57 protein-coding genes (2 of these 57 running past the window's edge) are annotated in these 54201 nt (G+C 68.9%); 31 read left to right on the top strand and 26 right to left on the bottom strand.

Features of this window, described 5'->3' with window-relative positions:
* A protein-coding gene (locus DTS01S_RS02355; protein WP_061287281.1) for an L-lactate permease crosses the window boundary here: on the bottom strand, positions 1-525 show its 5' portion. 921 nt of this gene lie to the left of the window's left edge; only the first 525 of its 1446 coding nucleotides appear in the window; the start codon lies at positions 523-525; its stop codon lies beyond the left edge, outside the window.
* Between the two features lie 143 nt (positions 526-668).
* On the opposite strand from DTS01S_RS02355, the gene DTS01S_RS02350 reads away from it, so the two are divergent.
* From DTS01S_RS02350 to DTS01S_RS02310, 9 genes are all read left to right on the top strand, one after another.
* The gene (locus DTS01S_RS02350) at positions 669-1160 is read left to right on the top strand and encodes an Lrp/AsnC family transcriptional regulator (RefSeq protein WP_061287279.1); all 492 of its coding nucleotides are present in this window, start codon (positions 669-671) and stop codon (positions 1158-1160) included.
* An 81-nt stretch (positions 1161-1241) separates the two neighbouring features.
* The gene (locus tag DTS01S_RS02345; protein WP_013804518.1) at positions 1242-1832 is read left to right on the top strand and encodes a TetR/AcrR family transcriptional regulator; all 591 of its coding nucleotides are present in this window, start codon (positions 1242-1244) and stop codon (positions 1830-1832) included.
* Between the two features lie 143 nt (positions 1833-1975).
* Positions 1976-2860: an NAD(P)-dependent oxidoreductase gene (locus DTS01S_RS02340; RefSeq protein ID WP_016449823.1), complete on the top strand. Its 885-nt coding sequence runs from the start codon at positions 1976-1978 to the stop codon at positions 2858-2860.
* 22 nt (positions 2861-2882) lie between these two features.
* Positions 2883-4079: an MFS transporter gene (locus DTS01S_RS02335; RefSeq protein ID WP_034363546.1), complete on the top strand. Its 1197-nt coding sequence runs from the start codon at positions 2883-2885 to the stop codon at positions 4077-4079.
* Positions 4080-4279: 200 nt separating this feature from the next.
* Positions 4280-4810 carry a cupin domain-containing protein gene (locus DTS01S_RS02330; protein WP_016449821.1) on the top strand — a complete coding sequence of 177 codons (531 nt, stop codon included), beginning with the start codon at positions 4280-4282 and terminating at the stop codon, positions 4808-4810.
* Between the two features lie 14 nt (positions 4811-4824).
* Positions 4825-5679, top strand: coding sequence for an alpha/beta fold hydrolase (locus DTS01S_RS02325; RefSeq protein WP_061287277.1), 855 nt, complete (start codon positions 4825-4827; stop codon positions 5677-5679).
* Between the two features lie 22 nt (positions 5680-5701).
* Complete coding sequence (locus DTS01S_RS02320) at positions 5702-6508, top strand: IclR family transcriptional regulator (protein WP_016449819.1); 807 nt, start codon at positions 5702-5704, stop codon at positions 6506-6508.
* Positions 6509-6562: 54 nt separating this feature from the next.
* A complete protein-coding gene (locus DTS01S_RS02315; protein WP_034363548.1) occupies positions 6563-7360 on the top strand; it encodes an aspartate dehydrogenase in 798 nt (265 codons plus the stop codon).
* Between the two features lie 103 nt (positions 7361-7463).
* Entirely contained in the window at positions 7464-8225 is a 762-nt protein-coding gene (locus DTS01S_RS02310; RefSeq protein ID WP_013804513.1) for a 5'-methylthioadenosine/adenosylhomocysteine nucleosidase, read from the top strand.
* 12 nt (positions 8226-8237) lie between these two features.
* Here the strand turns inward: DTS01S_RS02310 and DTS01S_RS02305 are convergent, their stop codons facing one another.
* The 3 genes from DTS01S_RS02305 to DTS01S_RS29340 form a co-directional block, all read right to left on the bottom strand.
* On the bottom strand, positions 8238-8546 hold the full coding sequence (locus DTS01S_RS02305; protein WP_016452050.1) for an XRE family transcriptional regulator: 309 nt from the start codon (positions 8544-8546) through the stop codon (positions 8238-8240).
* Complete coding sequence (locus DTS01S_RS02300) at positions 8543-8890, bottom strand: type II toxin-antitoxin system RelE/ParE family toxin (RefSeq protein ID WP_017406311.1); 348 nt, start codon at positions 8888-8890, stop codon at positions 8543-8545. The genes DTS01S_RS02305 and DTS01S_RS02300 overlap by 4 nt, the downstream gene beginning before the upstream one ends.
* A gap of 263 nt (positions 8891-9153) precedes the next feature.
* Positions 9154-9429 carry a hypothetical protein gene (locus DTS01S_RS29340; protein ID WP_074931722.1) on the bottom strand — a complete coding sequence of 92 codons (276 nt, stop codon included), beginning with the start codon at positions 9427-9429 and terminating at the stop codon, positions 9154-9156.
* Between the two features lie 654 nt (positions 9430-10083).
* Between DTS01S_RS29340 and DTS01S_RS02295 the strand changes: the two genes are divergently transcribed.
* From DTS01S_RS02295 to DTS01S_RS02235, 12 genes are all read left to right on the top strand, one after another.
* A complete protein-coding gene (locus tag DTS01S_RS02295) occupies positions 10084-10854 on the top strand; it encodes an SDR family oxidoreductase (protein ID WP_012202888.1) in 771 nt (256 codons plus the stop codon).
* A gap of 12 nt (positions 10855-10866) precedes the next feature.
* Positions 10867-11766, top strand: a complete 900-nt coding sequence (locus DTS01S_RS02290; RefSeq protein ID WP_061287275.1) for an IclR family transcriptional regulator — start codon at positions 10867-10869, stop codon at positions 11764-11766.
* Positions 11759-12556 carry an SDR family oxidoreductase gene (locus DTS01S_RS02285; protein WP_047217882.1) on the top strand — a complete coding sequence of 266 codons (798 nt, stop codon included), beginning with the start codon at positions 11759-11761 and terminating at the stop codon, positions 12554-12556. The genes DTS01S_RS02290 and DTS01S_RS02285 overlap by 8 nt, the downstream gene beginning before the upstream one ends.
* Positions 12557-12590: 34 nt before the next feature.
* Positions 12591-14297 carry a thiamine pyrophosphate-binding protein gene (locus tag DTS01S_RS02280; RefSeq protein WP_034363429.1) on the top strand — a complete coding sequence of 569 codons (1707 nt, stop codon included), beginning with the start codon at positions 12591-12593 and terminating at the stop codon, positions 14295-14297.
* Positions 14298-14332: 35 nt separating this feature from the next.
* Positions 14333-15808, top strand: a complete 1476-nt coding sequence (locus tag DTS01S_RS02275; RefSeq protein ID WP_017406709.1) for an aldehyde dehydrogenase — start codon at positions 14333-14335, stop codon at positions 15806-15808.
* 11 nt (positions 15809-15819) lie between these two features.
* Positions 15820-16782 carry a VOC family protein gene (locus DTS01S_RS02270; protein WP_047217885.1) on the top strand — a complete coding sequence of 321 codons (963 nt, stop codon included), beginning with the start codon at positions 15820-15822 and terminating at the stop codon, positions 16780-16782.
* Positions 16783-16835: 53 nt separating this feature from the next.
* A complete protein-coding gene (locus tag DTS01S_RS02265) occupies positions 16836-17813 on the top strand; it encodes a Bug family tripartite tricarboxylate transporter substrate binding protein (protein ID WP_016449102.1) in 978 nt (325 codons plus the stop codon).
* Between the two features lie 184 nt (positions 17814-17997).
* Entirely contained in the window at positions 17998-18219 is a 222-nt protein-coding gene (locus DTS01S_RS02255) for a recombinase-like helix-turn-helix domain-containing protein (RefSeq protein ID WP_016452043.1), read from the top strand.
* Positions 18220-18243: 24 nt separating this feature from the next.
* On the top strand, positions 18244-19269 hold the full coding sequence (locus tag DTS01S_RS02250) for an aromatic ring-hydroxylating oxygenase subunit alpha (protein WP_016449104.1): 1026 nt from the start codon (positions 18244-18246) through the stop codon (positions 19267-19269).
* Positions 19266-20225 carry a PDR/VanB family oxidoreductase gene (locus tag DTS01S_RS02245; RefSeq protein ID WP_016449105.1) on the top strand — a complete coding sequence of 320 codons (960 nt, stop codon included), beginning with the start codon at positions 19266-19268 and terminating at the stop codon, positions 20223-20225. Before DTS01S_RS02250 ends, DTS01S_RS02245 begins: the two co-directional genes overlap by 4 nt.
* 77 nt (positions 20226-20302) lie before the next feature.
* The gene (locus DTS01S_RS02240; RefSeq protein WP_013804504.1) at positions 20303-21370 is read left to right on the top strand and encodes a porin; all 1068 of its coding nucleotides are present in this window, start codon (positions 20303-20305) and stop codon (positions 21368-21370) included.
* 29 nt (positions 21371-21399) lie between these two features.
* Positions 21400-22695 carry an MFS transporter gene (locus DTS01S_RS02235; protein WP_016449106.1) on the top strand — a complete coding sequence of 432 codons (1296 nt, stop codon included), beginning with the start codon at positions 21400-21402 and terminating at the stop codon, positions 22693-22695.
* A 6-nt stretch (positions 22696-22701) separates the two neighbouring features.
* Here DTS01S_RS02235 and DTS01S_RS02230 read toward each other — a convergent pair whose 3' ends face one another.
* On the bottom strand, positions 22702-23610 hold the full coding sequence (locus tag DTS01S_RS02230) for a LysR family transcriptional regulator (protein ID WP_061287273.1): 909 nt from the start codon (positions 23608-23610) through the stop codon (positions 22702-22704).
* Between the two features lie 72 nt (positions 23611-23682).
* Here DTS01S_RS02230 and DTS01S_RS02225 point away from each other — a divergent pair, with 72 nt between their 5' ends.
* The 4 genes from DTS01S_RS02225 to DTS01S_RS02210 all read left to right on the top strand — a co-directional run bounded on the left by DTS01S_RS02225 (position 23683) and on the right by DTS01S_RS02210 (position 26975).
* Complete coding sequence (locus DTS01S_RS02225; protein WP_016449108.1) at positions 23683-24348, top strand: HAD family hydrolase; 666 nt, start codon at positions 23683-23685, stop codon at positions 24346-24348.
* Between the two features lie 66 nt (positions 24349-24414).
* Positions 24415-25428: a tripartite tricarboxylate transporter substrate binding protein BugD gene (locus DTS01S_RS02220; protein WP_016452041.1), complete on the top strand. Its 1014-nt coding sequence runs from the start codon at positions 24415-24417 to the stop codon at positions 25426-25428.
* 19 nt (positions 25429-25447) lie between these two features.
* The gene (locus DTS01S_RS02215; RefSeq protein WP_017404711.1) at positions 25448-26590 is read left to right on the top strand and encodes a DSD1 family PLP-dependent enzyme; all 1143 of its coding nucleotides are present in this window, start codon (positions 25448-25450) and stop codon (positions 26588-26590) included.
* Positions 26580-26975, top strand: coding sequence for a RidA family protein (locus tag DTS01S_RS02210; RefSeq protein WP_016452039.1), 396 nt, complete (start codon positions 26580-26582; stop codon positions 26973-26975). The genes DTS01S_RS02215 and DTS01S_RS02210 overlap by 11 nt, the downstream gene beginning before the upstream one ends.
* 31 nt (positions 26976-27006) lie before the next feature.
* On the opposite strand, the gene corA is transcribed toward DTS01S_RS02210, so the two are convergent.
* The 4 genes from corA to tsaB all read right to left on the bottom strand — a co-directional run bounded on the left by corA (position 27007) and on the right by tsaB (position 30393).
* Entirely contained in the window at positions 27007-27993 is a 987-nt protein-coding gene (gene corA, locus DTS01S_RS02205) for a magnesium/cobalt transporter CorA (RefSeq protein ID WP_016449112.1), read from the bottom strand.
* 173 nt (positions 27994-28166) lie between these two features.
* Positions 28167-29141, bottom strand: a complete 975-nt coding sequence (locus DTS01S_RS02200; protein WP_017404710.1) for a uracil-DNA glycosylase family protein — start codon at positions 29139-29141, stop codon at positions 28167-28169.
* Entirely contained in the window at positions 29132-29656 is a 525-nt protein-coding gene (rimI, locus tag DTS01S_RS02195; protein WP_016449114.1) for a ribosomal protein S18-alanine N-acetyltransferase, read from the bottom strand. The genes DTS01S_RS02200 and rimI overlap by 10 nt, the downstream gene beginning before the upstream one ends.
* Complete coding sequence (gene tsaB / locus DTS01S_RS02190; RefSeq protein WP_016449115.1) at positions 29653-30393, bottom strand: tRNA (adenosine(37)-N6)-threonylcarbamoyltransferase complex dimerization subunit type 1 TsaB; 741 nt, start codon at positions 30391-30393, stop codon at positions 29653-29655. Before tsaB ends, rimI begins: the two co-directional genes overlap by 4 nt.
* Before the next feature lie 78 nt (positions 30394-30471).
* On the opposite strand from tsaB, the gene dacB reads away from it, so the two are divergent.
* From dacB to DTS01S_RS02175, 3 genes are all read left to right on the top strand, one after another.
* The gene (dacB, locus tag DTS01S_RS02185) at positions 30472-32031 is read left to right on the top strand and encodes a D-alanyl-D-alanine carboxypeptidase/D-alanyl-D-alanine endopeptidase (protein WP_061287272.1); all 1560 of its coding nucleotides are present in this window, start codon (positions 30472-30474) and stop codon (positions 32029-32031) included.
* Positions 32032-32295: 264 nt separating this feature from the next.
* Positions 32296-33429 (top strand): SGNH/GDSL hydrolase family protein, encoded by a 1134-nt coding sequence (locus tag DTS01S_RS02180; RefSeq protein ID WP_017404003.1) that lies wholly within the window; start codon positions 32296-32298, stop codon positions 33427-33429.
* 31 nt (positions 33430-33460) lie between these two features.
* On the top strand, positions 33461-34132 hold the full coding sequence (locus DTS01S_RS02175; protein WP_016449118.1) for an OmpW/AlkL family protein: 672 nt from the start codon (positions 33461-33463) through the stop codon (positions 34130-34132).
* Between the two features lie 64 nt (positions 34133-34196).
* Here the strand turns inward: DTS01S_RS02175 and DTS01S_RS02170 are convergent, their stop codons facing one another.
* Positions 34197-35735 (bottom strand): CoA-acylating methylmalonate-semialdehyde dehydrogenase, encoded by a 1539-nt coding sequence (locus DTS01S_RS02170; RefSeq protein WP_016449119.1) that lies wholly within the window; start codon positions 35733-35735, stop codon positions 34197-34199.
* 82 nt (positions 35736-35817) lie between these two features.
* Between DTS01S_RS02170 and DTS01S_RS02165 the strand changes: the two genes are divergently transcribed.
* Complete coding sequence (locus DTS01S_RS02165) at positions 35818-36768, top strand: LysR family transcriptional regulator (protein WP_061287305.1); 951 nt, start codon at positions 35818-35820, stop codon at positions 36766-36768.
* A gap of 10 nt (positions 36769-36778) precedes the next feature.
* Here DTS01S_RS02165 and DTS01S_RS02160 read toward each other — a convergent pair whose 3' ends face one another.
* From DTS01S_RS02160 to DTS01S_RS02145, 4 genes are read right to left on the bottom strand one after another with little or no spacing between them, the layout of a single operon-like run.
* The gene (locus tag DTS01S_RS02160; RefSeq protein ID WP_016452035.1) at positions 36779-37759 is read right to left on the bottom strand and encodes a tripartite tricarboxylate transporter substrate binding protein; all 981 of its coding nucleotides are present in this window, start codon (positions 37757-37759) and stop codon (positions 36779-36781) included.
* 46 nt (positions 37760-37805) lie between these two features.
* A complete protein-coding gene (locus DTS01S_RS02155; RefSeq protein WP_082001514.1) occupies positions 37806-38825 on the bottom strand; it encodes a Bug family tripartite tricarboxylate transporter substrate binding protein in 1020 nt (339 codons plus the stop codon).
* Between the two features lie 45 nt (positions 38826-38870).
* A complete protein-coding gene (gene iolB, locus DTS01S_RS02150; protein WP_061287269.1) occupies positions 38871-39674 on the bottom strand; it encodes a 5-deoxy-glucuronate isomerase in 804 nt (267 codons plus the stop codon).
* Entirely contained in the window at positions 39671-41644 is a 1974-nt protein-coding gene (locus DTS01S_RS02145; RefSeq protein WP_061287304.1) for a bifunctional 5-dehydro-2-deoxygluconokinase/5-dehydro-2-deoxyphosphogluconate aldolase, read from the bottom strand. Before DTS01S_RS02145 ends, iolB begins: the two co-directional genes overlap by 4 nt.
* A gap of 104 nt (positions 41645-41748) precedes the next feature.
* Between DTS01S_RS02145 and DTS01S_RS02140 the strand changes: the two genes are divergently transcribed.
* A complete protein-coding gene (locus tag DTS01S_RS02140) occupies positions 41749-42648 on the top strand; it encodes a MurR/RpiR family transcriptional regulator (protein WP_061287267.1) in 900 nt (299 codons plus the stop codon).
* Here the strand turns inward: DTS01S_RS02140 and DTS01S_RS02135 are convergent.
* From DTS01S_RS02135 to DTS01S_RS02100, 8 genes are all read right to left on the bottom strand, one after another.
* Entirely contained in the window at positions 42645-43478 is an 834-nt protein-coding gene (locus DTS01S_RS02135) for an ABC transporter substrate-binding protein (RefSeq protein WP_017404009.1), read from the bottom strand. The genes DTS01S_RS02140 and DTS01S_RS02135 overlap by 4 nt on opposite strands.
* Positions 43479-43509: 31 nt before the next feature.
* Positions 43510-44517 carry a trans-3-hydroxy-L-proline dehydratase gene (gene lhpH, locus DTS01S_RS02130; RefSeq protein ID WP_017404010.1) on the bottom strand — a complete coding sequence of 336 codons (1008 nt, stop codon included), beginning with the start codon at positions 44515-44517 and terminating at the stop codon, positions 43510-43512.
* Positions 44518-44544: 27 nt separating this feature from the next.
* Positions 44545-46326, bottom strand: a complete 1782-nt coding sequence (gene lhpI, locus DTS01S_RS02125) for a cis-3-hydroxy-L-proline dehydratase (protein ID WP_017404011.1) — start codon at positions 46324-46326, stop codon at positions 44545-44547.
* The gene (locus tag DTS01S_RS02120) at positions 46323-47141 is read right to left on the bottom strand and encodes a transporter substrate-binding domain-containing protein (protein ID WP_017404012.1); all 819 of its coding nucleotides are present in this window, start codon (positions 47139-47141) and stop codon (positions 46323-46325) included. Before DTS01S_RS02120 ends, lhpI (DTS01S_RS02125) begins: the two co-directional genes overlap by 4 nt.
* A gap of 29 nt (positions 47142-47170) precedes the next feature.
* Positions 47171-48127: a bifunctional Delta(1)-pyrroline-2-carboxylate/Delta(1)-piperideine-2-carboxylate reductase gene (gene lhpI, locus DTS01S_RS02115; protein ID WP_017404013.1), complete on the bottom strand. Its 957-nt coding sequence runs from the start codon at positions 48125-48127 to the stop codon at positions 47171-47173.
* Between the two features lie 19 nt (positions 48128-48146).
* Entirely contained in the window at positions 48147-48875 is a 729-nt protein-coding gene (locus DTS01S_RS02110) for an amino acid ABC transporter ATP-binding protein (RefSeq protein WP_026062028.1), read from the bottom strand.
* 65 nt (positions 48876-48940) lie between these two features.
* Positions 48941-49702, bottom strand: a complete 762-nt coding sequence (locus DTS01S_RS02105; RefSeq protein ID WP_017404015.1) for an amino acid ABC transporter permease — start codon at positions 49700-49702, stop codon at positions 48941-48943.
* A gap of 2 nt (positions 49703-49704) precedes the next feature.
* Positions 49705-50379, bottom strand: a complete 675-nt coding sequence (locus DTS01S_RS02100; protein ID WP_017404016.1) for an amino acid ABC transporter permease — start codon at positions 50377-50379, stop codon at positions 49705-49707.
* A 320-nt stretch (positions 50380-50699) separates the two neighbouring features.
* Between DTS01S_RS02100 and DTS01S_RS02095 the strand changes: the two genes are divergently transcribed.
* On the top strand, positions 50700-51404 hold the full coding sequence (locus tag DTS01S_RS02095; RefSeq protein WP_017404017.1) for a FadR/GntR family transcriptional regulator: 705 nt from the start codon (positions 50700-50702) through the stop codon (positions 51402-51404).
* Positions 51405-51430: 26 nt separating this feature from the next.
* On the opposite strand, the gene DTS01S_RS02090 is transcribed toward DTS01S_RS02095, so the two are convergent.
* The 4 genes from DTS01S_RS02090 to DTS01S_RS02075 form a co-directional block, all read right to left on the bottom strand.
* Complete coding sequence (locus DTS01S_RS02090; RefSeq protein WP_017404018.1) at positions 51431-52429, bottom strand: L-threonylcarbamoyladenylate synthase; 999 nt, start codon at positions 52427-52429, stop codon at positions 51431-51433.
* A gap of 11 nt (positions 52430-52440) precedes the next feature.
* Positions 52441-53607, bottom strand: coding sequence for a 5-(carboxyamino)imidazole ribonucleotide synthase (locus tag DTS01S_RS02085; protein WP_017404019.1), 1167 nt, complete (start codon positions 53605-53607; stop codon positions 52441-52443).
* A complete protein-coding gene (gene purE, locus DTS01S_RS02080) occupies positions 53604-54101 on the bottom strand; it encodes a 5-(carboxyamino)imidazole ribonucleotide mutase (RefSeq protein ID WP_016449129.1) in 498 nt (165 codons plus the stop codon). The genes DTS01S_RS02085 and purE overlap by 4 nt, the downstream gene beginning before the upstream one ends.
* Positions 54102-54184: 83 nt before the next feature.
* Positions 54185-54201, bottom strand: the end of a protein-coding gene (locus DTS01S_RS02075; RefSeq protein WP_016452028.1) for a hypothetical protein. Its footprint extends 1372 nt past the window's final position; only the last 17 of its 1389 coding nucleotides appear in the window; its start codon lies off the right edge, out of view; its stop codon occupies positions 54185-54187.

The following is a 54201-nucleotide window of genomic DNA, read 5'->3' as shown; positions in this document are numbered from 1 at the left end:
CGCATCCACATGGGCCAGCGAGGCTCCGATCACCGTGGCCAGGCCCAGCGTGCCCCAGGGCATGATGGCCATGCCCGCCAGCGCCATGCGCAGTGCGGCGCGCCGCTCGAACAGGCTCAGCAGCAGCGGCACGGTGGCGATCAGCGACACGCCAAAGCCCGTCATCGCCTCCAGCAGCGGCGCCAGGCCCAGCACGATGAACACCACCTGATCGGCCGGCCCCAGGCCCAGCGAGCGCACCCACTGGCTCAGCGCCTGGTTGACGCCCATGCGTTCGATGAGGATCACGAAACCCAGGCCCGGCACGATTACGAAGGCCGTGCTCAGGAACAGCACGCCCGTGTCGCGCGCTGCGGCCAGGGCGGCGCCGGAAGCGGCGGTGCCCGTCGCCATCCAGGCATCGACCAGCCACAGCAGGGCGACCAGCGCCGCCCCGGCCATGGCCGCCTGCACAGGCGGGCGGCGCAAGACCATGAGCATGGACATCACAAGAAACACGGGAGACAGGTGGAGCAGGGTGGCCATGGGATGGGATTTCTCGGCAGGCAGGTCCGCATGCGTTGGATGCGGAAAACGACGAAATACTATTTCGCGGCACCTGTTTTTTGGTCTCTGAATTGGGGGTGTTTGCGAGAAAATTTCTCACCCTCCAAAAGTCCTCGCTTCCCATGACCAAGCACACCGCCCACCCTGCACACCTGGCCGACCTGGACGGCTTCGACCGCGCCATCCTGGCCATCGTCCAGCGCGACAGCACGGTGCCGCTGCGCCTGCTGGCCGAGCAGGTCAACCTGTCCACGGCCGCCGTGCAGCGCCGGCTCAAGCGCATGCAGGCCGAAGGCGTGATCACCGGCCAGGCCGCCACCGTGGACCCCACGCGCGTGGGCCGGCCCATCACCATCATCGTGGAGGTCATGACCGAGCGCACCAGCATCGATGCGCTCAACGCCATGAAATCGCACTTCGCCGTGCCCGAGGTCCAGCAGTGCTACTACGTCACGGGCGAGGTGGACTTCGTGCTCGTGCTCACCGTGGCCACCATGCAGGAGTACGAGGCCCTGGCGCAGCGCCTGTTCGCCGAGAACCCCAACGTCAAATGGTTCAAGACCATCGTGGCGCTGGACCGCGTGAAGGTGGGGCTGGAAATTCCCTGCGAGTGAAGGCCCTTTGGCGCAATCTTGACAGCCGCCAAACGGCTGCCTACATTTAATGGAATGATCGTTCCAATTCAATGAGCCACCATGCGCACCAAGGACTTCGACCCCGATGACATTGCAGACGCCGCCATGCAGGTGTTCTGGCAGCGCGGCTACGCGGCCACCTCGGTGCAGGACCTGGTGGACGGCACGGGCCTGTCGCGCAGCAGCCTGTACGGCACCTTCGAGAACAAGCAGGGGCTGTTCCAGCATGCGCTGCGCCGCTATGAGGCCGTGACCACCTCCAACGTGGAACTGCTGTCCGGCCCGGGACGCGCCCGGGACCTGGTGCGGCAGCTGCTGCTGCGCATCGTGCAGGACGAATTGAGCGATGCCGGGCGCCGGGGCTGCCTGGTCGCCAATGCCGCGCTGGAGCTGGCCGGCCATGACGAGGCCGTGGCCGAGAGGGTGGCCGGCAACTTCCAGCGCCTGCAAAAGGCGCTGGAAAAGCTCATCCTGCGCGGCCAGCAGGAAGGCGACATCACCGACAGCAAAAAGCCGCGCGCCCTGGCGCGCTTCGTCCTGAACACCGTGCAGGGCCTGCGCGTGCTGGGCAAGGGCAGCAGCGCGCCGCAGCGCCGCCAGTGCCTGATGGATGTGGTCGACGTGGTCGACATGGCGCTGCAGGCGCAATAGCCGGCCACCCGCCACCCGCCACCCGCCGCGCGCATGTCGTGCCGTTGCGGGTTTTTATTTTCCTTGAATTGGAATGATCGTTCCAGTAATCCGGATCTCAGTTTTCCTTGTCTGTTTCACTCTCTCATCACCCTGGAGTTCCCATGCATTCAAACCTTCAAACCACCATTGCGGTGCTCGGCACGGGCCTGATCGGTGCGCCCGTCGCGCGCAACCTGCAACGCAAGGGCTTCACCGTCCGGGCCTGGAACCGGACGGCCGCCAAGGCCCAGGCCCTTGCGGCCGACGGCGTTCAGGCCTGTGGCGACGCGGCCGACGCCGTGCGTGGCGCCCGCATCGTCGTCACTGTGCTCAAGGACGGGCCGGCCGTGCTGCAGGCCATGCAGGCCGCAGCGCCCGCATTGCAGCCGGGCACACTGTGGCTGCAACTGAGCACGGTGGGTGTGGACGCCATCGCGCCGCTGGCGCAGTTCGCCGATCGGCATGGCCTGGTGTTCTACGACTGCCCCGTGCAGGGCACGCGCCAGCCGGCCGAGCAGGGCCAGCTGGTCATCCTGGCCGCAGGCCCGCTGGCGCAGCGCGGCCAGGTGCAGCCGGTGTTCGATGCCATCGGCAAACGCAGCCTGTGGATTGCGCAGCAGGCAGGCGCCGCCAGCCGGCTCAAGCTGGCGCTCAACCACTGGGCCTTCGCACTCACGCATGGCCTGGCCGAAAGCCTGGCGCTGGCCAAGGGGCTGGACATAGAACCGGCCCTGGTGGTCGATGCCGTCACGGGCGGGCCCATGGACAGCGGCTTCTTCCAGGCCAAGGCCGCTGCCATGCTGTCAGGCCGCTACGACGCCAGCTTCACCGTGGCCAATGCCGTCAAGGACGCGCAGCTGGTGGCCGATGCCGCCGCCGGCGCAGGCCTGCTGCTGGATGGCGCCCAGGCCGGGCTGCGCCGCTTCGAGCGCGCGCTGGCCGCCGGGCATGGCGACAAGGACATGGCGGCATCCCACCTGGCATCCCATCCAGCCTCCCATGCCTGAGATGCGCAGCAAGGACAAGGCAATGAATTCGCCCATGGACACCTCCTTCGACACAGGCCTGCCACTGGGCAGGCTGCTGGCCCTGGCGATGGCAGGCTTTCTGGCCATCATGACCGAGGCCCTGCCGGCCGGCCTGCTGCCGCAGATCGGCACGGGACTGGCTGTGTCCGAAGCCATGGCCGGCCAGATGGTCACGTTGTACGCGCTGGGTTCGGTACTGGCCGCCATTCCCGTCGTGGCCGCCACGCGCGGCCTCAGGCGCCGGCCACTGTTCATGGCGGCGGTGGGCGGGCTGCTGCTGTTCAACAGCCTCACCGCGCTGTCCGGCCACTACGGCCTGACCCTGGCCGCGCGCTTTGCCGCAGGCATGGCTGCGGGCGTGATCTGGGGGCTGGTGGCCGGCTATGCGCGGCGCATGGTGCCGCCGCATCTGCAGGGGCGCGCACTGGCCGTGGCGGGCGTGGGCCAGCCATTGGCCCTGGCGGCCGGCGTGCCGCTGGGCGCCTGGCTGGGCAGCCTGTTCGACTGGCGCGGCGTGTTCTGGGCGCTGTCGGCGCTATGCCTGCTGCTGCTGGCCTGGGTGCGGCTGGGTGTGCCGGATTACGCCGGGCAGACGGCGCAGCAGCGCCTGCCCGTGGCGCGCATCCTGCTCATGCCCGGCGTGCGCCCCGTGCTGCTGGCGCTGTTCGGCTGGATGCTGGCCCACAACATGCTCTACACCTTCATCGCGCCCTTCCTGGCTTCGGCGGGTCTGGGGCAAAGGGTGGATGGGGTGCTGCTGCTGTTCGGCCTTGCGGCTATTGCCGGCATCTGGCTCACGGGCCTGCTGGTGGACCGCTGGCTGCGCGCACTCACCGTGCTGAGCCTGGCCTTGTTCGCCGTGTCTGCGTTGGTGCTGGGCCTGGCCGGGCAGTCGGCCGTGGCCGTTCTGATCGGCGTTGCGGCCTGGGGCCTGAGCTTTGGCGGCGCGCCCACGCTGCTGCAGACCGCGCTGGCCGACGCGGCAGGCGAGGGCGCCGACGTGGCCCAGTCCATGCTGGTGACGGTCTTCAACCTGGCCGTGGCGAGCGGCGGCGTGGCCGGCGGACTGCTGCTGGGCTGGCTGGGTGCCCGCGCCTTGCCCTGGGCGCTGGGGGTGTTGGCGCTGGCCTGCCTGTCCGTGGTCTGGCCGGCCAGCCATGCGGGCTTTCGGCCTGGGCGGCGCAGCATGGCTGCCTGAGGCACGGCCATCGCTGTTGCACCCGCATCGCTGTTCCCTAACAGACGGGGCAGCAAAAGGGGCCACATGCCGCTGCGCATGTGGCCCTTGTTGCGTGCGATCAATCTTCCTATAATTGTTTTACCCCATGAACTGTGATTCATGGATAAAACAAATGGCGCCTTCCCCGCCATGATCCACCGACGTTGATGGAGAGACACATGTCCGAATCCGCTCAGAACACGCCCCGCACCTGGGACCAGCCCGAAGGCTCCAGCTTCGAACAATGGATGGAATCGCGCGTGGCGCGGTTTTCCACGCGCAAGTACGACTTCGACGCGCTGAAGTTCCAGGCCGACTTCGATCCCAAGTACCGCCGTGGCCAGATGCGCTACATCGGCACGGGCGGCACGGGCGTGGCTGCGGACAGCAACACCATTCCGGCCGAGCACTTCACCTTCTCCACCATGGTCATCCCGGCCGGCAATGAAGGCCCATCGCACCTGCATACCGATGTGGAGGAAGTCTTCTTCCTGATCCGCGGCAAGCTCAAGCTCGTGCTGGAGAAGGACGGCCAGCGCTTCGAGACCATCCTGACCGACCGCGACGTGGTCTCCGTGCCGCCCGGCGTGTACCGCGAGGAAATCAACATCGGCGACGAAGACGCGCTGATGTGCGTGATGCTGGGTGCCAAGAAGCCCATCACGCCCACCTATCCGCCAGAACACCCCCTGGCAAAAATCAAACGTTGAGTAGCGGGCCTGCCATGACCGCGCAGACGCTGCAACGCATGGAGCAGCGCCTTCAGGCGCAGTTCCCCGAACATCTCATCGCCCTGCCCGGTGGCGCCCAGGTCGCCTGGCGCGAGGCCGGCGACACGACCTCGGACTTTGCCGTGGTGATGCTGCACGGCATCAGCTCGGGCGCCGCGTCCTGGATGGACGTGGCCCTGGCGCTGGCGCCGCGCACGCGTGTGCTGGCCTGGGACGCGCCCGGCTATGGCCGCTCCACACCGCTGACACCCGCCGCGCCCACGGGCGCCGACTACGCCCGCGTGCTGGAGCAGTCGCTGCAGGCGCTGGGCGTGCGCCGCTGCCTGCTGGTGGGCCACTCGCTGGGTGCGCTCATGGGCACGCCCTGGGCGGTGCAGGCCGGTGCCGGGCGCGTGCAGCAACTGGTGCTGATCAGCCCCGCTGGCGGCTATGGCGCACCCGGCATGGGCGAGCAGCAGGCCAAGGTACGCCAGGGCCGTCTTGCGGCCCTGCAGGAAAAAGGCATCGAAGGCCTGGCCGCCGCCATCGACCAGCGCCTGGTCTCGCCCGCCGCGCCCGAGCCCGTGCGCCAATGGGTGCGCTGGAACACGGCGCGCCTGCATGCCGCAGGCTACGCCCAGGCCGTGGAACTGCTGTGCGGCAGCGACCTGGGGCAGGCGGCGGGGCGCCTTGCCATGCCGGTCGAGGTCTGGGTGGGAGAGCACGACGTGGTCACGCCGCCGGCCGCCTGCGCGGCCTGGGCCGCAAGACTGGGGGCGCGGTACGTTACGCTTGCGGCAGCCGGCCATGCCTCTGTCGTCGAACAACCTGCGGATGTCGCACAGAGGCTGGCCACCCTGCTGACCTGATGGCCTACCTGCCCGAATTGCGATGAGCGATACCTCCGAAACCCTCTCGAACGACAACGACCGCTACACCGTCCCCGCGCTGGAGCGCGGCCTGCGCCTGCTGGCCTGCTTCACGCCTTCGCAGCCCGTGTGGAGCGCGCCCGACCTGGCGCGCACCCTGGCGCTGCCCCGGTCCACGGTGTTCCGGATGCTGACGACGCTGGAGGGCATGGGGTATCTGCAACGCTCGGGCACCGAATACCGGCTGGGCCTGGCCGTGCTGCGCCTGGGCTACGACTACCTGTCCACCCAGCCGCTGGCCCAGCTGGCCGAGCCCGTGCTGCAGTCGCTGTGCGACCGGCTGGGCTTCACCACCAACCTGGCGCTGCTGGACGGCACCTCCGTGGTCTACGTGGCGCGCATCGCGCCGGCCGGCGCCTTCCAGGGCGCCGTGCGCGTGGGCTCGCGGCTGCCGGCCCATGCCACCGTGCTGGGCCGGGCACTGCTGCAGGACATGGACGCGGACCAGCTGCGCGCCCTGTTCGGCGGCAGCGAACTGCCCCAGTTCTCGGAAAGCACGCCGCGCAGCGTGGAGCAGTTGCTGCAGTTGCTGCAGCAGGACCATGAACGCGGCTACGCCATGGGCGAGGGCTTCTACGAGCCCGGCGTCTCCAGCATCGCCGCGCCCGTGCGCGATGCGCAGGGGCGCATCGTGGCGGGCCTGGGCATGGCCGTGGCCTTCACCGAAATCGCTCCCGGCCGCATGGCCGACTGGGTGGAGCAGGTGCGTGCCGCCGCCGATGAGCTGGCCGGCCACCTGCGCACCCAGCATCCCGGTTTTCTGCGCTGAACGGATGGTGGGCACACCGGCCGCCAGCGCATTCCTTCCCAGAAAGATATGACGATGAAGATTGCTGTGATTGGCTGCGGTGCGATTGGCGCCAGCGTGCTCGAACTGCTCAAGGGACATGCCGCCGTGCAGGTGGGCTGGGTGCTTGTGCCGGAAGTGACCGACGCCGTGCGCGCCACCCTGGCCCTGCATGCGCCCCAGGCGCGTGCCGTGCCTTCGCTGGCGGCCGAAGACCGGCCCGACCTCATCGTGGAGTGCGCGGGCCATGCCGCCATCGAGGAGCATGTGCTGCCCGCCCTGCGGCGCGGCATTCCTGCCGTCGTGGCCTCCATCGGCGCACTCAGCGCCCCGGGCATGGCCGAGGCCGTGCAGGCGGCGGCCGAGGCCGGAGGCACCCAGGTGCAATTGCTGTCGGGTGCCATCGGCGGCGTGGATGCGCTGGCCGCTGCGCGCATCGGCGGCCTGGATGAAGTGGTCTACACCGGCCGCAAGCCGCCCCTGGCCTGGACCGGCACGCCCGCAGAACAGCGCTGCGACCTCGCCAGCCTCAAGGAAGCCTTCTGCATCTTCGAAGGCAGCGCACGCGAGGCCGCCCAGCTCTACCCCAAGAACGCCAACGTGGCCGCCACCCTGTCGCTGGCCGGCATGGGCCTGGACCGCACCACGGTGCGCCTGTACGCCGACCCGGGCGTGGACGAGAACGTGCACCATGTGGCCGCGCGCGGCGCCTTCGGATCCATGGAATTGACCATGCGCGGCAAGCCGCTGGCGGCCAACCCCAAGACCTCGGCCCTCACCGTCTACAGCGTGGTGCGCGCCGTGCTCAACCAGGCCACGGCCATCGCCATCTGAGCCGCGCCGGGCACAGGCTCGCGGCACAATGGGCGCTTTCGCCCCGCAGGCGGCCCCCGGGCCGCCTTTGCTTTTTCCCTGTGCCGTTGAAAGAGAAGCCACCATGACCATCGCCATCCTCAGTGCCCTGCCGCAGGAACAGGAAGGCCTGGTCCATGCCCTGTCCGACGCCCAGGGCACGGCCCACGCCGGCCGCATGTTCTGGCGCGGGCGCCTGCACGGGCACGACGTGGTCTGCGCGCTGTCGGGCATAGGCAAGGTGGCGGCCGCCACCACGGCCACGGCGCTGATCGAGCGCTTCGGCGTGCGCCGCATCGCCTTCACCGGCGTCGCCGGCGGCCTGGGCGAAGGCGTGCGCGTGGGCGATGTCGTCGTGGCCGACGAATACCTGCAGCACGACCTGGACGCCTCGCCCATCTTCCCGCGCTGGGAAATGCCCGGCTACGGACGCACGCGCCTGCCCTGCGACCCTGAAATGACCGCCGCGCTGCTGGCCGCCGCCCAGGCCTGCGTGGCCGAGGCGGGCGAAGACCTGCGCGCCGCCCACGCCACCACGGCGCCGCGCGCGCACCAGGGGCTGATTGCCAGCGGTGACCAGTTCGTGGGCACGGCGGGCGCTTCTTCCGCGCTGGCGCAGGGCCTGCGTGCTGCAGGGCATGAAGTGCTGGCGGTGGAGATGGAAGGCGCCGCCGTGGCGCAGGCCTGCCTGGACTATGGCGTGCCGTTTGCGGCCATGCGGACTGTTTCCGATCGGGCGGATGACAGTGCGCATGTGGACTTTGCGGAGTTTGTGAGGGTGGTGGCGAGTCGGTATGCGTTGCGGGTGGTGGATGGGTTTTTGCGGCGGCTGTCGGCGCAGCGCTGAGCGGTCGTGCTTTTATGCCGCTGATGCCTGGAAAACCGTCGCATCGTCCAGTTCAAAGTGCAAAGCCGTGCCAAGCGCCACGCTGGCGCGGGCCAACGTGGCCAGGGTGACGCCGGTGTCGTTTTCGTCCAGCAGGCGGTTCACCACCATGCGGCTGGTGCGCATGCGTGTCGCCATCTCGGTCTTGCTGACTTTCTGGGCTTTCATCGCCTGTGCGAATTGCGAGGAAATCACCCGCTTCACTGCGATAGCTGTGGCCTCCTCAAGCAGGCCTTCTTCTTCGAGGAAGTCATCGAAATTGCTGCCTAGATGTTTGTTCATGGGGTATTCCTCAGCTTCTTGAGCCGGTTTCTGGCAGTTGTCAGATCCGGCGCGGGGGTCTTGGCCGACTTCTTGATGAAGCCATGCAGCAGAACCATTTTTCCATTCTGGGCCGTGAATAGGACACGTGCGATGCCATCGCCAATGCTGCACCGCACCTCCCACAGTCCTGGCTCCATCTTGCGTACTACGGGCATGCCCAGAGGCCAGTTGTATTGGACAGTCTTGATATCGGCGCCGATGGCTTTGCGGTCTTCCACCGTAAGTTCAAGAAGCCAGTCACGCACGGGCTCCTTGCCGGCATCGGACCGGTAGAAGACAACGGAAAGAATGGGCTCTTCCATCGGAAAAGTGTATCTAAAAAAGTACTATTTTTCTGCGTGTCGTTGCTGATGACCGTGTAGCCCGTGTGTCATCGGAGGCCAAAGCCTTGACGCTGGACGCGAGGGGAATTCCTGCTACTGCGATTGCTTGGTTTCGATGCCTGGTTCCTGGCCTGGCAGCCGATGGCCCATCTTGATGCGCCAAGAAAGGTCAGGTCAAAGACGGCAACCCGAATGCCTGCGACCCCTTCGCTGCGCTCGGCCGGATGTGGCCGCCCTCGCGGCTATGGGCTTTGAGTGGGGTCGCAACCTACGCTTCTGGCTTCGCCTTGCACATAGTCGGCCAGTGACTCAGCGCCGTCGCGGATGGCGCGCAGTGCGTGAGCCATGGCTTGCGGACGTCGCAAGTCTTCTGGGGCATGGAGGCTGGCCAATGCAAGTTGGGCCAGGGCCCGTATTTCGTTGCAGCCTTCCTGTACCCATCCATTGGTGTCGGTGATGGTGCGAGCCAGTTGCTCGAAGCTGGCGCGCGTGGGAAGAGCGGTGCGCTGATCGTTCATGTTTTCGTACTCCTGTGCGAGACGGAAACACCCGACCTGCGTTTTCAAGCGCAGAAAGGGTGGATGGGATGTTGAAAACACGCACACAGACGTGCGGGCAGCCTTGCGGGTAGCCCCATCCCATCCAAAACCGTGTGGACGTGCGGGTGCGATGCCCACTGTCCAAGTGTTCAGACGTGACGAGGCCTCACTTTCGGGGAGGCTCTGCCGCTGTGTGTTGATGGTGTTTTCAAGCACCAGCCCCGGAACAGGGGGCCACCGAAATCATAGAGGCATTCCACAACCCCGCCTCAAACCCCAGGCCGAGCGAAGCGACGGCCCGCACCCACTCCCCGTATGAACGCGCCTGCGGCGTGATGGTTGCGGGGTTGCAGTCCTGCCGAAGGACAGGACTGCTTCGTCATCCGGCTCGCTGCGGTCGGCCGCCGGGCCGAAACCCGGCTCTCGCCCGCAGGGCGGGCATGCCCTCACAAGCCATAAAAAGCCTCCATCCAAAACACACCCAGACACACCTCTGTCATCCATTTCCCACACGTCTCCGTGTTTTCCCCAATCCCACCCCGAACCATCAGTCCTAAACTCACGCTTGTTTCAAGAAAAAAGTGTCATTTCAAATTTGAAACAGACACAAACCCCCTTCGATTGAGGTACGCCATGAACACCACGCCCTCCACAGGCCAGCTTGCCGGCCGCCGCATCCTCGTCACAGGCTCGGCGCGCGGCCTGGGCTTTGCGTTCGCCAAGGCCTTTTGCGAGCAGGGCGCGCGCGTCGCCATGGCCGATCTGCGCGAGGAGCTGCTGGCCGAGTCCGTGGCCCGGCTGCGTGCGCAGGGCTTCGAGGCCCATGGCTTCGGGCTGGATGCCGGCAATCCGGAGTCGATAGAGCGCTGCGCGCAGCAGGCCGTGCAGGCGCTGGGCGGGCTGGACGGCCTGGTGAACAACGCGGCCGTGACCGATTCGGGCGGCAAGGGCATGGACGACATCGATCTGGACAAGTGGGACCAGGTGATGAACGTGAACGTGCGCGGCGTGTGGCTGATGACGCGCGCCTGCCGCGCCGCGCTGCGCGACAGCGGCCGGGGCGCCATCGTGAACCTGGCGTCCGACACCGCGATGTGGGGCGCCCCGAACCTGATGGCCTATGTGGCCAGCAAGGGCGCGGTGATGGCCATGACGCGCTCCATGGCGCGCGAGCTGGGCGCCGACGGCATCACCATCAACGCCGTGGCGCCGGGCCTGGTGCTGGTGGAGGCCACGGAGTACGTGCCCGAGCACCGCCACCGCCTGTACATCGACCAGCGCGCGCTGCAGCGCGAGCAGCGGCCCGAGGATGTGTCGGGCGCCGTGGCCTATGCGCTGTCCGATGGCGCGCGCTTCGTGACGGGGCAGGTGCTGCCCGTCAACGGCGGCTTCGTCATGAATTGAAGGGGTTTCGCCATGACCGACACCCCCTCTTCCGGGAATGCCGAGAGCGCCGAGAACGCGGACAACGGCACCGACAAGTACATGGTGCCCGCGCTGGAGCGCGGCCTGCGCCTGCTGCAGGAGTTCGGGCGCGGCAATGCCACGCTGGGCGCGCCCGAGCTGGCCCGCCGCCTGCAGCTGCCGCGCGCCACGATTTTCCGCATGCTCAACACGCTGGAGGCCATGGGCTTTCTGCAGCGTGCCGAGGGAAGCAATGACTACCGGCTGGGCCTGTCCGTGCTGCGCCTGGGCTTCGAGTTCCTGTCGTCCATGGACCTGACCGAGCTGGGCCAGCCCGTGATCGCGCGGCTGTGCGGCGAGATCCGCTATCCCTGCAACATCGTGGTGCGCGATGGCCGCTCCATCGTCTATGTGGCCAAGGTCACGCCGCCCACGCCGCTGACCAGTTCGGTGCGCGTGGGCACGCGCCTGCCCGCCCATGCCACGGCCCTGGGCCGCGTGCTGCTGGCCGACCTGTCCCTGCCCGAGCTGCGCGCGCTCTATCCCGAGGAGCACCTGGAAGCGCACACGCCCAAGACGCCGCGCACGGTGCTGGACCTGTTCAACCTGGTCGAGGCCGACCGCGAGCGCGGCCATGTGTTCAGCGAAGGCTTCTACGAAAGCTCCATCTGCACCATCGCCGCCCCCGTGCGCGACCACAGCGGCCGCGTGGTGGCGGCGCTGGGTACGACGGTTCCCGCGCCCCATGTGGAGGAGGGCCGTGCCGAGACCCTGATCGCCGGCGTCTGCGACGCGGCGGCCGAGCTGTCCGAGCTGCTGAACTACCGACCGCAAGCGCAAACGCAGACGCAGACGCAGACGGCACAGCTGCTTTCCCTCAATTCCCGGCGCGCAGGAGGCGGCCATGTTTGATTCCCAACTCAAGGACACCACGGCCGTCGTCACCGGCGGCTCTTCGGGCATTGGCCTGGCCACGGTCGATCTGCTGCTGTCGCAGGGCGCGCGTGTCGCCCTGTGCGGGCGCAGCGCCGAACGCCTGGAGCAGGCCGTGCAGCAACTGCGCGGACGCCATCCCGAGGCCCGCCTGTTCGCCCAGGCCTGCGACGTGCTCGACGCCGCCCAGGTGCAGCAGTTCGCGCGTGACAGTGAGGCTGCGCTGGGTCCGGCCTCCATCCTCGTGAACAACGCGGGCCAGGGCCGGGTCTCGACGTTTGCCAGCACCGACGATGCGGCCTGGACCGAGGAGCTGCACCTGAAGTTCTTCTCGGTGCTGCATCCCACGCGCGCCTTTTTGCCGCAGCTCGAGCGCACGGCTGAGCCGGCCATCGTCTGCGTCAATTCGCTGCTGGCCTCGCAGCCCGAGCCGCACATGGTGGCCACCTCGGCCGCGCGCGCCGGCCTCAAGAACCTGGTGCGCTCCATGGCCACCGAGTTCGCGCCCAAGGGCGTGCGCGTCAACGGCATCCTGGTCGGCCTGATCGAGTCCGGCCAGTGGCGCCGCCGCTTCGAGGCGCGCGAGGACCGCAGCCAGGACTGGAACGCCTGGAGCGCCGACCTCGCCCGCAAGAAGTCCATTCCGCTGGGCCGCCTGGGCTCGCCCGACGAGGCCGCGCGCGCCATCTTCTATCTCGCCACGCCCCTGTCCTCCTACACGACCGGCAGCCATATCGACGTCTCCGGTGGTCTTGCACGGCAAGCGTAGTGCTTCAGCCCCTTCACCCGATTCAAAGCAGAACATGACTTCTTCCGCATCCAAAATCACCGTCGGCGCCGTTGTGGCCCAGTTCCTCGAACACTGCGGCGTGCAGGCCGCGTTCGGGGTGATCTCCATCCACAACATGCCCATCCTGGACGCGATGCATGCGCGCGGCAGGGTCCGCTTCGTGATGGCGCGCGGCGAGGCCGGCGCCGGCAACATGGCCGATGCCTGCGCGCGTTCCACCTCCAGCCTGGGCGTGTGCATCACCAGCACCGGCCCGGCCGCCGGCAACATCGCCGGCAGCCTGGTGGAGGCCTATACGGCCGGCACGCCGCTGCTGCACATCACGGGCCAGATCGAGACGCAGTACCTGGACCAGAAGCTGTCGTACATCCACGAGGCGCCCGACCAGCTGACCATGCTGGGCGCCGTGTCCAAGGCGGCGTTCCGCGTGCGCAGCGCCGAGACCTGCCTGTCCACCCTGAAGGCCGCCGTGCAGGCCGCCATGACCGCGCCCACGGGCCCGGTGAGCGTGGAGATTCCCATCGACATCCAGCAGACCGTGATCGACATGCCGGCCGACCTGTCGCCGCTGCCGGTGGCCGTGCTGGCCCCCAGCGAGGCCGCGCTCGACGCCCTGGCCGACACGCTGGCCAAGGCACGCCGCCCGCTGCTGTGGCTGGGCGGCGGCGCACGCCACGCAGTCGCTGCCGTGCAGCGCCTGAAGGCGCTGGGCTTCGGCATCGTCAGCACGGGCCAGGGCCGCGGCATCGTGGCCGAGGACGATCCGGCCTCGCTGGGCGCCTACAACATCCAAAAGCCCGTGGAGGCCTTCTACCAGCGCTGCGACGCCATGCTGGCCGTGGGCACGCGCCTGCGCAGCAACGAAACGTTGAAGTACGAACTGAAGCTGCCGCGCCCGCTGCTGCGCATCGATGTGGACGCCGCCCAGCAGGGCCGCTGCTATGCCGATGACGGCTTTGTCTGCGGCGACTCGGCCCTGGCGCTGACGGGCCTCGCCGACCGGCTGGAGGCGCGCGGCTACAAGGCCGACCCCGAGCTGCTGGCCGACCTGCGCCAGGTGCACGACGAGGCCGTGGCCACCATGCGCGACGGCCTGGGCCCGTACAGCGTGCTGGTGCAGGAGCTGCAAAAGGCCGTGGGCCGCAACTTCAACTGGGTGCGCGACGTGACCGTCTCCAACAGCACCTGGGGCAACCGCGAGCTGCGCTTTTTCGAGCCCAACGCGGGTGTGCACGCCACGGGCGGCGGCATCGGCATGGGCATGCCCATGGCCATCGGCGCGGCCGTGGGCGCGGCGGTCAGCGGCTCGGGCCGCAAGACGCTGGGCCTGGCGGGCGATGGCGGCTTCATCCTGAACCTGGGCGAGCTGGCCACGCTGGTGCAGGAAGAGTGCGACACCCTGATCGTGCTGATGAACGACCAGCGCTACGGCGTGATCCAGAACATCCAGGACGCCTCCTACGGCGGCCGCCGCTGCTATGTGGAGCTGCACACGCCCGACTACGCGCAGCTGTGCGCCTCCATCCAGCTGCCCCATGCCCGCGTTCAAGACCTCAAGGAGCTGCCGGCGGTGCTGCAGTCGGCCTGGACGAAGAAGGGCCCCTTCCTGCTGGAGATCGACATGCGCGCCATCGGCAATTTCAAGGCCACGTTCTCTGGCCCGCCCGTGAACAAGCTGGACCAGATCCCGGCCACCACCACGGCCACCAAGGCCGCCTGAGGCGGCTGGATTCGAACGAACGAGAGAGGCTCACCATGTCGAACCTGGAACTGCTCCCCATCAACATCGCCGGCGAATGGCGCCTGGGCGGCGGCGGCGAATCCACCACGCTCTATCCCGCCACCGGCGAAGTGGTGGGCCGCCTGCGCGCGCCCAGCCTGGAGGATGTGGAGGAGGCCATCCAGAAGGCCGACCACGCCTTCCGCACCAGCGGCTGGGCCCAGAAAAAGCCCCATGAGCGCGCGGCCGTGCTGCACCGCGTGGCCCAGCTGATCCGCGAGCGCGCCGAGCCCCTGGCCCAGCTGCAGCGCCTGGACAACGGCAAGCCCATCAAGGAAACACGCATGCTGGTGGCCAGCGCCGCCGCCACCTTCCAGTTCTTTGCAGCGGCCTGCGAGACCATGGAGGAAACCATCACGCCCTCGCGCGGCGACTTCATGACCATGAGCGTGTACGAGCCCATGGGCGTGGTGGCGGCCATCACACCGTGGAACTCGCCGATCGCCAGCGAGGCGCAAAAGCTGGCGCCCGCGCTGGCCGCCGGCAACGCCGTGGTCGTCAAGCCCGCCGAGGCCACGCCGCTGCTGGCGCTGGAGCTGGCGAAGATCTGCGAAGAGGCCGGCGTGCCCAAGGGCCTGGTCAGCGTGCTGCCGGGCCGGGGCTCGGTGATCGGCGACGCCATCACCAAGCATCCGCTGGTCAAGCGCGTGTCGTTCACCGGCGGCACGTCCACGGGCAAGCACATCGCCCACATCGCGGCCGACAAGATGATGCCGGTCTCGCTGGAGCTGGGCGGCAAGTCGGCCACCATGGTGCTGGCCGATGCCGACATCGACCATGCCGTCAACGGCGTGCTCTACGGCATCTTCAGCTCCTCGGGCGAGTCGTGCATCGCGGGCTCGCGCCTGTTCGTGGCGCGCAGCCTGCATGCCGAATTCATGCAGCGCCTGACGGCCAAGGCCGCCGCGCTGCAGGTGGGCGACCCGGCCGACGAGCGTACGCAGATGGGGCCGCTGATCACCGCCAAGCACCGCGAATCCATAGAGAGCTATGTGGCCCTGGGCCTGTCCGAGGGCGGCCGGCTGCTCACGGGCGGCCAGCGGCCCGAGGGCGCGCAGTTCGAGCGCGGCTACTACTACCGCCCCACCATCATCGACGGCGTGAAGAACGACTGGCAGATCTGCCAGCAGGAAATCTTCGGCCCCGTGCTCGTGGCCATGCCCTTCGACAACGAGGACGACCTGCTCGCCCAGGCCAACGACAGCGTCTACGCGCTGGCCGCCGGCATCTGGACGCGCGACTACAAGAGCGCCTGGCGCATTGGCCGCGCCGTGCAGGCCGGCACCGTCTGGATCAACACCTACAAGCAGTTCTCCATCTCCACGCCCTTCGGCGGCTGGCGCGACAGCGGCCTGGGCCGCGAGAAGGGACGGCTGGGCATACAGCAGTACATGGAGCAAAAGAGCATGTACTGGGGCTTGAACGAGAGCCCCATCGCTTGGGCAAATTGAAGGAGCACGACATGAGCGTACTGGGCATAGACGAAATCACCTACGGCGCGGACGACCTGGCCACCTGCCGCCGCTTCTTCCTGGACTGGGGCCTGGCGCTCGTGCAGGAAGCGGACGACCGGCTGGTGTTCGAGACCCTCAACGGCTGCCGCGTGATCGTGGCCGCCGTGGACCATCCCGATCTGCCGCCCGCCATCGAGGCCGGCCCCACGCTGCGCGAGGTGGTCTGGGGTGTGGAAAGCGAGGCGGACCTTGCGCTGTACGCCAGCCGCATTGCCGCGCTGCCGGGCTTCACACAGGGCCAGGGGCGCATAGGCTGCACCGACCCCAACGGCCTGTCCGTGCGCCTGCAGGTCACGCAAAAGCGTGATGTGGATGTGCAAGGCGCCGCCTACAACACCTGGAACCGCAAGGACCGCGTCAACCAGGCCAGCCCGGCCTACGAACGCGCCCAGCCCATCGAGGTCGGCCATGTGGTGTTCTTCGTCAAGGACGTGCAGGCCTGCGAGCGCTTCTACGTGGACAACTTCGGCTTCGCGGCCTCGGACCGCTACCCCGAGCGCGGTGCCTTCCTGCGCTGCGCGCCCGACGGCGGCCACCACGACATCTTCCTGCTGCAGCGCCCCGCCAAGGACGCTGGCCTGAACCACGTGGCCTTCACGGTGCGCGACATCCACGAGGTCTTCGGCGGCGGCATGCACATCTCGCGCTGCGGCTGGGACACCCAGCTGGGCCCGGGCCGCCATCCCGTGTCCTCGGCCTATTTCTGGTACTTCCGCAATCCGGCCGGCGCCCTGGTCGAGTACTACGCCGACGAGGACCAGCTCACCGCCGACTGGCAGCCCCGCGAGTTCGAGCCCGGCCCCACGGTGTTTGCCGAATGGGCCATCGATGGCGGCATCGACGGCAACACCCGGCGCCAAAAGGGCGTGGGTACCAGCGACGGGAAATTCATCACCGACAAGCGGCATTGAGACCGCGCCTGACGGCCTACCCCCACAACCCAACCACCCCACGGCCCCCCACCATGAACAAGACACGTCGCCAGGTTTCTCTTGCCGCTGCATTCCTGGCTGCAGCCACGCTGTCCGGCACCGCGATGGCCCAGGCCTATCCGGCCAAGCCCATCACCATCATCGTGGCCTATCCGGCCGGTGGCGACACCGATGCCATGGCGCGCCTGTATGCCGAGAAGCTGTCCACGCGCCTGGGCCAGCCCGTGCTGGTGGACAACCGCCCCGGCGCCAGCGGCACCATCGGCAGCGTGCATGTGGCCAAGGCCTCGCCGGACGGCTACACGCTGCTGCTGGCGCCCAATACCTTCGCCATCGCGCAGTTCGTGCTCAAGACGGCCTCGGGCTCCAGCTACGACGTGCTGCACGGCTTCACGCCCATCGTGCAGACCAGCGTGCAGCCCATGTTCGTGGCCACCAACCAGGCCTCGGGCATCAAGGACATGAAGACCCTGATCGCCCAGGGCAAGCGCGACGGCCTGACCTACGCCAGCCCCGGCAGCGGCTCGCCCATGCACATCCTGGGCGAGATGTTCAACCGCGCCGCCGGTACGCGCATCGCCCACATTCCCTACAAGGGCGTGGCACCTGCCGTCAACGACCTGATCGGCGGCCATGTGCCCACGACCTTCATGACCTGGGGACCGATCGCGCCCTACGTCGGCGGCAAGGTCGCCGCCCTGGCCGTGGCCGACAGCCAGCGCAGCGCGCTGGCCCCCAATGTGCCCACCCTGGCCGAGCTGGGCGTCAAGGACGTGGAAGTGTCCGCATGGCAGGGCCTGTTCGGCCCCAAGGGCATGTCGCCCGAGACCGTGAAGCTGCTGAACACGCACCTCAACGAGATCCTGAAGATGCCCGACGTGGTCTCCAAGATGGCCACCTTCGGCGCGCTGCCCGCAGGCGGCGAGCCCGCGCGCCTGGAAAAGACGAATGCCGCCGATTTCAATCGCTTCGGCAAGCTCATCAAAGACCTGGATATCAGGGCTGACTAAATGACCTACCCCCTGAGTCGCTTCGCGCCTTCCCCCAAGGGGGACGACACCCTCGGTGCGGGGCGGCCCTTCCTCGGTGTCCCTGAGGTCGGGCTGCGCCGGTTTCACGCGATACGGGTGGCGGGCGACGCTCCGGGCAATGAAGCCGAACCACGATTCAAGACAGTTTTCGAAGGAGAGAACCATGGCCGCTGATCGCTATCTCGAGCCGCACCAGGCGCGCGAACGTGCCCCCACCCTGATGGAAGACCTGCTGGGCGATTCCATCGAACGCGCCTTCGGCGAAGGCGTGCAGACCCTGCCCGAACTGGTGGCCTACCTCAACCGCAGCGGCCCCTCCGGCGAGAACGGCGAGGCCTGGACCGAAGACAGCTTCCAGGCGCTGATGGCGCGGCTGGGCTATTGATACCGAGCAGGACTGGAGAGCCCCATGAACGTACAAACCATCACCATCGATCCGGTGGACGGCCTGCTCAACAAAGGCCTGAAGAACCTCTGGTACGCGGTCTGCCCCTCGGACTTCGTGAAGACCCAGCCCGTGTCCGTGCGCCGCTTCGGCCGCAAGATCGCGCTGTGGCGCGATGCCGCCGGCCAGGTCCATGCGCTGGAAGACCATTGCCCGCACCGCGGCGCGCCGCTGTCGCAGGGCGTGATCCTGGGCGACCGCCTGGCCTGCCCCTACCACGGCGTGGAAGTGCGCTGCGACGGCACCGTGACCAAGGTGCCCGGCAGCCCCGGCTGCAAGCTCGAAGGCTCGCGCGCGGCGCTGGCCTTCCATGCGCGCGAGGCGCATGGCGCCATCTTTCTCTACAACAGCGACAAGGCCGTTGACGAGGCGCCCGAGTTCACGCTGCCCGAGGAGCTGACCTCGCCTGAGTACTCCAACTTCCTGTGCTATGCCGAGTGGCGCAGCGACTACCGCTATGCGCTGGACAACGTCATGGACCCCATGCACGGCACCTTCCTGCACAAGCAGTCGCACTCCATGGCCGAGGGTGACAGCAAGGCCACGTTCCAGGTGCGCGAGACCGATGACGGCTTCGTCTTCGAGAAGGTGGGCCAGCGCGGCGTGAACTTCGACTGGACCGAGTGGGGCAGCACGGGCGTGCACTGGATGCGCCTGGAGATCCCCTATCCCAAGACCGGCGGCCCCGGCGGCAACTTCGCCATCGTGGCCTGCGTCACGCCCATCAGCGCCGACCTGTGCGCCGTGTTCTTCTGGCGCTGCCGCAAGGTGCAGGGCTGGATGCGCGACACCTGGCGCTTCCTGTACCGCAACCGCCTGGAGGCGCGCCACTGGGCCGTGCTGGAGCAGGACCGGATCATGATGGAGCAGATGGAGCTGGACGCCAACGAGCGCGAGAACCTCTACCAGCATGACATCGGCCTGGTGCGCCTGCGCCGCCACCTGCGCCGCCTGGCCCAGGAGCAGATCGACGAAGGCGCCGCATCATGAGCACCAACCTCCAGGCCTTCGTGCACACGCTGCGCTTCGAGGCCCAGGACACCATCAGCGTGGACCTGCGGCCCGTGGCGGGCGGGGAGCTTCCCGCCTTCACGCCGGGCTCGCACATCGATCTGCACCTGCCCAACGGCCTGGTGCGCAGCTACTCGCTGAGCAACCCCAGCGAGGAGCGCCACCGCTACGTGGTCGGCGTGCTGCGCGACCGCGCCAGCCGCGGTGGCTCGCGCTGCGTGCACGAGTCGCTGCGCGTGGGCATGCCCATCACCATCTCCGAGCCGCGCAACCATTTCGCGCTGGACGAAAGCGCCGCGCACACCGTGCTGGTGGCCGGCGGCATCGGCATCACGCCGCTGCTGTGCATGGCGCGCAGGCTCAAGGGCCAGGGCCGCTCGTTCGAGATGCTGTACTTCGCCCGCGAGCGCAAGGGCGCGGCCTTCCTGGAAGAGCTGCAGGCGCTGGGCATGCCGCTGCACCTGCACTTCGACAGCGAGGCCGGCGGCCCGCCCGACCTGCGCGCGCTGCTGGCCCAACGCCAGCCCGACGCGGGCACGCACCACTACGCCTGCGGCCCCACGCCCATGCTGGACGCCTTCGAGAAGTTCTGCGCCGAGCTGGGCCACGCCAACGCCCACATCGAGCGCTTCACGCCCGTGGAGGTCAAGGCCGCCGACGATGCGCGCAGCAACTACACGGTGGAACTCAAGCGCAGCGGCCGCTTCATCGAGATCACGCCCGAGAAGTCGCTGCTCGACACCCTGCTGGATGCCGGCATCCAGATGGACCACAGCTGCTGCGAAGGTGTCTGCGGCTCCTGCGAGACGCGCGTGCTCGAAGGCATTCCGGACCACCGCGACTCGGTGCTCAGCCCCAAGGAAAAGGCCAGCAACAAAGTGATGATGGTCTGCGTTTCCGGCTGCAAGAGCGAACGTTTAGTGCTCGATATCTGAGCAGGCAATCAGACCTGCACGGCAACAACCCACCACCCCCAAGCCCCCCAAGCCACCACCCCAGAGGAGACAACCCCATGAAAACCATCCATACGCCCATGCTGGGCGTGGCGCTAGCCTGCCTGGCGTCCTTGCCCGGTGCCGCTTCGGCGCAGTCCAAGGTCGAGATCTTCGGCGTCGTCGATGTCGGCGTCACGCACCTGAACGGCTCCGGCCCGTCCAAGACCGGCCTGTCCACGGGCGGCGCCAACATCAGCCGCCTCGGCTTTCGCGGCACGGAAGAGCTGGGCGGCGGCCTGCGCGCTGGCTTCTGGCTGGAGGCGGGCATGGACGTGGACAGCGGCTCGGGCAAGGCCAGCGGTGGCGGCCTGAGCTTCAACCGCCGCTCCACCGTGAGCCTGTCGGGCGACTTCGGCGAAGTGCGCCTGGGCCGCGATGACTCGGCCACCTTCCTGAGCACGCTGATCTTCGACCCCTTCCTCACCAACGGCGTGGGCGGCACCATGGGCTTCACCATGCTGGGCATTCCCGGCACGGGCACGGCCACGGGCGGCGCGCCCATCCAGATCAGCAACGCGGTCAGCTACTTCCTGCCGCAGAACCTGGGCGGCTTCTACGGCCAGGTGCAGGTGGCCATGGGCGAGCAGGCGCGCAGCGCGCCCAACAAGAACCAGGGCGACTACCGCGGCCTGCGCTTCGGCTACCGCCAGGGCCCCTTCAACGGCGCACTGGCCACGGGCAAGTTCTATGGCGACAGCGATGCGACCAACCTCACGGCCAGCAACGTGGGCCTGAGCTGGGACTTCGGCGTGGCCAAGCCCATGCTGCTGTGGGCCAGCGAAAAGCGCGGCGCCCTCAAGGTCACCGCCCTGCAGCTGGGCGTGACCGCGCCCGTGGGCATGGGCGAGTTCAAGGCCTCCTACGGCCACTACAACACCGACGGCAGCAATGCCGACTGGAACAAGATCAGCGTGGGCTACGGGCACAACCTGTCCAAGCGCACCCAGGTCTACGGCACGGTGGCCTTCCTCAAGAACAAGGACGGCGCGGCCAAGTCCATCGGCGTGCAGGGCCTGTCGGCCCCGGGCACCACGCTGGGCGGCCGCTCCTCCGGCTTCGAGGTGGGCGTGCGCCACTTCTTCTGATACAGCCCATCGGGCGATAGAGACTTGCCATGAAAGATATGCGTGCGGCCCGCTGGTGGGGGGTGATCAGCCTCTTCATCATCGTCGCCATCTCCTATGTGGACCGGATCAACCTTTCGATCCTCATCCTCGACCAGGGATTTCTGGACCACATCGGGCTGACGCACGACGACCGCACGCGCCAGGGCCTGCTGGCCACGGCCTTCATGGTGGGCTACGGCGTTTCTTCCTTCGTGTTGACGCCGTTTTGCGCGGCGCTCTTCGGCGTGCGCCGAAGCCTGGTGGTCGGCCTGCTGCTGTGGGGCGCCGTGTCCTTTCTGTCCCCGGCCATGAACAGCTATGGCCTGCTGCTGGCCTCGCGCATCCTGCTGGGCATCTCCGAAGGGCCGCTGTACTCGCTGGCGGGCAGCTACATCAAGGCGCATTTCCAGAGCCATGAGAACGGCCTGCCCAACTCCTTCGTGAACATGGGCACGGGCCTGGGGCTGGCGGTGGGCTATCCGCTGATCGGCTACCTGGTGGCCGGCCATGACTGGCAGACCTCGTTCCACGTGCTGGGCCTGATCAATGTGGCCATCGGCATTCCGCTGGTGCTGGCCTTCATCCGCATGCCCCGCGTGGACACCGGCATGCCGCGCCCGCGCTCGCTGGGCGAGGCGGTGGGCCAGGTCGGGCAGATCGTGCGCGGCGCCATGCACACGCGCTATCTGGTGCTGGTGGCCGTGCTGTCGGCGGCCTTCTTCTCCTACCTCTGGGGCAGCAGCAACTGGCTGCCGGCCTACCTGGAGTCGCGCGGCTTTTCGCTGCGCGAGATGGGCTGGCTGGCCTCGCTGCCGCAGTACGCCACGGTATTGGCCGTGCTGGTCGGCGGCATCGTCATCGACCGCTTGCCGCGCCGCCAGGTGCCGCTGATCTTCGTCGGCGGCAGCCTGGGCCTGGCGCTGGCCATATGGCTGGCCATCCACATGGAAGACCGCTACGCGGCGGCCTACTGCCTGATCGCCGCCAACTTCTGCTGGGGCTTGATGAGCCCGGCCATTCCCAGCACCGTGCAGTACTGCGCGCGGCCCGAGCATGTGGCCAGCGCCTATGGCGTCGTCAACGGCACGGCGACCCTGGTGGCGGGCTTCATGCCTGCGCTCATGGGCGCCGTCATCGGCTGGACATCGCATTCGGCCGGCGGCGGTTTCGTTGCCGGCTTCGGCCTGCTGGTGGGCACGCAGCTGGTGGTCATGGTCTGCGGCCTGGTGCTGTGGCTGCGCGAGCGCGGCCAGGGCACCCACGGTGCCAGCGATGCCCGGGATACGTCCGCGCGCACGGCCTGACCTGCACTACAGCGCGCCCGCTGCGGCGCACTGCTCCAGAAACGTCACCAAGGCCTGCACGCGCGCCGTGCGGCCCTTGCGCGTGGGCACCAGCAGGGTGACGGGCGCGCTGCCGAAATGCCAGTCGGGCAGCACGCGCACCAGCCGGCCCTCGGCAATGGCCGGTGCCATGTCCCATTGCGAACGCAGCACCAGGCCCAGGCCCTGTTCGGCCCAGTGGCGGGCCACGCCGCCATCGTTGGTGACGTAGGACGGCGTCACGCGCAGGGTCTGGCCGTCCACGGCACGCCGGCTGGCGGCGGGGCGCAGGTGCCACAGCGTCACATCCTCCTCGTTCTCGCGGATGCAGATGCAGGCGTGCTCCAGCAATTCGCGCGGCGTGGCGGGCGTGCCATGGCGGCGCAGGTAGTCGGGGCTGGCGCACAGCCAGCGGTCGTTGGCAGCCAGCTCGCGCGCCACCCAGGAGGAGTCGCGCACCGTGCCGATGTGGACCACGGCATCGGCATCGTGGCGGTCGGGGAAAGGCGTTTCGCGCAGGTCCAGCTGCAGTTTCAGTTGCGGGTGCTGGCGCGTGAAGGGCACCAGGGCCGGGGCCAGCCGGCTGCGCCCATAGCCAAAGGGCGCGGCAATGCGCAGCGTGCCACCCAGCTGCCGGGCATCGCCGTGCAGCGAGTCGCGCAGCTCCTCGATCTGGCCCAGCAGCCGCACGGCCTCGCGGGCAAAGCGCTCGCCCTCGGGCGTCAGCGCCAGGCGCCGCGCGCTGCGGTTGGCCAGGGACAGGCCCAGTTCGGCCTCCAGCCGGCGCAGCCGCATGGACAGTGCAGGCGGTGTCACGTCAAGCGCACGGGCCGCCGCGCTCAGCGAGCTTTCGCGCAGCAAGGCGGCGGCAAGCTGCAGGTCTTCGATGGCAATCATTCAATTTGCCTTAACGATTGATGACGGCGGATTTAACCACGACCATGGTCTTGGTCCGTACAGTGCCAAGGCATGAACACCCCATACCCCACCTCTGCCGCATGGCCCCGGGCCGTGCTCTTCGACCTGCTGACCGCCTTGCTGGACTCCTGGACCGTCTGGAATGCGGCCGCCGGCAGCGAGGCTGCCGGGCGCGACTGGCGCGCCGAATACCTGCGCCTGACCTATGGCTGCGGCGCCTACCAGCCCTATGAGGACCTGGTGCGCACGGCGGCCCGCAACCGGGGCCTGCCCGAGGCGGTGGCCGACAGGCTGGAGGCGCAATGGGAGCAGCTGCAGCCCTGGGATGGCGCACGCGAGCTGCTGGCCGCCCTGCGCCCGCACTGCCGCCTGGCCGTGGTGACCAATTGCTCCGAGCGACTGGGTCAACGTGCCGCCGCGCTGCTGGGCGTGGATTGGGATGTGGTGGTGACCTCGGAAGCAGCAGGCTTCTACAAGCCCGACCCCCGGCCCTACCAGCTGGCGCTGGACCGGCTGGGGCTGCCTGCGGGCCAGGCCGCCTTCGTGGCCGGATCGGGCTATGACCTGTTCGGCACCTCGGCCGTGGGCCTGCGTACCTTCTGGCACAACCGCGTGGGCCTGTCGCGGCCCACGGGCGCGCCGCAGGCCGAGGCCGAAGCACCCACGCTGGCGCCGGCACTGCCCTGGCTCAGGGACTTTTCCCTGCAGCAGGGTTGAACCCCGAGGGTGCAGCCGGTGCTGTGCCCGCCCTCCTATCCTGTCCACCCTTGTGAGGAGCCTGCCATGCAGCTGCGTCCAGCCCTGCCGTTGTCCCTTGTGTCCGCATTCCCGGTCCTGTCCATCGTCTGTGCCATGGCGTGGAGCCAGGGAGCCCTGGCGCAGGCCGGCGCTGCCTTTCCGGCCAGGCCGGTCACGCTGGTCGTGCCGTTTCCCCCGGGAGGCCCCAGCGATGCGCTGGCCCGTGCCGTGGCTCAGAAGATGGGGGAGCATCTGGGCCAACCCCTGGTGATCGAGAACCTGGGTGGCGCCAATGGAACCATCGGCCTGAACCAGGCGCGCAAGGCTGCTGCCGACGGCTACACCCTGTCCTTTGGCGGCATAGGCACGCATGTGGTCAATGTGGCCTTGTACCGCAAGCTGCCCTATGACCCCGTGGCCGACTTCGCCCCTGTGGGACCTGCGGGCGCGGCGCCCATGCTGCTGCTGGCGCGTGCCAATCTGCCGGCCTCCGACCTGCGCCAGTTCGCCGACTGGCTCAAGCGCAACCAGGCCGCAGCCTCCTATGGCAGCGCCGGCGTGGGCTCGATATCGCACTATGGGTGCGTGCTGCTGCTGTCGGCGCTGGGCCAAAGCCCCACCCATGTTCCCTATCGCGGGATCGCGCCTGCCATGAACGATCTCATGGGCGGACAGACCGATTTCATGTGCGACCAGACGACGACGGCGCTGCCGCAGATCGCGGGCGGCCGCATCAAGGCGATTGCGGTGCTGGGAACACAGCGCCTGGCTCAGCTGCCGGGCACGGCGGCCAGCGCCGAGGCCGGCCACCCCCTGCAGGCGCGCTCATGGAACGCGATCTTCGCACCACGCGGCACGCCGCCGGCGGTGCTCGCGCGGCTGACGCGGTCGCTGCAGCACGCCATGGGCGATGCGGGCCTGCGCGCACAGATGGCTGCGCTGGGGGTGGAGCTGCCGTCGCCCGAGCAGGCCGTGCCGGCCACGGTCTCCGCCTTGATCGAACAGGGACTGCGCAACGACGTGCCTGCCCTCAAGGCCAAAGGCCAATACCTGGATTGACGATGGAGAGAGAAACACCATGCAAGACACACTTCTGACCCTGGACACGCCCGCTGCCGTGATCGACCTCGCACGCATGCAGCGCAACATCCACCGCATGCAGCAGCGCATGGACGCGCAGGGCGTGCGCCTGCGCCCCCATGTGAAGACCAGCAAGAGCGTGCCCGTGGCCGCCGCGCAGCGCGCGGCCGGGGCCTCGGGCATCACGGTCTCCACCCTGAAGGAGGCCGAGCAGTTCTTTGCCGCTGGCACCACCGACATCCTCTATGCAGTCAGCATGGCGCCGCACCGCCTGCCGCAGGCCCTGCAACTGCGCCGGCGCGGCTGCGATCTCAAGCTCATCGTGGACAGCGTGGCGGCGGCCCAGGCCATTGCCGCGTTCGGCCGCGAACAGGGCGAGGCCTTCGAGGTATGGATAGAGATCGACACCGACGGCCACCGCTCCGGCGTGGGCGCCGAAGATGCGCCGCTGCTGCTGGCCATTGGCCGCACGCTGCACGACGGCGGCATGCGCCTGGGTGGTGTGCTCACGCATGCCGGCTCCAGCTACGAGCTGGACACGCCCGATGCGCTGCAGGCGCTGGCCGAGCGCGAGCGCGCCGGCTGCGTGCAGGCCGCCGAAGCCCTGCGCGCGGCCGGCCTGCCGTGCCCCGTGGTCAGCGTGGGCTCCACGCCCACCGCGCTGGCGGCATGCCGGCTGGACGGCGTGACCGAGGTGCGCGCAGGCGTCTATGTGTTCTTCGACCTGGTGATGCGCAACATCGGCGTGTGCACGGCCGAGGACGTGGCGCTGTCGGTGCTGGCCACCGTGATCGGCCACCAGGCCGACAAGGGTTGGGCCATCGTGGACGCAGGCTGGATGGCCATGAGCCGCGACCGGGGCACGGCGAAACAGCGGCAGGACTTCGGCTACGGCCAGGTCTGCGACCTGCATGGCGAGGTGATGCCGGGCTTCGTGCTGACCGGCGCCAACCAGGAGCACGGCATCCTGGCGCGCGCTGATGGCGCGATAGAGGCCGACATCGCCGCCCGCTTTCCCCTGGGCACGCGGCTGCGCATCCTGCCCAACCATGCCTGCGCCACGGGCGCGCAGTTCCCGGCCTACCAGGCGCTGGCGGCAGATGGCTCGGTGCAAACCTGGGAGCGGCTCCATGGCTGGTGAAAACGGGATCGATCTGCGCCATGCATCGCCGAACCTGCCTGCGCCGGGCGGCCACTACAGCCACACGGCCACGGGCCAGGGGCTGGTCTTCGTGTCAGGGCAGCTGCCCATACGGCCCGACGGCACGCGCCTGGTGGACGCCAGCTTCGAGGACCAGGCCCGGCAGGCGCTGGCCAACCTGGCAGCGGCGCTGGAGCTGGCCGGCAGCGGCGTGCCGCGGCTGCTGCAGGTGCGCGTGTACCTGGACGACATGGCGCACTGGCCGGCCTTCGACCGCATCTACGCGGACTGGGCCGGCGCACACCGGCCCGCGCGCGCCGTGGTGCCCACGGGGGCGCTGCATTTCGGGTTGAAGGTGGAAATCGAGGCCGTGGCGCTGGCCTGAAGAAAGCCCGGCCCGAGGGGGCCGGCTGCCGCTACTTCAGCCAGCCGCGCTTGCGGAAATACAGCATGGGCCCGACGGCGCTGAGCACCATGAGCGCGATGACGTAGACGTAGCCGAACTCCCACTCCAGCTCGGGCATGAAGCGGAAGTTCATGCCGTAGACGCTGGCGATCAGCGTGGGCGGCAGCAGGGCCACGCTGGCCACCGAGAAGATCTTGATGATCTTGTTCTGGTTGATGTTGATGAAGCCGACGGTGGCATCCATCAGGAAGTTGATCTTGTCGAAGAGGAAGGCCGTGTGGCTGTCCAGCGATTCGATGTCGCGCAGGATCTGGCGCGCTTCCTCGAACTGCTCGGCATTGAGCATCTTGGAACGCATCATGAAGCTGACGGCGCGGCGCGTGTCCATGACGTTGCGGCGGATGCGGCCGTTCAGGTCTTCCTGGCGCGCGATGGCGCCCAGCACTTCGCGGGCCACGTCGTCGGTCACGTCGCCGGACAGCACCATCTTGCTGGCCTTCTCCAGGTCGTCGTAGATGCCTTCGAGCGTATCGGCCGAGTACTCGGCGTCGGCGTCGAACAGCTTGAGCAGCACGTCCTTGGCCTCGTCGATCAGGCCCGGCGCGCGGCGCGCGCGCATGCGCAGCAGCCGGAAGACCGGCACGTCCTCGTCATGGATGGAGAACAGCACGCCGCAGCTGCGCAGGTTCTTGTTGTGCTCGTTGACGATGAAGGCCACGCGCACGGAGCGGGGATCCTCGTCATCGTCGATCAGGAAGTCGCTGCGGATGTGCAGCTCGCCGTTGTCTTCTTCGTAGAAGCGGGCCGATTCCTCGATGTCGTCGTCCATCGCATCTTCGGGGATGGACAACTCGTAGTGCTGCTTGATCCAGCGCTTTTCCTCGACCGTGGGCGACTCCAGGTCCACCCAGATCGGCTTGAAGCGGGACAGCTCCTCCAGCGACTCGATCTCTTCTTGAACCAGGCGGCCATTGGCCAGCGTAAAGATGTTGAGCATAGGCTCACTCCAGGTGTTCTTCTCAGGCGTGCGGGGTATCGGGGGTGCTTTCAACCCCACAGGCCAACCGGGAGTTGAAAGCTACCAACTGGGGTAGGTTTCCACGGAGCTTTCTCCAAGATGCAAAGCATCGGATTATGCAGCGTTGCGCTGCAGCATGCGGGCCGGCCGCGCTATTCGGAAGCGGCTCCAGGGGGCATCTGGCGGCCTGTCACAAAAGCCTGGGCATGGCACAGGTCGGCCCAGGCGCCGGCCTTGGCCTGGGGGGCGCGCAGCAGATAGTTGGGGTCGTAGCTGACCACGGCCGGCACACCGGCGATGCGGTGCGGCTCGGCGCGCAGGCGGCCCAGGGCCTCCTGGCGCCCCAGCACGGCGCGCGCCGTGGCCAGGCCCAGCACCAGCACGCAGGCCGGGCGCAGATCGCGCAGCAGTGCCTCCAGCGACGGTTGCAGGGCCGGGACCTCGGGCGCCTCCTGGCCTTCGGCCGGAGGCTGCACGCGGTGCAGGGCGGCGCTGTACAGGCGCGGATGGTCCTGCAGGTTCAGCGCGCGCAGCATGTTGTCCAGCAGCCGGGCCGCGTCGCCTTCCAGCGCGGTGCGCGCGCAGTCGGGGCCGGGGCGCCGGGCGGGCGGCAGCGGCAGGGAGTTGGCCGGCGGCTCCAGCAGGATCAGCCAGCCGCCTTCGCCGCCATCACCGGCCGGCGGCGTTGCCGCATACACGGGACGCACGGGGCCCAGCCGCCAGCCCAGGCCCGGTGCGCCGGCCACGGGCTGCTGCACGTAGCGGCGCGGCGGGCGTTCGCGTTCGGGGATGACGGGTGCGGGAGAGGCGTGCACGGGTGCGGGAGGCGGTGGCGCCTGGACCGGCGCCTGAACAGGCACCTGGACGCGTGCGGGCGTTGGCGCGGCGACAGGCGACGATGCAGCAGGCGCCGGTGCATCAGGCGCCGGGAGGGGCGCCTCCTGCACGGGCGGCGGAACGGGGCGGGCCACCAGCGGATCCGCCAGGGGCGCCGCTGCAGGCGCATCGGCGGGCGCAGCCAGGGCCTCGGACAGCACGGCGGGCGCGGTCTCGGGTTCGGGCAGCCAGACAGTGATGCCCATGGCATGCAGCATGGCCCGCTGGCGGGTGTCTAGATTCAGGGCCATAGCTTGAGGCTCATGAGCACGGCATGCTCGCGCGGGCCGTCGTGCATGGGGTAGTAGTTCTTGCGCAGGCCCACCTCCTGGTAGCCATGCGCGGCGTAGATGCTGCGTGCGCGGACATTGCTCTCGCGCACTTCCAGCCAGATCCATTGGGCCTGGCGCTGGCGCGACCACAGGGCCAGGGCGTCCAGCAGGATGCGGGCCCAGCCCTGGCGCTGGCGCGCCGGGGCCACGGTGATGTTGAGCAGGTGCACCTCGTCGAGCACGATCATGGCGACGAAGTAGCCGACCAGCCCGCCCTGGGCATCCACCAGCAGCTGGGTTTCATAGCCGGCCGCCATGGCGTCGATGAAGTTGCCACGCGTCCAGGGATGGGAATAGGCCTGCTGCTCCACGGGCAGCAGCGTGTCCAGCCACAGCACGTTCAGCGGCTCGAAGCGCACGCTGTCCCGCTCCGACGCCAAGGCGTCGGTCAGGGGCGGCAGCGGCCGCGAGGGCTGTGGCGTGTGCGTGCTCATGCCTGGGCAGGAGGGGTCTCTGTGGTCTGCACGGGTGAAGCAAGCGCGGCTGCCGCCTTGGCAGCCTCGCGCTCGGCCGTGGTCTGCGCGACTTTATCGCGGATGTAGCGCGGCAGGGCCTGGTCGGCCGGCAGGGCGCGGTCGGCCGCCAGCATCGCAGGGGCCAGGCGCAGCATGGCGGCGGCCGTGGGCAGCGCAGCCACATGGCTGGCCTGGGGCGCCAGGCGCTCGCCATAGGCGGCCAGGGCGTTGCCGGCCACCACGGTGCCGGGCGGCAGCTGCAGGGCCTCGGGCGCGCACAGGCCGAAGTCGCCGCTTTGCTCGCCGATGTCGTTCCAGCGGCCATCGGCCCAGTGGTAGGCGGCGTGGTAGACCTCGTTCATGCGCGCATCGATCACGGCGATGAGGTCGGTGCAGCCGTATTGCATGCGCGCCTGCTCGGCCACGGCCAGCAGGCTGTCCATGGGCAGCACGGGCACGCGGGCGGCAAAGGCCAGGCCCTGGGCCACGGAGCACGCCGTGCGCAGGCCCGTGAACGAGCCCGGACCCCGGCCGAAGACGATGGCCCGCAGCTCGGCGAACTCCAGTCCGGCCTGGGCCATGAGGGCCAGGATGGCGGGGATCAGCTCGGTCGAGGTCTGCGGGCCGCCGGGGCCGCTGTGTTCCCAGACGGCATCGCCGCGCTGCACGGCGATGGAGAGGGTGTCGGTACTGGTGTCTAGGGCAAGAAGATTCATGGCGTGGGGCAGGCGGCGGTGCCGCAGCAAGTGCAGGATTATCGGTGCCCCGCCCGTCCCGCGCCCGGCAGGGCTGCAATGACCGGCGTAGACTTGCCGGCCATGTTGCATCTTTCGACGTCTTCTTCCCTTATTTCCTCGATTTCCTCCGCCTTCTCTCTTGGATTGCCGCTTTCCCGCCGGGGCCTGGCGGCCGCGCTGCTGGCGGCGTCCGTCCTGCCCGGCGTGGCAAGCGCCCAGGCAGATGCGCCCACCTCGCCGGCCTCGCTGTCCACCAAGACTGCACGCGAAAGCCGGCTGCCCCCGGCCGTGGAGGCGGCGCTTGCGCGCGCCAAGCTGCCGCGCGACGCGGTCTCGGCCCTGGTGGTCGAGGTCGATGGCCGGGCCGCTCCGCGCCTGGACTGGCAAAGCCATGTGGCCATGAACCCGGCCTCGGTGATGAAGCTGGTCACCACCTATGCGGCGCTGGACCAGCTGGGTCCTGCCCATGTCTGGCGCACGCCCGTCTTCCTGGGCGGGCCGGTGCAGGACGGCGTGCTGCGCGGGCCGCTGTACATCCAGGGCCAGGGCGATCCCAAGCTCGTGATGGAGCGGCTGTGGCTGATGCTGCGCCGCCTGCAGGGCATGGGCATCAAGGTCATCGTGGGCGACATCGTGCTGGACCGCAGCGCGTTCTCCGTCCCCGCCCACGATCCCTCCACCTTCGACAACGAGCCCTGGCGCCCCTACAACGTGGCGCCCGACGCCCTGCTGGTCAACTACAAGGCCGTGACGGTCGGCTTTGTGCCCGACGCCGCGGCGGGCGTGGCGCGGCTGCAATACGACCCGCCGCTGGCCGGAATCCAGCAACAGGAAACCGCGCCCCTGGCGCCGGCAGGCAGCGAGTGCGGCGACTGGCGCGCCCGGCTGCAGCTGGACATGGCCGACCCGTTGCGCATCGCCTTTGCCGGCACGTTCCCGGCCAGCTGCGGCGACAAGAGCTGGTCGCTGGCGCCGGCCCAGCCCGAGGCCTTCGCGGCGCGCGCCATCGAGGGCATGTGGCGCGAGCTGGGCGGCAAGCTCACGGGCACCGTGCGCGACGGCCGCGTGCCGGCCGGCCTGCAGCCGGCCTTCCAGAGCGAATCGCCCTCGCTGGCCGAGGTGGTGCGGGACATCAACAAATACAGCAATAACGTCATGGCCCAGCAGGTGTTCCTGACCATGGGCATGCAGCGCACCGGCGTGGCCAGCTTCGAGGCCTCGCGCCAGGCGCTGGGCCAGTGGTGGCAGGCGCGCTGGGGTGCGGCCGAGCAGCCCGTGGCCGACAACGGCGCGGGCCTGAGCCGCGAGGCGCGCATCACGGCCTCCGGCCTGGGCCGCATGCTGCAGCAGGCCTGGGCCTCGCCCGTGATGCCGGAGTTCGTGGCCTCCATGCCCATCGTCGGCGTCGATGGCACGCTGCGCCGCAGCCTCAGCCGCGTCCAGGGCATGGCGCACCTGAAGACCGGCACGCTGCGCGATGCCTCGGCCCTGGCCGGCTATGTGGATGGCGCCAGCGGCCGCCGATACGTGCTGGTGGCCATGGCCAACCACGCCAATGCGGCCGCCGCGCGCGCGGCCTGGGATGCGCTGGTGGACTGGACGGCGCACGACCGCTGATACGCCGCCTGCGCTCCTGTTCCAGGGCCTGCTTTTGCAGGCCCTTTCCGTTGTGTTTCCGCCTCCTGCCCGGCAAGGGCCTTGCCCTGCCTGCGGGCGCCAGACCGGTATTTATCGTCTATTCGCCCGCGTGCGAAATGCCCGGTCGGCCCGCGATTCCTATCGGTACTTGCCCGGTGTCGCCAAGGTGCGACTGTCGCTACGATGGCAATCACCAAAAAAAGCACGGTCGTGCTATTCACAACACTTCACGGAGATCACACCTTGGCAAATCGTTATCGAATCCTCGCGGCCTCCCTGGCCACGGCCGGCCTGCTGGCCGCTTGCGGTGGCGGCAGCGGCGCCGACACCACCCCCCGTGCCAAGATCACCTCCGTCAAGGTGATGGGCGACAGCCTCTCCGACAGCGGCACCTTCGGCTACAAGTTCACCGTGCAGAACGCCACGCTGACAGGCGCCGGCTCCAACCAGGTCTGGGCCGAGCGCGTGGCGGGCCTGTACAACATCTCCCTGTGCCCGCGCTTCAACGGCACGGCCTTCACGCCCAACACCTCGTGCAACAACTACGCCGTGGGCGGCGGCCGCATCAACTACACCAGCGCGCCCACGGCGCCCATCTCCATCACGCAGCAGATCCTGCTGGCCGGCGCGGCTGGCTTCACGGCCGATGACCTGGCCGTGATCGACGGCGGCGCCAATGACGCGGCCGACGTGATCGGCGCCTTCCTGGCCGCTTCCAGGGACCAGGGCGCCAACTTCAAGGCGCTGCTGTCCACCAAGATCGACGCGGCCACGCTGGGTGCGCTGCTGCAGCAGGGCCAGGCCGGCATGGCCCAGGCCGGCGGCCTGTACATGCAGAACCTGGCCAAGGGCTATGTGTCCACCATCCAGGCGAATGTGCTGGGCAAGGGCGCCACGCGCGTGGCCATCCTCAACGTGCCGGCCATCACGCTGACGCCGCGCTTCCAGCTGGTACTGCAGTCGGTGGCCCAGCAGCAGGGCTCGGCCGCCGCCGCCCAGCTGGAGACCGTGTTCGACGGCTGGGTCAAGGCCTTCAACCAGCAGGTTGCCACCGGCTTCGCGGGCGAGAGCCGCGTGGCCATCATCGATTTCTACAGCGAGTTCCGCCAGCAGATGGCCGACCCCGCCCAGTACGCCTACACTAACGTGAAAAAGGCGGCCTGCCCTGCCACCGGCGCGGGCGCCGACGGCCTGCCCACCTACAGCTTCCCGACCTGCACCGAGGCCGCGCTGTCCGCCTCCATTCCCGTGGGCGAGACCAGCGCCAACTGGTGGAAGAGCTATGCCTTTGCCGACAGCTTCCACCCCACGCCCTATGGCCATCAGCAGATGAGCCAGCTGGCCTCCCGCACCCTGGCCCGTGCCGGCTGGCTGTGATCGCAGTCATGCAGCACGAGGAGACACATCCATGAAGACATTCCTGCGCATCACCGCCGCCGTGGCCATGGCCACGGCCTGCATGGCCGCCACCGCCCAGTCCGCCGGCACCTGGAGCGTGCGCCTGGGCGCCACGCGCATCGATCCCCAGACCAGCAGCGGCTGGCTGAGCACACCCAGCTTCCCCGACACCCGCGTGGACGTGAAGGCCAACAGCCAGCTCACGGGCGGCGTGACCTACATGGTCACCAACAACTGGGCCATCGACGTGCCCATGGGCCTGCCGTTCAAGCATGACTTCGTGGGCAATGGCGCCATCTCCGGCACGGGCAAGCTGGGCCGCACCAAGGTGCTGCCCGCCACCGTGTTCGCGCAGTACCGCTTCGGCGAGGCCAACTCCGCCTTCCGCCCCTACCTGGGCCTGGGCGTGACCTATGCCAAGTTCTTCGGCGAGCGCACCACGGCCTCCCTTAACGGCCTGACCGGCGGCACGCTGGCCAACCCGACCACGGCCTCGGTGGACAGCAAATGGGGCCTGACGCCCCAGATCGGCTTCGTCTACAACTTCAACGAGCGCTGGTTCCTGGACGTGGCCTACTACAAGAGCTTCCTGAAGACCACGGCGCACCTGTCCTCGGGCCAGAGCGTGTCGCTCAAGCTCAATCCGAACGTCTACGCCATCGGCATCGGATACCGCTTCTGACAGGTCGCAGTCCCCAAAGAAAAACCAGCCCGCGGGCTGGTTTTTTCATGGAGGGGGACTGCGCCTACTTGGCCGTGGGCATCACGAATTCCGCGCCCTTGGGCGTGCTCTCGGGCCAGCGCTGCATGATGCTCTTTTGGCGTGTATAGAAGCGCACGCCTTCCTCGCCATAGGCGTGCATGTCGCCGAACAGGCTGCGCTTCCAGCCGCCGAAGCCGTGCCAGGCCATGGGAACGGGAATCGGCACGTTGATGCCGACCATGCCGACCTCGATGCGGCGGCCGAACTCGCGCGCCACATTGCCGTCGCGCGTGAAGCAGGCCACGCCGTTGCCGAACTCATGGTCGTTGACCAGCTGCACGGCCTCGGCGAAGTCCTTGGCGCGCACCACGGCCAGCACGGGGCCGAAGATCTCTTCCTTGTAGATGCGCATGTCGGGCGTGACATGGTCGAACAGCGTGCCGCCCAGCCAGAAGCCGCCCGAGGTGTCCGTGCCTGTGGAGGAGCCGGCCGCCTTGCCGTCGAAGCCCCGGCCATCGACCAGCAACTGCGCGCCTTCCTTGACGCCCAGGTCGATGTAGCCGCTGATGCGCTCGTGCGCGGCGCGCGTCACGATGGGGCCCATTTCCGCGGCCAGGTCCTCGCCGTCCAGCACCTTCAGCGCCTTGGTGCGCTCGATCAGGCGCGGCAGCAGCTGGTCGGCCACGTCGCCCACGAGCACGGCCACGCTGATGGCCATGCAGCGCTCGCCGGCCGAGCCGTAGCCGGCGCCGATCAGCGCGTCCACGGCCTGCTCGATATCGGCATCGGGCATGACCACCATGTGGTTCTTGGCGCCGCCCAGGGCCTGCACGCGCTTGCCGTGGCGCGCGCCCGTCTCGTAGATGTAGTTGGCAATGGGCGTGGAGCCCACGAAGCTCACCGCCTTCACGTCGGGATGCTCGATCAGCGCGTCCACCGCCTCCTTGTCGCCCTGCACCACGTTGAACACGCCGTCAGGCAAGCCCGCCTGCTTGAGCAGGTCGGCGATCAGCAGCGACGGTGTGGGATCGATGGGGCTGGGCTTGAGCACGAAGGTGTTGCCCGCCGCAATGGCCACCGGGAACATCCACATCGGCACCATCACGGGGAAATTGAAGGGCGTGATGCCCGTGACCACGCCCAGGGGCTGGCGCAGCGTCCAGTTGTCGATGCCGGTGGAGACCTGGTCGGTGAAATCGCCCTTGAGCAGCTGCGGAATGCCGCAGGCGAATTCCACGATGTCGATGCCGCGGCTGACTTCGCCCTGCGCATCGGTGAAGACCTTGCCGTGCTCGGCCGTGATCGCATGGGCCAGCTCGTCCTTGTGCTGGTTGAGCAACTCCAGGAAGCGCAGCAGCACGCGTGCACGGCGGATGGGCGGCGTATCGGCCCACTTCGGGAAGGCCGCCTTGGCCGCCGCCACGGCGGCATCGACATCGGCGCGCGAGGCCAGGGCCACGCGGCCCGTGACCTGGCCGGTGGCCGGGTTGGTCACATCCTGCCCGCGGTCGCTGGCACCTGCCGTGCGCTGGCCGTTGACGTAGTGGACGATGGAAGCGAAGGAGGTGTTTGCGGTGTTCATGCCAGGCAGTCTAGAAGTGCGCTTTCTGCCTGCCTAGGCGCTGCGCTTGAATTGATTGTTCAATTTGCTGAACAATCCATGCATGGCAAATGAAAAACCCGATGCCAAGGCCGAGGCCTTGTGGAGCCACCTGCACTGGCTGGTCGTGCTGGAGCAGCAGGGCAGCTTCACCTCGGCCGCCGCGCGCCTGGGCGTGAGCAAGGCGGCCATGAGCCAGCGCGTGGCAGAGCTGGAGCGCGCGGCCGGCATCGCCCTGGTCACCCGCACCACGCGCAGCGTGCGCCTGACCGAAGCGGGCCAGCGCCTGGTGGACGACACGCGCGGTGCCTTCGAGCACATTGCCCACAGCTTCTCCGGCGTGCGCGACCTGGCTGCCGCACCGCGCGGCCTGCTGCGCGTGACGGCGCCGCTGGCCTTTTCGCGCCAGCAACTCATGCCGCGCCTGCCGGCCTTCCTGCGTGCACATCCGCAGATCCGGCTGGAGCTGGACCTGTCGGACCAGATACGCTCGCTGGCGCTGGAAGGGTTTGATCTGGCCATACGCCACGTCACGGCGCCGCCCGAAACCCATGTGGCCTGGGCGCTGGCGCCCACGCGCTCGCTGCTCGTGGCCAGCGCGGACTACCTGGCCGCGCACGGCACCCCGTCCACGCCGCAGGACCTGGCCGCGCACCACTGCCTGCACTATCCGCGCACCCAGGGTGCCCCGGCCTGGAGCTTCGTTCCCCGCGACGCCGGCGTGGACGGCGTGCGCGTCGTCGTTCCCGTGACCGGCGGCTTTGCCGCCAACAACAGCGAAATCCTGCGCGACGCGGCACTGGCCGGCCTGGGCATCGCCCTGGTTCCGGACTTCAGCGCGCAATCGGGCCTGGCCTCCGGCCACCTGAGCGAAGTCCTGCCCGGCTGGCGGCCCGTCGACGCCTTCGGCGAACAGCTGTTCGCCATCCGCCCCTACGCCAGCCATGTCCCGCGCGCGGTGGCGGTGTTCGTGGAGTTCCTGCGGGAGTCGTTTGCGGCAGGGTTCATCCGCTGAGGGCGAGCCCTCAGGCCTTGATCCCCAGCTTGTCCACCAACTGCTTGAACACCGCGTTGTCGCGGTCGATCACGGCCTTGAATTCGGGCTGGTCCAGGTAGCCCTCGCCCATGTTCTGCTTGGCCATGGTTTCGCGCAGGACGGGGTCCTTGAGGGTCAGGGCCATGGCCTTGCGCAGGGTCTGGACCACGGCGTCGGGCGTGTTGCGGGGCACGGCCAGGCCGCGCCAGCCGCCGATGAGCAGGTCGATGCCGCGCTCCTTGAGCGTGGGCACGGCTTCCCAGCCGGCCTGTATGCGCTGCTCGGCCATGATGGCCAGCGGGCGGATCTTGCCGGCCGCCACATAGGTGGCCACCTCCACGGGCGTGACGGCCACGGCCTCGATGTGGCCGCCCAGCAGGTCGAGCACGGCGGGGTTGGCGCCGCGGTAGGGCGCGTGGTTGAACTTCACGCCCGCCTTGTCCTGCAGCGCGGCGGCGGCCAGGTGGCCCAGCGAGCCCGGGCCGGCGTTGCCGATGCGCACCGCTGCCTCGTCCTTGCGCGCGGCGGCGATCAGTTCCTCGATGCTGCGATAGGGCGAGTCGGCACGCACGGCGATGGTGGCGGGGTCGGCGTTCAGGCGGGCCACGGGCAGCAGGGCGTCGGAGCTGATCTTGGTCAGCCCCATGTGCGGGATCATGGTCAGCTCGACGGTGATGATGCCGATCTTGTAGCCGTCCGGCCGGGCATTGGCCAGCTCGGTCCAGCCCACGGCGCCGCTGGCGCCTGCGCGGTTGAGCACGATCAGGTCCTGCGGCAGGTGCTTGCGCGCCACCTCGGCCAGCGCGCGTGCCAGCACGTCGGTGCCGCCGCCTGCAGCGAAGGGCACGATGAGTTCGATGGGGCGCTGGGGCCAGGCGCCGGCAGGCGCTTGTGCCACGGCGGGCAGGACGGGCGCTGCGGCCAGGGCGCCGAGTGAGCGGATGAAATGGCGGCGGGATGCGGTGGTCATGTTGTCTCCGGAATCTGTTCTAAGTGTCTTTTGTCGCTGCTGCGCTTCAATCCATTTTGATTTGGGCCGCCTTGATCACGCCGCTCCACAGCGCCTGTTCCGAGCGCACGAAGCCTGCGAACTGCTGCGGCGTCATCTCCATGGGCTGTATGCCGATCTCTTCGAGCTTTGCACGCGTCTCGGGGTGGCGCAGGGCGGTGGCCAGGCTCTTGTTCAGGCGCTCGGTGAGCGCAGGGCTCAGGTGGGCGGGGCCGACGAAGCCCTGCCAGGCATAGGCTTCGAAACCGGGCACGCCGGCCTCGGCCATGGTGGGTATGTCGGGCAGGATGGGCAGGCGCTGGGGCGTGGCCACGGCCAGCACGCGCAGCTTGCCCGCGCGGATGGCCGAGATGCTGGGCGGCAGGTCCACGAACATGGACTGGATCTGGCCGGCCATGAGGTCCTGCAGCGCCGGGGCCGAGCCCTTGTAGGCCACGTGCAGGATCTGGGTGCCCGTGCGCTGCTTGAACAGCTCCAGCGCCACGTGCAGCGGCGAGCCCGGCCCCGACGAGGCCGAGGAGATGCCGCCCGGCTCCTTGCGCGCCATGGCCAGGAATTCCTGCACGTTCTTCGCGGGGAAGGACGGATGCACGGCCAGCACCAGCGGCATGCGGCCCAGGCCGCCGATGTAGCTGAAGTCCTTGCCCGCGTCATAGCTCAGGCGCGCATACATGGCGGGGTTGAAGGCCAGCGTGCCCGAGTCGGCCGTGCCCAGCGTGTAGCCATCGGCCGGGGCGCGTGCGATCAGCGTGGCGCCGATGATGCTGGCCGCGCCGGGACGGTTGTCCACGACCACGGGCTGGCCCAGGTCCTTGCCCATCTGCACGGCCAGCTGGCGCGCGATCACGTCGGTGGTGCCGCCCGGTGCATAGGGCACCACCCATTTGACGGGCTGGGTGGGCCAGGCTGGCGCACCCTGGGAGGAGGGGGCTGGGGCGGATTGCGCCTGGGCGGTGCCCATGCCCAGCGTCAGCAGGGCGCAGGAAAGCCAGGCCTTGCGGTGCAGGGCCATTGGGTTGAACAGCATTTTGTTGTCTCCGGTGGTTTTTATGGGTGTCTGTTGCGCCGTGCGTCAGCGCGGCCGCAGCATCCATTCATGCGCGGGGTCGTTGCGAAAGGCCCAGCGCCGCTCGGGCCCGGCCATGGTGTTGAGGTAGTAGAGGTCGTAGCCGTGCGGGGCCACGCAGGGGTGGTAGCCGCGCGGCACCATCACGGTGTCGCGATGCTCCACCGCCATGGCCTGGTCGATGCTGCGGTCATCGGTGTAGACGCGCTGGAAGGCAAAGCCCTGGCTGGGGTTGAGCAGGTGGAAGTAGGTTTCCTCCAGCACGGTCTCGGCGTCCGGCGCGGCGGGGTCGGCGCTGTCGTGCTTGTGCGGCGGATAGCTGGACGAGTTGCCCGCCGGCGTGATGACCTCGACCACCAGCAGGGACTCGGCCGCCTCGGTCTCGGGCAGGATGTCGCAGACATGGCGCGTGTTGCTGCCCTGGCCGCGCACGCTGCGGCGCATGCTTTCGGGGGCGATCACGCGCGTGGCGTGGCGGCCCGTGGCGGGTGCGGCGCTCAAGGCAACGTCGGCTGGGCTGCGCGCCGTGATGCGCAGGCTTTGGCCGGGCGGCACGTACACGGCCGTAGGCGCACTCTCCTCGAACACGCTGGCGCGGCTGCCCAGGGCGCTGAACGCCTGGCTGCCGACCTGCACGTCCACCTGGCCGGTGAGCACGGTGATGCAGTATTCAAGCGGTCCCGTGGAAAACTCCTCCTGCTCGCCTGCCTGCAGCCTCAGGGCCTTGAAGTGGATGTGCTTCCAGCCCGCGCTGGCGGGCGTGATGTCGGTGACGATGCGGCCGGGCGCGGCCTTGACGAGCAGGCTCATGCTGCAGCTCCTTCGGTGATGTCCTGGGAGGTTTCCACGCGGCTGGCATCCCAGCCGGCGATCAGCGCACGGAAGTTGGCGGCGACGGCATCGCGCAGGCCGGCATCGTCCAGCTCGTTGCGCAGCCACTGCAGGGCCGGGCCGGCCCAGACGCTGCGGCCGATCATGAAACCCTTGACCACGGGTGCCCGCGCCTGGGCAAAGCCCTGCACCAGTTGCTCCACGGGCTGGGACAGGCCCAGGATCACGGCGCCCCGGCACCACGGGTCGCGTTCGTTCACCAGGGCGTCCAGCGCCTCCCAGTTCTCGCGCGCCATGGTGCCGACCTTCCACCATTCGGGCTTGAGGCCGAGGTCGTAGAAGTGGCGTATGGCGCGCAGCACGGCCTCGCCCCGGTCGTCGGGCGCCAGCGTGTCCTTTGGCGGGATCACTTCCAGCAGCAGCTCATGGCCGCTGGCGCGCGTGGCGGTCCAGACCTGCTGCAGCCAGGCATCCTGCTCGGCGCGCAGTGCGGGCGTGTCGTCGGGGTGGTAGAAGACCAGGCATTTGACGGTATGGCTTTGCGGCCAGTGCAGCAGCTCGGAAGCCAGCGAGTCCGGGCCGTCGAAGCGCAGCGGGCGCGAGCCCGGCCGCTCTATGGGCCGGCCTATCCACCAGCCGCGTCCCGTGGCGTCGTGCAGCGCGGCCTCGCCCAGGTCGTGCCGGCCGTCGATCAGCACGCCCATGCGGCCCGCATTGCCCGGGTCGCGCTCGACCTGGGCCACCACCTCGTTGATCAGCCGCTTGAGCGGGCGCAGCCGCGCGGGCGCTGCGCCGGCCTCGCGCGCCAGATCGTCGAACTGGCTGCGGTGGTCATAGGCCAGCACGCACAGCGCGGGCCACTGCGGCCGCGCGCGGCTGACGCGGTGCAGGTGGGACAGCTCGGGGTCCTGGTCGGGACGCGGATGGCGGTGGCCCGAGAACCAGTGCGCCAGCTCGGCCTGCGTGGGCATGGCCGGCGCGCAGCCATGGCGCGAGACCACGATGGCGCCGCAGGCGTTGGCAATCGCCGCAGATGCCTCCAGGCTCTTGCCGCGCAGCAGCCCCGACAGAAGGCCGGAGGCAAAGGCATCGCCCGCGCCCAGCACATTGAGCACTTCCACGCGTTCGCCCGGCACCGTGGGCGCATCGGCGATCGCATCGGGCACCTCGCCCTCGATCAGCGAGCAGCCCAGCGGCCCGCGCTTGACCACGAAGACGGCGCGGCTGCATTCGCGCACGCGGCGCAGGCTGGCGATCAGGTCGCCCTCCACGCCGCCGGCGATCAGCCATTCCTCTTCGGTGCCGATGATGAGTTCGAACGGGCCCAGCTCGGCCTGCAGCCTGCGGCTGACCTCGGCGCTGGCGACATAGCGTGTCTCGCCGTCGCCCCGTCCGGTCAGGCCCCACAGCACGGGCCGGTAGTCGATGTCCAGTACGCGCACCAGTCCGTGGCGGCCCGCGATCTCCAGCGCCCTGCGGCTGGCGGCCAGCACGCCGGGCGCGCTCAGGTGGGTGCCCGTGATGGCCAGGCAGCGGCAGCGGGCCAGGAATTCCTCGCTGATGGCTGCGGCGTCCAGCGCCATGTCGGCGCAGTCCTCGCGGGCGAACAGCAGGGGGAAGGTCTCCTGGTCCTTGATGCCCAGCAGCACCATGCCGGTCAGGCGCCGGGCATCGACCTGCACCTGGCTGGTGTCGCAGCCCTCGCGCTGCAGCGTCTCGACCAGGAAGCGGCCGTTGTGCTCATTGCCCACGCGCGAAATCATGGCCGAGCGCAGCCCCAGGCGCGCCGTGCCGAAGGCCATGTTGCCGGAGGAGCCGCCCAGGTACTTGGCAAAGCTGCCGGCCTCCTCCAGGCTGCAGCCGATCTGCTGCGCGTAAAGGTCCACGGCCAGACGGCCCAGGCAGGCCACGTCCAGCGGACGGTTGGAGGGAAAGTTCAGCATGCTCATGGTCATAGGCCCGTGCGTTGCGAGGGGCCCGGGGCGTGCGGGCCTCCCCATAATCGTTGCGTTCGTGCGATCATAGATCGAAATAGAAAATATTTTCCACAAATATGAAAAATAGAAAAACACCAGCCGATGCGGGCGCCACTGCGGCCTGTGGCCCTTACGCCGACCGCGCTGCCTTCCTGGACGTGCTGCGCCAGGGCTTCGAGGCACTGAGCCGCCAGCTCAAGGCCATAGGCCGGCATGTGGAGATGCAGGGCGACCGCCTGGCCTTCGACGGCATCCAGGCCACGGCCGAACAGTGCGGTGTGCAGCCTTCTGCCGTGGTGCGCTTTGCCAAGCATTTCGGGTTCTCGGGGTACTCGGAACTGCAGGCGCTGTTCCGCGCCGATGCGGCGCGCCAGCTCTCGGCCCAGCATGACTACCAGGACCGCATCCGGGGCCTGATCGCCTCGGGCAACGAGCCACGCAGCAGCGCGCGCCTGGCGCACGAGGTCATCGAAGGCAGCATCGAAAGCCTGCAGGCCCTGCAGCGCGGCCTGCCGCCCGAGCAGTTCGAGGCGGCGGTGGACCTCATGCTGGATGCCCCCTCGCTGTGGCTGGCCGCCTCGCGCCGGGCCTTCCCCGTGGGCGCCTACCTGGCCTATGCGCTGCAGCACACCGAAAAGCCCGTGCACTGGCTGCACGGCCTGGGCGCCATGCAAAAGGGCGAGCTGCGCGCGCTGTCGCCCGGCGACGTGATGCTGGCCGTCTCCTTCGAGCCCTATGCGCCCGAAACGCTGGAGGTGGTGGACGCGGCCCTGGCACGCGGCGCGCGCCTGCTGGCGTTGACCGACAGCCAGCTCAGCCCCCTGGCATCCCGCGCCACCGTCACCCTGCTCGCCCAGGACGCAGCCACCTTCGGCTTTCGCTCCCTGACCAGCACGCTCACCCTGGCGCAGTCGCTGTTCCTGGCGCTGGCCTACCGGATGGAGCTGGCGTACGAGCCTTCGGTGAAGAAGTCCTAGCTGCCAGCCGGCCTGTCCACCGGCCCGACCTTGAATGGCCGCTGCATGCCATACAGCGTGGCGGGACCCAGCCATTTGTCGAAAATGGCCTGCATCTCGCCCTCGGTTTCCATGGCCTGCAGGGCCTGGTTGACGGCCTGCAGCAAGCTGCCTTCTCCCTTGCGCAGGCCCAGACCCCACACCTCCCGGCCTATGGCGGGCTGCAGTACCTTGTACTGGCCGCCTTTGGGGCCGAGCTTGTGAAAGAGCTTGCGCAGCACTTCCTCGGAGGTGCTGACGGCCTCCACCTTGCCTTGGACCAGGGCGGTAAACGCGGTGGGCACTTCTTCGTAGCCCATGGGCGTGGCAGTGGGCAGTTCGGCCTTGAGGTAGTTCTCGCTGATGCTGCCCTTGACGTAGCTCACCCGCCGGCCCGCGAGGTCGGCCGTGGCCGCATAGGGCTTGGAGGATTTGACCGCGAGCACGTTCTCGCTGACGTAGTAGCCCAGCGAGAAGTCCACCTGCTGCGCGCGCAGCGGCGTATGGGCCAGGCCCGCAGCGAGCAGGTCCATGTGGCCCTGCTGCAGCGAGGGAATGCGTGCCTCGATGGAGACGGGCTTGATCTGCGCCTTTACGCCGAGGCGCCGTGCCAGTGCATGGCAGATGTCCACGTCATATCCGGCCACGCTGCGGCTGGCCGGGTCGGTGAAGCCGAAGGGCTCGAAGACGTCGAGCACGCCGCAGCCCAGGCTGCCGCGCGCCTTGATATCGGCAAGCTGGTCGGCCATGGCCGGTGCATGCAGCGCCAGCGTGCACAGGTCCGCGATCGGCAAGGAAAAGGGTTTCTTCATGTGTGGCTCCACGGGCGATGGCATGGCGGGCTCAGCGGACCAGGAATCCATGTCTGAGTGGGTCGCGCTCGTCGATGATCCATTGGCAGATGCCGCAGACATGGGCTGTGCCGGAAACCTCGGCAATGACGGCGGGAAGGCCGCCGACCTGCGTCTCGGCCAGGACCCTGGCGCTGAAACGGCTGCCGATGATGGATTCGTTGACAAGGGTCTCGCCCAGCCCCAGTTGGCCGCGAAGGTACAGCTGGGCCACACGGCCGGCGGTGCCCGAGCCCGTGGGCGAACGGTCCACCTCGCGGTCGGCGAAGACGCAGCAGTTGGCCTGGGTCACGCCCGTGTGCCGGGGCTCGCCATCGATGATGGTTCCGTAGATATGGTTGATCTCGGGGATCTCGGGATGGACCACCGCAAAGGCTGCGTTGGCCGCCTGCTTGACCTCGGCGCCGAAGCGCGTCAAGGCCTCGACCGAGGCCTCGCGTATCTCCAGGCCGTGGCGCGCGCCGCTGGTGTAGAAGTAGAAGGCGCCGCCATAGGCGATGTCGCCGGTGACGGGGCCGAAGCCTGGCGTGTGCACCGTGACATCGCGCTGGAGGATGAAGGAGGGAACGTTGATGAAGCGTACGCCGTCCGCATGGCTGCCGTCCCAGCGTACGAAGGCCTCTATGAAGCCGCAGGGCGCGTCCATGCCCACCCGGGTCTCAGGCGTGCTGCGCTGCACCCAGCCCAGTTCCACGGCGGCGGTGGCCAGTGCGATCACGCCGTGGCCGCAGTGGTCGCTGTAGCCTTCGTTGTGCATGAAGATCACGCCGAAGTCCGCGCCCGGCGTGACGGGTGCCGTGAGCACGCCGCCGTACATGTCGGCATGGCCGCGTGGCTCGAGCATCAGCGACTGGCGGATCTCGTCCGCGTTGTCCCTGAGCCAGCGGCGGCGTTCGACGATGGACTGGCCGGGCAGGCGGGGCAGGCCCGAGGTCACGATGCGGAATGGCTCGCCGCCCGTATGGATTTCGACAGTGCTGATGGTGCGCGATGGCTGCATGCGGGACCTCGGCGGATTGGATGGAATTCAGGGGAGTTCGGAGACGTCGGCTCCGGCCTTCGCGCATAGCCACGGCGGCACGGCGCGGCTGGCGCGGCCGCTGCAGGCCGCCTGCACGCATTGCGCCAGTCCTGCGAAGTGCACGCTGCGGCCAACCAGGCCCGGCGCGTAGTGGGCGAACTTGGCCGAGTTGGTCATGAGGGTACGCGCCGCAGGCGGGATCACCGGCTCGCCCAGCATGCACCAGCAGGTGTCGTTGAGCACGGTGGCGCCGAAGCGCTCGATCTCGGCAATATGGCCCTGCTGCCGCGCCTGCTCGAACACTTCGCGGCCGCAGGTGATGACCATGGCCGTGGCCGGGTGCCTGCGTCGTCCCTGGCACAGCACAGCCAGCCGCGCGAATTCCGACAGCGAGAAATGCGGGTTACCCAGCGAGACCAGATCCACCGCTTCGTCGCGGGCGCTGTTGAGTTCCTCCCAGCTGCGGACGAGTTCCGTGCCATCGATGCGAAGCGGCTCTCCGGCGCACTCTGGCCCCGCAACGTCCTCGGGATGCAGGGCTTCGGGCGTGATGCCGGCGATGTGGAACAGCGGCGCACTTGAGGTGGTGCCGAAGGCCGCCGAGAAGGCCTTGAGATCGTCCCGGCCCGGGGCGGCATCCTCCAGGCCCGTGATCAGCGGAATGCGCCCGCCCGCCAGCAGCCCGACGTGGTAGCCCAGCAGCGGATAGAAGGCATCGTCGGCCGACGCGGGCCGCTGTACAGCAATGCGCAGGCTGGCCTGGCGGTGGCTGTCCAGGTGGCAGCCCGACAGAGGTGCACGCCCGCACAGGGCGATGCACAGGTCCAGGTAGTCCGGGTATTTGAGCGTGCGGGCACCCAGCACGCTGTTGGCGAAGACGACGGCATTGGACTCTGCCCAGGCGATCTGCTCACCGACGGCAGGTGCCGTGTCCAGCAGATAGGGTGCGCAGGTGTAGCTCAGGCGCGCGCCCATGGCCATGTAGGCTTCGCCCAACGCGCCGGCAGGCTCTCCCAGCGCGGCGGCAACGCCCAGTTCGCGCCAGCGGCGCTGGTCCACCGAGATCGCATTGAGCGTGGTGGGAACGGCCATGCGCGCCCCCCATTGCACCCATTGCCGCGCGAACTCGAGGCTGGAGGGGCCCGTGTAGATGCAGCCGTCGATATGGACCTGGCTGACGCTGACCAGCTCCCTGGCGCCCTGCAGCCGGGCCATGCGCACCACGATGCGCATGGCCATCTGCGCGGCCTTGCCGCGCCGGCCTTCGAGCATGGCACGGTCCTCGTCGTCCAGCCTGAGCCTGTCCTGCGGCGGGTCCGTGTCGTCCGCCGGACCTCTCGCCGCAAAGCCGTCATCCGGCTTGCCGCGATGGGCCGTCACCCGGTGCCCGTCCACGCGCACAAAGCCGCTGCCGCGCAGGGCCGAGAAGGCGTGGCTGCCCAGGCAGACCACGGGCAGCGACCGGCCATACATCATCTGCGCCAGCACCACGCCCAGCGTCAGGATGTCATCGGCCTCGGCCAGCACCAGTGCCGCAGGCGCGTGGCCCGAGCGGATCAGCTCCATCATCACGCTGCTGCCCGTGCACGAGCCCCGGCCCGAAGGAAGGGCCAGCACGCGGCCTGCCAGGCACTGGCCATGCAGGGGATGGTGGCTGTCGATCACCCGGCCCGTGGCGGGGTCCACGCCGCCCCAGAAGCTCAGCCCCGTGTCGGCATGCAGCAGCTCGCCCTGCGCTGCGCCGTCCACCAGCACGCGGACAGGGCCGCCATGGATGCCGCCGCTCATGGTATGGGCCTGACGGTGAATGAGCGCGCCATGCCGTAGAGCGTGCCCGCGCCCAGCCATTTGTCGAAGATGGCCTGCATCTCGCCCGATGCCTCCATCTCCTGCAGTGCGGCATTCACGGCATCGAGCAAGCGCCTCTCTCCCTTTTTCACGCCGATGCTCCACAGCTCGTTGCCGATGGGCGGACCCAGCACGGCAAAGCGCGAGGCATCAGGACCCAGCCTGTTGACCAGCTTGCGCACGGCTTCTTCCGAGGTGCTGAAGGCCTCGACCTTGCCTTGCAGCAGCGCGGTGAACGCGGTGGAAATGTCGTCGTAGCCCACGGGCCGGGCGGTGGGCAGGGCGGCACGGATGAAGGGCTCGCTGATGGTGCCTTTCACGTAGCTGATGCGCTTGCCGGCAAGGTCTTCGGTCTTGCGGTAGCCACGCTGGCTGTTGACGGCCAGCACATTGCGGCTGCTGTAGTAGGAATGGGAGTAGTCGATCTGCGCGGCACGCTGCGGCGTATGGGCCAGGCCTGCGGCCAGGATGTCGGCGTGGCCGCGCTGCAGTTCGGCAATCCGCGCCTCGTCGGCCACTGGGCGGATGTCGGCCTTCACGCCCAGCTTGCGACCGACCGCATGGCAGATGTCCACGTCATAGCCCGCCACGCTGCGGCTCTGGGGATCCGTGTAGCCGAAGGGCTCGAAGATGCCGAGGACGGCACAGACCAGGCCACCCCTGGCCTGGATGTCCGCCAGTTGGTCGGCGTGGGCGCCGGGGCTGAAGGCGGCGATGGTCGCGATGGTCAGGGAAAGCAGGATTCTGGATGGCATGGCAGGACTCCAGGGTGTGGTCTCAGAGGTCAGGAATGCAGGGCACGGGCCGCCACGCGGGCTGCCGCGAGATCCCAGGCGCCGGTGCCCACGCTCTTGAAAACGAAGGGGGCCGGTGCGCCAGGCCCGTCGCGCAGCAGGGCGCCCAGCGAGCGCACGCGGCCCCAGGCGACGCCGGCGCGCAGCAGGTCACCGGCCTCATGGCGCGCACCCGCGGGATCGTCGGAGAACAGGATGCTGCCCGCCAGCGTGGTGGCGCCGATCTCGGCCATCTCTGGCCGGAAGGCACCCACGCCGATCACGAGGCGGCCTGCGCGGGGCCCTTCGTCATAGACTGGCTCGGTGCTGGTCGTCACGGTGATCACCACGTCCACGCTGCCGGGAATCGGGCCCGCCATGGGCGCGATGCGCTCATGGATGGCGTGCAGTCCACCGCAGAACGCCTCGGAGGCTGCCTGGCTGCGGCCGCGCACCAGCAGGCGTGCCTGCGGATGCATGCAGGCCAGCGCCTGTGCATGGTGGCGCGCCTGGGCGCCCGTGCCAATGAGCGCGATTTCGCGTGCGGGCTGCGCCATCAGCGCGCGCATGGCCAGCAGCGTGACCGCCGCCGTGCGCCGTCCCGTCACCTCGGGCCCGTCCAGCGCGAACAGCGGCCGACCTGTGGGCGCGTCGCAGACCGTGACCAGGCCGTGGATGGTAGGCATACCATGGCGCGCGTTGCGCGGCTGCACACTGACCAGCTTGTGTATGCCCAGGTCCGCAGCGGTGGCCGGCATGCTCAGCAGCACGCCCCCCTGGCCCAGGGGAACGGCCATGCGTTCGGGGCTGCGTATGGCGCCGGCCTCGTATTCGCCGGCCGCCAGGGCCAAGGCCTCGAGGAGCGCCGGGTAGCCGAGCAGTTGGGCCGTGCGGGCCGGGTCGAGCACGGGAAAGGTGCCGGCAGGGCCGGCCGTGCCCAGGAGGGATGAGGAGGTCGTGGTGTCCATGAGCAGGCTCCAGGGTGTCTCAGTCGCGCCGGATGTCCGATACAAAGGCCTGCGCCCGGGGGTGGCGCGGCTGGCGGAAGAACGTCTCGGGTGGCGCATCCTCGAGCAGGCGGCCCTGGTCCATGAACCAGACGCGGTCGCCGACTTCACGTGCGAACTTCATCTCGTGGGTGACGCAGACCATGGTCATGCCTTCGCGTGCCAGCGCCTTCATCACGGCCAGTACTTCGCCGACCATCTCCGGGTCCAGTGCGCTGGTCGGCTCGTCGAACAGCATCACGGGCGGCTCCATGGCCAGCGCACGCGCGATGGCCACGCGCTGCTGCTGGCCGCCCGACAACTGGGTCGGATAGGCCTCGGCCTTGTGCGCCAGCCCTACCTTGGCCAGCAACTCTCGTGCAGCCTCGTGGGCTGCGCCGCGCGCCGTGCGGCGTACCCAGGCCGGACCGCAGGCCACGTTGTCCAGCACCGACAGGTGGGGGAACAGGTTGAACTGCTGGAACACGAAGCCGATGCGGCTGCGCAGGTGGTCGATGCCGGCATGGCAGCCCTGCACATCCTCACCCTCCACGAGGATGGAGCCCGAGTCGATGCGCTCCAACCGGTTCAACGTGCGGATCAGCGTGGACTTGCCCGAGCCCGAAGGGCCGCAGAGCACCACGACCTCGCCACGCCGGACTTCTGCATCGATGCCGTCCAGCGCGTGATAGGCGCCGTACCACTTGTGCACGCCACGCATGGCGATCATGGGGGGGGCCGCAGGCGCCGACGCAGGCGTTGCGGTGGAGGCGATGGGGTTGCCGGTCATGGAGCTCATGGCGTGGCCGTGGCCTTTCCTGAAGCCTTGGGAAGAGGGTGGGCAGGCGGCGGCTTCGGCGTTCTGGCCCGGCCCTGCGCACTGCGGCGTGCCAGTCGGGCATCCAGCACTCGGGCCAGTTGCGTGAGCGCGAAGCACAGCACGAAGTAGATGCAGGCCAGCAGCAGGAAGACCTCGAATGGCCTGGTCAGCAGGCTGCTGTTGACCTGGGCTGCGGCATAGGTCAGTTCATGCACGCCGATCACATAGCCCAGCGAGGTATCCTTGATGGTGGTGACGAACTGGCCGACCATGCTGGGCAGCATGTGGGACAGCGCCTGAGGCAGCAGGATGCGGCGTATGCGCAGCCCGTAACCCATGCCCAGGGCGGCGGCGGCTTCGGCCTGGCCCCGCGGCAGGGCCTGCAGGCCGGCGCGCACGATCTCGGCCAGGTAGACCGACTGGAAGACCACCAGCGTCGCGGCCATGGTGGTGAAGCCTGCCACCGGGCGCCCCAGCAGCATGGGCGCGATGAAGTAGACGCCGAACACCAACATCACCAGTGGAATGCTGCGCAGCAGATAGCGCACGGCCATGGCCGGATGGCGGACCGCGCCGCGCGTGCTCAGTTGCGCCAGCGCCAGCAGCACGCCCAGCGGGAAGGCCAGCGCGATGCCGATCACCGACAGGGCCAGCGTGGCCGCCACGCCGCCCAGTGGCCCGTGGGGATAGGCGCCGATGAGCAGCAGCAGCCAGTGGTCGCGCAGTATGTCGGCCATGCTCAGCGCTCCCCTGGCCGCAGGCGGCGCTCCAGCCAGGAGGCGGCGGCCAGCAGGCCCAGCGCGGCGGTCACATAGAGCGCGGTGCTGAGGCCGTAGGTCTCGAAGATGCGGAAGGTCTTGTTGGCGATGTCCTTGGTGGCATAGGTCAGCTCCATGGCGCCTATGACCATGGCCAGGCTGGTGGTCTTCAGCAGCATCACGCTGCCGCTGGCCAGAGCCGGCAGGGCCGCGCGCAGCGCCTGCGGAAGGACTACGCGGCGCAGCGCACCCAGCCGTCCCAGGCCCAGTGAGCGTGCCGCCTCCATCTGGCCCGGCGCGATGCTGCGCAGCCCGCTGCGGATGTCCTCTGCGAAATAGGCGCCGTAGTACAGGCCGATGGCGATGGCCGCGAAGACGATCTCGCCGTGGTGGTCGTTGGCCCAGTCCTGCAGGCCCTGGGTCAGCATGCTGCTGACGCCGAAGTACCACAGGAAGATGTGCACCAGCGGCGGCACGTTGCGCTGGAATTCGATGAAGGCCGTGACGGCGAACTGCAATGGCCAGGCCCCCGTCAGCCGGGCCAGGCTAAGCACGAGGCCGCAGGCCAGCGCCAGCACCCAGGCCGCAGAGGCCAGCCCCAAGGTCATGGCCAGCCCCTGAAGCAGTTGCAGGCCATGGTCGGTCAGCAGGAACATGGCGCCCCCGTGTGCCCTGGCCGGACTGTCTGCCGCAAACATTGGTACATGGGTCTGTCCCCCTGTGGTGTTGTGGAAGTGGTTTCTGAAGAACCATTTGATGGCGTTCAGGGCCTTTTTGGGCCAGGTGGTTGCTGTTGAGTGGTTTGTAAAATTACCAATCAATATCAACTTTATGATCTGTAAAAACTATTGCAACAGGGTATTTACCTAAGATGCACGCTGCCGCGATGCGAAGCGTGCATGTAGTGTTACGGCGCGAGGCTAGACTCGGGATCGAGCCACCCGGTGATAGGTGGTCAGAAAAAAGAACCACATCCATGCAAACCGAATTCCGTCCCAAGCAGGTTTATGAACAGGTGGCCGAGCAGATCCGTGCGGGCATAGCGAACGGTGTTCATCCGCCGGGCTCGCGGCTGCCCTCGGAGCGGGATCTGGCCCAGCGGCTGGGCGTGAGCCGGCCCGCGGTGCGCGAGGCGATCGGTGCCCTGCAGAACGAGGGGTTGGTGGTGACGCGCCGGGGCTCGGGCACCTATGTGGCGGAAGCGCTGCCGCAGGCGGGGTCGGAAACGGCTGCGCAGCAGGCGGATTTCAGCCCCCTGAGCATCCTGGAGGCCCGATTGCTGATCGAGCCCGCCGTGGCCCGCATGGCCGCACGCCAGCGCAGGCGCGATGCGCTGGCCGAGCACTACCTGGACCAGATGAGCGCCGTGCAGGACATCAGCGATCCGCAGCAGCAGGCGCTGTGGAGCGAGTGCGACCGCCTCTTCCATCGGCAACTGGCCCGCATGACCGGGCATGCGCTGATGGCGCGCATCGCCGAGGAGGTCGCCAGCAGCATGGACCAGCCGCTATGGCAGCGTCTGCGCGACGACGGTATCTACGAGGCCGAACGCATCCGGCTGTATGTGGCCGAGCACCGCCTGATCTACGAGGCCATTGTCTCGGGCGACGAGGACGCGGCGGCCTTTTACGTGGAGGGGCACCTCAAGCGCGTGCGGCGGGACATTGCCACGCACGAGTGATGCGCCGGGGAGGGCGCCCGCCGGCCCTACCCCGCAGCCGCCGCGCGCAGCAGCCGGTCGCGCACGCCTTCCCAGTCCGGCGTGTCGGGCGGGGTCTCGATCCAGATCAGCTGGGCGCCGATCTCGTCGAAGTCGCGCAGGGCGCCGAACAGCTCGCGCGCGGTGGCGGCGGCGTCGGCGGGCATGGCGCGCAGCGTGACGGCGCGCGAGGCGGTGCGCAGCGGTGTGCGGTGGTAGACGGCCAGGTTCCTGGCGTCGGCGCCCAGCACGTCCAGCCCGGCCTGCAGCTGCCTGGCGTCCACGAGGCGCACCTGGGCGTTGGGCGCGTAGTGGGCAAGCAGCGTACCGGAGGCGCGCGGCGTGTTCTCCTGCAGCTCTTCCTTGGACAGGGGGCGCTGGCCGCAGGCGCGCTCGATATCGTCGCGCGTGATGGCGCCGGGGCGCAGCAGCACAGGCACGCCGCGCGTGCAGTCCACGATGGTCGATTCAATTCCCACTTCGCAGGCGCCGCCGTCCAGCACCAGCAGCGTGTCGCCAAACTCGCCGGCCACATGGGCCGCCGTGGTGGGGCTGACGCGGCCAAACTTGTTGGCGCTGGGCGCCGACACGCCCCAGACGGGCGGCTGCAGCTGCTGGCAGGCGGCCAGCACGGCATGGGCGACGGGGTGGGAGGGGCAGCGCAGGCCCACGCTGTCCTGGCCGCCGGTCGAGGCCCGGGCGGCCTGGGGCAGGCGCGGCAGGATCAGGGTCAGCGGGCCGGGCCAGAAGGCGTCGATCAGCTGCTGCGCGAACAGCGGCACTTCACGTGCGTAGCGCGTAATGGCGCCGCTGTCGGCCACATGGACGATGAGCGGATGGTTGGGCGGCCTGCCCTTGGCGGTGAAGATCTGCGCGACGGCCGCGTCGTTGTCGGCATCGGCCGCGAGGCCGTAGACGGTTTCCGTGGGCAGGCCCAGCAGTTCGCCGCGCTGCAGCGCCTGTGCGGCGGCCTGGACAGAGGCCGCCAGCGTTCCATCGAGAATCATCGCGCGGGCCTTCAGAACGGCTCTATACCCAGGATGGCAGCGGCCTGCAGGGCGGTGGAGCGCACGGCCTCGGGCGTGGGGCCGGTGACGTTCAGGTGGCCCATCTTGCGGCCGCGCTTGGCGTCGTGCTTGCCGTACAGGTGCAGGTGGCAGCCGGGCAGGGCCAGGACCTGGTCCCAGGCCGGCGCCTGGGCCTGTTCGCCGTCCTTGAACCACAGGTCGCCCAGCAGGTTCAGCATGATGGACGGGCTGTGCTGGCGCGGCTGCGTCAGCGGCAGGCCGGTCATGCAGCGCACCTGCAGCTCGAACTGCGAGACATCGCAGGCGTTCTGGCTGTAGTGGCCGCTGTTGTGCGGGCGCGGCGCGATCTCGTTGACCACGAGCATGCCGTCCTGCAGCACGAAGAATTCGACGCAGAGCACGCCCACGTAGTCCAGGCCGTCGGCCACGGAACGTGCGGCGGCCAGCGCCTGCTCGACCTGTGCCTGGGGCAGGTTGCCTTCGTAGACCTCGGTGACGGAGAGGATACCCTCGCGGTGCAGGTTGCGCTGCACGGGCAGGTTGACCATGGAGCCGTCACGGCCGCGCGCCACGATGACCGAGCATTCATGGGCCAGCGGCAGCATTTTTTCCAGCACGCAGGCCACGCGGCCCAGTTGCTCCCAGGCGGTGGCCAGCTCGGCGGCGTTCTTCACGCGCACCTGGCCCTTGCCGTCGTAGCCCATGCGCGCGGTCTTGAGGATGCCGGGCAGCAGGCTGGCGTGCACGGCGGCCAGCTGGGCCGGCGTCTCGATCACCGCGTAGGGCGCGCAGGGCACGCCGCAGCGCACGAAGTGGGCCTTCTCCTGGGCGCGGTCCTGGGCGATGGCCACGGACGAGCCAGCCGGCGAGACCGGCCGCTGGGCGGCCAGCAGGTTCAGCGCCGCGGCGGGCACGTTCTCGAATTCGGTGGTGACGGCGGCCGACAGGCGCGCCAGTTCGGCCAGGCCCTGCGGGTCCTCGTAGCCGGTACGGATGTGGTGGTGGCTGACCAGGCCGGCAGGGCTGGTCGGGTCGGCGTCGAGCACGGCCGTGAAATAGCCCATGGCCTGGGCCGACTGCACGAACATGCGGCCGAGCTGGCCGCCGCCCAGAACGCCCAGGGTCGCGCCGGGCAGGATCACTTCAGCGGCGCTCATGCGGCCACCGAGGGAAGCGTCATGGCACGCGCGGCGGCGGTCTGCTCGGCGCGGAAGGCTTCGAGCTTCGCCCGCAGGGCCGGGTCCTCATTGGCCAGCAGGGCCACGGCGAACAGGGCCGCATTGGCCGCGCCGGCCGCGCCGATGGCAAAGGTGGCCACGGGCACGCCCTTGGGCATCTGCACGATGGAGTGCAGCGAGTCCACGCCCTGCAGGTGGCGGCTGGCCACCGGCACGCCGAGCACGGGCACCACGGTCTTGGCGGCGATCATGCCGGGCAGGTGTGCGGCGCCGCCGGCGCCCGCGATGATGGCCTTCAGGCCCCGGCCTGCGGCGGCCTCGGCATAGGCGAACATGTCGTCGGGCATGCGGTGGGCCGAGACGACCTGGGCTTCATGGGCGATGCCAAATTGCTGAAGAATGGCAACTGCGTGCTGCATGGTCTCCCAGTCGCTGCTGGAGCCCATGACCACACCGATCTGGATGGAGTTCATGTCGTGAGGGCGCCTGCGGCCCGGCCTAGTGGAACCCGCGATTTTACTTTTTTAGTCCGGATCGGCCCGCATCCCCCTGCAAATCACCGCACAGCCGTGT

Source organism: Delftia tsuruhatensis NBRC 16741, from assembly GCF_001571325.1.
GTDB classification, from domain to species: domain Bacteria; phylum Pseudomonadota; class Gammaproteobacteria; order Burkholderiales; family Burkholderiaceae_C; genus Comamonas; species Comamonas tsuruhatensis.
Note: the sequence above shows the minus strand (reverse complement) of the source record. Positions and strands in the feature narration are given on the sequence as shown.

Coding starts and splice junctions, on each gene's coding strand:
- DTS01S_RS02350 (WP_061287279.1), top strand. CDS start 669: ATGACCAAGCACACCGCCCACCCTGCACACCTGGCCGACCTGGACGGC.
- DTS01S_RS02345 (WP_013804518.1), top strand. CDS start 1,242: ATGCGCACCAAGGACTTCGACCCCGATGACATTGCAGACGCCGCCATG.
- DTS01S_RS02340 (WP_016449823.1), top strand. CDS start 1,976: ATGCATTCAAACCTTCAAACCACCATTGCGGTGCTCGGCACGGGCCTG.
- DTS01S_RS02335 (WP_034363546.1), top strand. CDS start 2,883: ATGAATTCGCCCATGGACACCTCCTTCGACACAGGCCTGCCACTGGGC.
- DTS01S_RS02330 (WP_016449821.1), top strand. CDS start 4,280: ATGTCCGAATCCGCTCAGAACACGCCCCGCACCTGGGACCAGCCCGAA.
- DTS01S_RS02325 (WP_061287277.1), top strand. CDS start 4,825: ATGACCGCGCAGACGCTGCAACGCATGGAGCAGCGCCTTCAGGCGCAG.
- DTS01S_RS02320 (WP_016449819.1), top strand. CDS start 5,702: ATGAGCGATACCTCCGAAACCCTCTCGAACGACAACGACCGCTACACC.
- DTS01S_RS02315 (WP_034363548.1), top strand. CDS start 6,563: ATGAAGATTGCTGTGATTGGCTGCGGTGCGATTGGCGCCAGCGTGCTC.
- DTS01S_RS02310 (WP_013804513.1), top strand. CDS start 7,464: ATGACCATCGCCATCCTCAGTGCCCTGCCGCAGGAACAGGAAGGCCTG.
- DTS01S_RS02305 (WP_016452050.1), bottom strand. CDS start 8,546: ATGAACAAACATCTAGGCAGCAATTTCGATGACTTCCTCGAAGAAGAA.
- DTS01S_RS02300 (WP_017406311.1), bottom strand. CDS start 8,890: ATGGAAGAGCCCATTCTTTCCGTTGTCTTCTACCGGTCCGATGCCGGC.
- DTS01S_RS29340 (WP_074931722.1), bottom strand. CDS start 9,429: ATGAACGATCAGCGCACCGCTCTTCCCACGCGCGCCAGCTTCGAGCAA.
- DTS01S_RS02295 (WP_012202888.1), top strand. CDS start 10,084: ATGAACACCACGCCCTCCACAGGCCAGCTTGCCGGCCGCCGCATCCTC.
- DTS01S_RS02290 (WP_061287275.1), top strand. CDS start 10,867: ATGACCGACACCCCCTCTTCCGGGAATGCCGAGAGCGCCGAGAACGCG.
- DTS01S_RS02285 (WP_047217882.1), top strand. CDS start 11,759: ATGTTTGATTCCCAACTCAAGGACACCACGGCCGTCGTCACCGGCGGC.
- DTS01S_RS02280 (WP_034363429.1), top strand. CDS start 12,591: ATGACTTCTTCCGCATCCAAAATCACCGTCGGCGCCGTTGTGGCCCAG.
- DTS01S_RS02275 (WP_017406709.1), top strand. CDS start 14,333: ATGTCGAACCTGGAACTGCTCCCCATCAACATCGCCGGCGAATGGCGC.
- DTS01S_RS02270 (WP_047217885.1), top strand. CDS start 15,820: ATGAGCGTACTGGGCATAGACGAAATCACCTACGGCGCGGACGACCTG.
- DTS01S_RS02265 (WP_016449102.1), top strand. CDS start 16,836: ATGAACAAGACACGTCGCCAGGTTTCTCTTGCCGCTGCATTCCTGGCT.
- DTS01S_RS02255 (WP_016452043.1), top strand. CDS start 17,998: ATGGCCGCTGATCGCTATCTCGAGCCGCACCAGGCGCGCGAACGTGCC.
- DTS01S_RS02250 (WP_016449104.1), top strand. CDS start 18,244: ATGAACGTACAAACCATCACCATCGATCCGGTGGACGGCCTGCTCAAC.
- DTS01S_RS02245 (WP_016449105.1), top strand. CDS start 19,266: ATGAGCACCAACCTCCAGGCCTTCGTGCACACGCTGCGCTTCGAGGCC.
- DTS01S_RS02240 (WP_013804504.1), top strand. CDS start 20,303: ATGAAAACCATCCATACGCCCATGCTGGGCGTGGCGCTAGCCTGCCTG.
- DTS01S_RS02235 (WP_016449106.1), top strand. CDS start 21,400: ATGAAAGATATGCGTGCGGCCCGCTGGTGGGGGGTGATCAGCCTCTTC.
- DTS01S_RS02230 (WP_061287273.1), bottom strand. CDS start 23,610: ATGATTGCCATCGAAGACCTGCAGCTTGCCGCCGCCTTGCTGCGCGAA.
- DTS01S_RS02225 (WP_016449108.1), top strand. CDS start 23,683: ATGAACACCCCATACCCCACCTCTGCCGCATGGCCCCGGGCCGTGCTC.
- DTS01S_RS02220 (WP_016452041.1), top strand. CDS start 24,415: ATGCAGCTGCGTCCAGCCCTGCCGTTGTCCCTTGTGTCCGCATTCCCG.
- DTS01S_RS02215 (WP_017404711.1), top strand. CDS start 25,448: ATGCAAGACACACTTCTGACCCTGGACACGCCCGCTGCCGTGATCGAC.
- DTS01S_RS02210 (WP_016452039.1), top strand. CDS start 26,580: ATGGCTGGTGAAAACGGGATCGATCTGCGCCATGCATCGCCGAACCTG.
- corA (WP_016449112.1), bottom strand. CDS start 27,993: ATGCTCAACATCTTTACGCTGGCCAATGGCCGCCTGGTTCAAGAAGAG.
- DTS01S_RS02200 (WP_017404710.1), bottom strand. CDS start 29,141: ATGGCCCTGAATCTAGACACCCGCCAGCGGGCCATGCTGCATGCCATG.
- rimI (WP_016449114.1), bottom strand. CDS start 29,656: ATGAGCACGCACACGCCACAGCCCTCGCGGCCGCTGCCGCCCCTGACC.
- tsaB (WP_016449115.1), bottom strand. CDS start 30,393: ATGAATCTTCTTGCCCTAGACACCAGTACCGACACCCTCTCCATCGCC.
- dacB (WP_061287272.1), top strand. CDS start 30,472: ATGACCGGCGTAGACTTGCCGGCCATGTTGCATCTTTCGACGTCTTCT.
- DTS01S_RS02175 (WP_016449118.1), top strand. CDS start 33,461: ATGAAGACATTCCTGCGCATCACCGCCGCCGTGGCCATGGCCACGGCC.
- DTS01S_RS02170 (WP_016449119.1), bottom strand. CDS start 35,735: ATGAACACCGCAAACACCTCCTTCGCTTCCATCGTCCACTACGTCAAC.
- DTS01S_RS02165 (WP_061287305.1), top strand. CDS start 35,818: ATGGCAAATGAAAAACCCGATGCCAAGGCCGAGGCCTTGTGGAGCCAC.
- DTS01S_RS02160 (WP_016452035.1), bottom strand. CDS start 37,759: ATGACCACCGCATCCCGCCGCCATTTCATCCGCTCACTCGGCGCCCTG.
- DTS01S_RS02155 (WP_082001514.1), bottom strand. CDS start 38,825: ATGCTGTTCAACCCAATGGCCCTGCACCGCAAGGCCTGGCTTTCCTGC.
- iolB (WP_061287269.1), bottom strand. CDS start 39,674: ATGAGCCTGCTCGTCAAGGCCGCGCCCGGCCGCATCGTCACCGACATC.
- DTS01S_RS02145 (WP_061287304.1), bottom strand. CDS start 41,644: ATGAGCATGCTGAACTTTCCCTCCAACCGTCCGCTGGACGTGGCCTGC.
- DTS01S_RS02140 (WP_061287267.1), top strand. CDS start 41,749: ATGAAAAATAGAAAAACACCAGCCGATGCGGGCGCCACTGCGGCCTGT.
- DTS01S_RS02135 (WP_017404009.1), bottom strand. CDS start 43,478: ATGAAGAAACCCTTTTCCTTGCCGATCGCGGACCTGTGCACGCTGGCG.
- lhpH (WP_017404010.1), bottom strand. CDS start 44,517: ATGCAGCCATCGCGCACCATCAGCACTGTCGAAATCCATACGGGCGGC.
- lhpI (WP_017404011.1), bottom strand. CDS start 46,326: ATGAGCGGCGGCATCCATGGCGGCCCTGTCCGCGTGCTGGTGGACGGC.
- DTS01S_RS02120 (WP_017404012.1), bottom strand. CDS start 47,141: ATGCCATCCAGAATCCTGCTTTCCCTGACCATCGCGACCATCGCCGCC.
- lhpI (WP_017404013.1), bottom strand. CDS start 48,127: ATGGACACCACGACCTCCTCATCCCTCCTGGGCACGGCCGGCCCTGCC.
- DTS01S_RS02110 (WP_026062028.1), bottom strand. CDS start 48,875: ATGATCGCCATGCGTGGCGTGCACAAGTGGTACGGCGCCTATCACGCG.
- DTS01S_RS02105 (WP_017404015.1), bottom strand. CDS start 49,702: ATGGCCGACATACTGCGCGACCACTGGCTGCTGCTGCTCATCGGCGCC.
- DTS01S_RS02100 (WP_017404016.1), bottom strand. CDS start 50,379: ATGTTCCTGCTGACCGACCATGGCCTGCAACTGCTTCAGGGGCTGGCC.
- DTS01S_RS02095 (WP_017404017.1), top strand. CDS start 50,700: ATGCAAACCGAATTCCGTCCCAAGCAGGTTTATGAACAGGTGGCCGAG.
- DTS01S_RS02090 (WP_017404018.1), bottom strand. CDS start 52,429: ATGATTCTCGATGGAACGCTGGCGGCCTCTGTCCAGGCCGCCGCACAG.
- DTS01S_RS02085 (WP_017404019.1), bottom strand. CDS start 53,607: ATGAGCGCCGCTGAAGTGATCCTGCCCGGCGCGACCCTGGGCGTTCTG.
- purE (WP_016449129.1), bottom strand. CDS start 54,101: ATGAACTCCATCCAGATCGGTGTGGTCATGGGCTCCAGCAGCGACTGG.